The sequence below is a fragment of the Polaribacter sp. 2305UL8-11 genome (genome assembly GCF_058147165.1).
In genome coordinates, this window is the sequence record NZ_JBYVJW010000005.1 from 1 (window position 1) to 57671 (window position 57671).

General features: G+C 29.2%; 53 protein-coding genes and 1 riboswitch (1 of these 54 running past the window's edge). Of the genes, 27 read left to right on the top strand and 26 right to left on the bottom strand.

Annotated features, from left to right (window positions below; all coding sequences use genetic code 11):
* Positions 1-220 precede the first annotated feature (220 nt).
* The 4 genes from lptB to ACY2RW_RS05670 form a co-directional block, all read right to left on the bottom strand.
* Positions 221-961 (bottom strand): LPS export ABC transporter ATP-binding protein, encoded by a 741-nt coding sequence (gene lptB / locus ACY2RW_RS05655; protein WP_490121731.1) that lies wholly within the window; start codon positions 959-961, stop codon positions 221-223.
* 122 nt (positions 962-1083) lie between these two features.
* On the bottom strand, positions 1084-1431 hold the full coding sequence (locus tag ACY2RW_RS05660) for a carboxymuconolactone decarboxylase family protein (RefSeq protein WP_490121732.1): 348 nt from the start codon (positions 1429-1431) through the stop codon (positions 1084-1086).
* Positions 1406-2236, bottom strand: a complete 831-nt coding sequence (tatC, locus tag ACY2RW_RS05665) for a twin-arginine translocase subunit TatC (protein WP_490121733.1) — start codon at positions 2234-2236, stop codon at positions 1406-1408. The genes ACY2RW_RS05660 and tatC overlap by 26 nt, the downstream gene beginning before the upstream one ends.
* A complete protein-coding gene (locus tag ACY2RW_RS05670) occupies positions 2236-3204 on the bottom strand; it encodes a KpsF/GutQ family sugar-phosphate isomerase (protein ID WP_490121734.1) in 969 nt (322 codons plus the stop codon). The genes tatC and ACY2RW_RS05670 overlap by 1 nt, the downstream gene beginning before the upstream one ends.
* A gap of 140 nt (positions 3205-3344) precedes the next feature.
* On the opposite strand from ACY2RW_RS05670, the gene ACY2RW_RS05675 reads away from it, so the two are divergent.
* A complete protein-coding gene (locus ACY2RW_RS05675) occupies positions 3345-5528 on the top strand; it encodes a RecQ family ATP-dependent DNA helicase (RefSeq protein WP_490121735.1) in 2184 nt (727 codons plus the stop codon).
* On the opposite strand, the gene ACY2RW_RS05680 is transcribed toward ACY2RW_RS05675, so the two are convergent.
* The 6 genes from ACY2RW_RS05680 to ACY2RW_RS05705 form a co-directional block, all read right to left on the bottom strand.
* Complete coding sequence (locus ACY2RW_RS05680; RefSeq protein ID WP_490121736.1) at positions 5525-6166, bottom strand: response regulator; 642 nt, start codon at positions 6164-6166, stop codon at positions 5525-5527. The genes ACY2RW_RS05675 and ACY2RW_RS05680 overlap by 4 nt on opposite strands.
* Positions 6167-6228: 62 nt before the next feature.
* Positions 6229-8070: a sensor histidine kinase gene (locus ACY2RW_RS05685; protein ID WP_490121737.1), complete on the bottom strand. Its 1842-nt coding sequence runs from the start codon at positions 8068-8070 to the stop codon at positions 6229-6231.
* Positions 8071-8073: 3 nt separating this feature from the next.
* On the bottom strand, positions 8074-8673 hold the full coding sequence (locus ACY2RW_RS05690) for a hypothetical protein (RefSeq protein WP_490121738.1): 600 nt from the start codon (positions 8671-8673) through the stop codon (positions 8074-8076).
* A 4-nt stretch (positions 8674-8677) separates the two neighbouring features.
* Entirely contained in the window at positions 8678-9628 is a 951-nt protein-coding gene (locus ACY2RW_RS05695) for a C39 family peptidase (protein WP_490121739.1), read from the bottom strand.
* Positions 9629-9741: 113 nt separating this feature from the next.
* Positions 9742-10419 carry a ZIP family metal transporter gene (locus ACY2RW_RS05700; RefSeq protein WP_490121740.1) on the bottom strand — a complete coding sequence of 226 codons (678 nt, stop codon included), beginning with the start codon at positions 10417-10419 and terminating at the stop codon, positions 9742-9744.
* The gene (locus ACY2RW_RS05705; RefSeq protein WP_490121741.1) at positions 10416-11141 is read right to left on the bottom strand and encodes a class I SAM-dependent DNA methyltransferase; all 726 of its coding nucleotides are present in this window, start codon (positions 11139-11141) and stop codon (positions 10416-10418) included. The genes ACY2RW_RS05700 and ACY2RW_RS05705 overlap by 4 nt, the downstream gene beginning before the upstream one ends.
* Positions 11142-11350: 209 nt before the next feature.
* Between ACY2RW_RS05705 and ACY2RW_RS05710 the strand changes: the two genes are divergently transcribed.
* Positions 11351-12517 (top strand): THUMP domain-containing class I SAM-dependent RNA methyltransferase, encoded by a 1167-nt coding sequence (locus ACY2RW_RS05710; RefSeq protein WP_490121742.1) that lies wholly within the window; start codon positions 11351-11353, stop codon positions 12515-12517.
* 152 nt (positions 12518-12669) lie between these two features.
* Here the strand turns inward: ACY2RW_RS05710 and ACY2RW_RS05715 are convergent, their stop codons facing one another.
* From ACY2RW_RS05715 to ACY2RW_RS05730, 4 genes are read right to left on the bottom strand one after another with little or no spacing between them, the layout of a single operon-like run.
* Positions 12670-13599, bottom strand: a complete 930-nt coding sequence (locus ACY2RW_RS05715; protein ID WP_490121743.1) for a peptidylprolyl isomerase — start codon at positions 13597-13599, stop codon at positions 12670-12672.
* Between the two features lie 57 nt (positions 13600-13656).
* Complete coding sequence (locus tag ACY2RW_RS05720; RefSeq protein WP_490121744.1) at positions 13657-15225, bottom strand: hypothetical protein; 1569 nt, start codon at positions 15223-15225, stop codon at positions 13657-13659.
* A 4-nt stretch (positions 15226-15229) separates the two neighbouring features.
* Positions 15230-16822, bottom strand: coding sequence for a peptide chain release factor 3 (locus ACY2RW_RS05725; protein WP_490121745.1), 1593 nt, complete (start codon positions 16820-16822; stop codon positions 15230-15232).
* A gap of 44 nt (positions 16823-16866) precedes the next feature.
* Positions 16867-17553 (bottom strand): peptidylprolyl isomerase, encoded by a 687-nt coding sequence (locus ACY2RW_RS05730; RefSeq protein ID WP_490121746.1) that lies wholly within the window; start codon positions 17551-17553, stop codon positions 16867-16869.
* 121 nt (positions 17554-17674) lie between these two features.
* Here ACY2RW_RS05730 and idi point away from each other — a divergent pair, with 121 nt between their 5' ends.
* The 3 genes from idi to ACY2RW_RS05745 all read left to right on the top strand — a co-directional run bounded on the left by idi (position 17675) and on the right by ACY2RW_RS05745 (position 19722).
* On the top strand, positions 17675-18193 hold the full coding sequence (gene idi, locus ACY2RW_RS05735) for an isopentenyl-diphosphate Delta-isomerase (RefSeq protein ID WP_490121747.1): 519 nt from the start codon (positions 17675-17677) through the stop codon (positions 18191-18193).
* The gene (locus tag ACY2RW_RS05740) at positions 18186-18599 is read left to right on the top strand and encodes a 6-pyruvoyl trahydropterin synthase family protein (protein ID WP_490121748.1); all 414 of its coding nucleotides are present in this window, start codon (positions 18186-18188) and stop codon (positions 18597-18599) included. Before idi ends, ACY2RW_RS05740 begins: the two co-directional genes overlap by 8 nt.
* 145 nt (positions 18600-18744) lie before the next feature.
* Positions 18745-19722, top strand: coding sequence for a type I phosphomannose isomerase catalytic subunit (locus ACY2RW_RS05745; RefSeq protein WP_490121749.1), 978 nt, complete (start codon positions 18745-18747; stop codon positions 19720-19722).
* 46 nt (positions 19723-19768) lie between these two features.
* Here ACY2RW_RS05745 and ACY2RW_RS05750 read toward each other — a convergent pair whose 3' ends face one another.
* The gene (locus ACY2RW_RS05750; RefSeq protein ID WP_490121750.1) at positions 19769-19936 is read right to left on the bottom strand and encodes a lmo0937 family membrane protein; all 168 of its coding nucleotides are present in this window, start codon (positions 19934-19936) and stop codon (positions 19769-19771) included.
* Between the two features lie 103 nt (positions 19937-20039).
* Here ACY2RW_RS05750 and kdsB point away from each other — a divergent pair, with 103 nt between their 5' ends.
* The 4 genes from kdsB (at position 20040) to ACY2RW_RS05770 (ending at position 22107) form a co-directional block, all read left to right on the top strand.
* Positions 20040-20771, top strand: a complete 732-nt coding sequence (gene kdsB, locus ACY2RW_RS05755) for a 3-deoxy-manno-octulosonate cytidylyltransferase (RefSeq protein WP_490121751.1) — start codon at positions 20040-20042, stop codon at positions 20769-20771.
* Between the two features lie 2 nt (positions 20772-20773).
* Positions 20774-21475, top strand: a complete 702-nt coding sequence (locus ACY2RW_RS05760; RefSeq protein WP_490121752.1) for an HAD family hydrolase — start codon at positions 20774-20776, stop codon at positions 21473-21475.
* A 41-nt stretch (positions 21476-21516) separates the two neighbouring features.
* The gene (locus tag ACY2RW_RS05765; protein WP_490121753.1) at positions 21517-21777 is read left to right on the top strand and encodes a hypothetical protein; all 261 of its coding nucleotides are present in this window, start codon (positions 21517-21519) and stop codon (positions 21775-21777) included.
* A 132-nt stretch (positions 21778-21909) separates the two neighbouring features.
* Complete coding sequence (locus ACY2RW_RS05770) at positions 21910-22107, top strand: hypothetical protein (protein ID WP_490121949.1); 198 nt, start codon at positions 21910-21912, stop codon at positions 22105-22107.
* Between the two features lie 29 nt (positions 22108-22136).
* Here ACY2RW_RS05770 and ACY2RW_RS05775 read toward each other — a convergent pair whose 3' ends face one another.
* From ACY2RW_RS05775 to ACY2RW_RS05790, 4 genes are read right to left on the bottom strand one after another with little or no spacing between them, the layout of a single operon-like run.
* On the bottom strand, positions 22137-22595 hold the full coding sequence (locus tag ACY2RW_RS05775) for a hypothetical protein (protein WP_490121754.1): 459 nt from the start codon (positions 22593-22595) through the stop codon (positions 22137-22139).
* 1 nt (position 22596) lies between these two features.
* The gene (locus ACY2RW_RS05780) at positions 22597-23139 is read right to left on the bottom strand and encodes a hypothetical protein (protein ID WP_490121755.1); all 543 of its coding nucleotides are present in this window, start codon (positions 23137-23139) and stop codon (positions 22597-22599) included.
* A gap of 33 nt (positions 23140-23172) precedes the next feature.
* Entirely contained in the window at positions 23173-23721 is a 549-nt protein-coding gene (locus tag ACY2RW_RS05785; protein ID WP_490121756.1) for an RNA polymerase sigma factor, read from the bottom strand.
* Positions 23722-23764: 43 nt separating this feature from the next.
* Entirely contained in the window at positions 23765-25219 is a 1455-nt protein-coding gene (locus ACY2RW_RS05790; RefSeq protein WP_490121757.1) for a TonB-dependent receptor, read from the bottom strand.
* Between the two features lie 75 nt (positions 25220-25294).
* Here ACY2RW_RS05790 and ACY2RW_RS05795 point away from each other — a divergent pair, with 75 nt between their 5' ends.
* The 5 genes from ACY2RW_RS05795 to ACY2RW_RS05815 all read left to right on the top strand — a co-directional run bounded on the left by ACY2RW_RS05795 (position 25295) and on the right by ACY2RW_RS05815 (position 29384).
* The gene (locus tag ACY2RW_RS05795) at positions 25295-26077 is read left to right on the top strand and encodes an MBL fold metallo-hydrolase (protein WP_490121758.1); all 783 of its coding nucleotides are present in this window, start codon (positions 25295-25297) and stop codon (positions 26075-26077) included.
* 109 nt (positions 26078-26186) lie between these two features.
* Positions 26187-26540: a hypothetical protein gene (locus ACY2RW_RS05800; RefSeq protein WP_490121759.1), complete on the top strand. Its 354-nt coding sequence runs from the start codon at positions 26187-26189 to the stop codon at positions 26538-26540.
* Complete coding sequence (locus tag ACY2RW_RS05805; protein WP_490121760.1) at positions 26541-27350, top strand: cell envelope biogenesis protein OmpA; 810 nt, start codon at positions 26541-26543, stop codon at positions 27348-27350.
* A gap of 17 nt (positions 27351-27367) precedes the next feature.
* Positions 27368-27853 carry a Rab family GTPase gene (locus tag ACY2RW_RS05810; protein ID WP_490121761.1) on the top strand — a complete coding sequence of 162 codons (486 nt, stop codon included), beginning with the start codon at positions 27368-27370 and terminating at the stop codon, positions 27851-27853.
* Between the two features lie 7 nt (positions 27854-27860).
* Positions 27861-29384, top strand: a complete 1524-nt coding sequence (locus tag ACY2RW_RS05815) for an ATP-binding response regulator (protein WP_490121762.1) — start codon at positions 27861-27863, stop codon at positions 29382-29384.
* On the opposite strand, the gene ACY2RW_RS05820 is transcribed toward ACY2RW_RS05815, so the two are convergent.
* Together ACY2RW_RS05820 and lysA are read right to left on the bottom strand one after the other, a co-directional pair.
* Positions 29377-29892: a GNAT family N-acetyltransferase gene (locus ACY2RW_RS05820; protein ID WP_490121763.1), complete on the bottom strand. Its 516-nt coding sequence runs from the start codon at positions 29890-29892 to the stop codon at positions 29377-29379. The genes ACY2RW_RS05815 and ACY2RW_RS05820 overlap by 8 nt on opposite strands.
* A gap of 78 nt (positions 29893-29970) precedes the next feature.
* Complete coding sequence (lysA, locus tag ACY2RW_RS05825) at positions 29971-31215, bottom strand: diaminopimelate decarboxylase (protein WP_490121764.1); 1245 nt, start codon at positions 31213-31215, stop codon at positions 29971-29973.
* 308 nt (positions 31216-31523) lie between these two features.
* Between lysA and ACY2RW_RS05830 the strand changes: the two genes are divergently transcribed.
* From ACY2RW_RS05830 to ACY2RW_RS05855, 6 genes are all read left to right on the top strand, one after another.
* A complete protein-coding gene (locus ACY2RW_RS05830) occupies positions 31524-33383 on the top strand; it encodes a DNA topoisomerase IV subunit B (RefSeq protein WP_490121765.1) in 1860 nt (619 codons plus the stop codon).
* A 384-nt stretch (positions 33384-33767) separates the two neighbouring features.
* Entirely contained in the window at positions 33768-33968 is a 201-nt protein-coding gene (locus ACY2RW_RS05835) for a hypothetical protein (RefSeq protein ID WP_490121766.1), read from the top strand.
* Positions 33969-34005: 37 nt separating this feature from the next.
* Complete coding sequence (locus ACY2RW_RS05840; protein ID WP_490121767.1) at positions 34006-36741, top strand: DNA gyrase/topoisomerase IV subunit A; 2736 nt, start codon at positions 34006-34008, stop codon at positions 36739-36741.
* Between the two features lie 46 nt (positions 36742-36787).
* Positions 36788-38116 (top strand): LuxR C-terminal-related transcriptional regulator, encoded by a 1329-nt coding sequence (locus tag ACY2RW_RS05845; protein WP_490121768.1) that lies wholly within the window; start codon positions 36788-36790, stop codon positions 38114-38116.
* Positions 38117-38248: 132 nt separating this feature from the next.
* A complete protein-coding gene (locus tag ACY2RW_RS05850) occupies positions 38249-44251 on the top strand; it encodes a DUF8693 domain-containing protein (protein ID WP_490121769.1) in 6003 nt (2000 codons plus the stop codon).
* A 4-nt stretch (positions 44252-44255) separates the two neighbouring features.
* Positions 44256-44426 (top strand): hypothetical protein, encoded by a 171-nt coding sequence (locus ACY2RW_RS05855; RefSeq protein ID WP_490121770.1) that lies wholly within the window; start codon positions 44256-44258, stop codon positions 44424-44426.
* Between the two features lie 258 nt (positions 44427-44684).
* Here the strand turns inward: ACY2RW_RS05855 and ACY2RW_RS05860 are convergent, their stop codons facing one another.
* A complete protein-coding gene (locus ACY2RW_RS05860) occupies positions 44685-45821 on the bottom strand; it encodes an ABC transporter substrate-binding protein (RefSeq protein WP_490121771.1) in 1137 nt (378 codons plus the stop codon).
* Positions 45822-45879: 58 nt separating this feature from the next.
* Positions 45880-46079, top strand: a riboswitch (cobalamin riboswitch).
* 28 nt (positions 46080-46107) lie between these two features.
* On the opposite strand from ACY2RW_RS05860, the gene ACY2RW_RS05865 reads away from it, so the two are divergent.
* Together ACY2RW_RS05865 and ACY2RW_RS05870 are read left to right on the top strand one after the other, a co-directional pair.
* The gene (locus ACY2RW_RS05865) at positions 46108-47946 is read left to right on the top strand and encodes a TonB-dependent receptor plug domain-containing protein (RefSeq protein WP_490121772.1); all 1839 of its coding nucleotides are present in this window, start codon (positions 46108-46110) and stop codon (positions 47944-47946) included.
* Positions 47947-47950: 4 nt separating this feature from the next.
* Entirely contained in the window at positions 47951-49009 is a 1059-nt protein-coding gene (locus ACY2RW_RS05870) for a YncE family protein (protein ID WP_490121773.1), read from the top strand.
* A gap of 148 nt (positions 49010-49157) precedes the next feature.
* On the opposite strand, the gene ACY2RW_RS05875 is transcribed toward ACY2RW_RS05870, so the two are convergent.
* From ACY2RW_RS05875 to ACY2RW_RS05890, 4 genes are read right to left on the bottom strand one after another with little or no spacing between them, the layout of a single operon-like run.
* Positions 49158-49523 carry a DUF7935 family protein gene (locus ACY2RW_RS05875; protein ID WP_490121774.1) on the bottom strand — a complete coding sequence of 122 codons (366 nt, stop codon included), beginning with the start codon at positions 49521-49523 and terminating at the stop codon, positions 49158-49160.
* Between the two features lie 12 nt (positions 49524-49535).
* Positions 49536-49670 carry a hypothetical protein gene (locus tag ACY2RW_RS05880; RefSeq protein ID WP_490121775.1) on the bottom strand — a complete coding sequence of 45 codons (135 nt, stop codon included), beginning with the start codon at positions 49668-49670 and terminating at the stop codon, positions 49536-49538.
* Between the two features lie 3 nt (positions 49671-49673).
* Positions 49674-50393: a DUF3307 domain-containing protein gene (locus ACY2RW_RS05885; RefSeq protein ID WP_490121776.1), complete on the bottom strand. Its 720-nt coding sequence runs from the start codon at positions 50391-50393 to the stop codon at positions 49674-49676.
* Positions 50393-51007 (bottom strand): SatD family protein, encoded by a 615-nt coding sequence (locus ACY2RW_RS05890; protein WP_490121777.1) that lies wholly within the window; start codon positions 51005-51007, stop codon positions 50393-50395. Before ACY2RW_RS05890 ends, ACY2RW_RS05885 begins: the two co-directional genes overlap by 1 nt.
* 321 nt (positions 51008-51328) lie before the next feature.
* Here ACY2RW_RS05890 and ACY2RW_RS05895 point away from each other — a divergent pair, with 321 nt between their 5' ends.
* The 5 genes from ACY2RW_RS05895 to dnaJ form a co-directional block, all read left to right on the top strand.
* Positions 51329-53650 carry an ATP-dependent helicase gene (locus tag ACY2RW_RS05895; RefSeq protein ID WP_490121778.1) on the top strand — a complete coding sequence of 774 codons (2322 nt, stop codon included), beginning with the start codon at positions 51329-51331 and terminating at the stop codon, positions 53648-53650.
* Between the two features lie 151 nt (positions 53651-53801).
* Complete coding sequence (locus ACY2RW_RS05900; protein ID WP_490121779.1) at positions 53802-54452, top strand: DUF4290 domain-containing protein; 651 nt, start codon at positions 53802-53804, stop codon at positions 54450-54452.
* A gap of 3 nt (positions 54453-54455) precedes the next feature.
* A complete protein-coding gene (gene murA, locus ACY2RW_RS05905) occupies positions 54456-55769 on the top strand; it encodes a UDP-N-acetylglucosamine 1-carboxyvinyltransferase (protein WP_490121780.1) in 1314 nt (437 codons plus the stop codon).
* A gap of 287 nt (positions 55770-56056) precedes the next feature.
* Complete coding sequence (locus ACY2RW_RS05910; RefSeq protein WP_490121781.1) at positions 56057-56605, top strand: nucleotide exchange factor GrpE; 549 nt, start codon at positions 56057-56059, stop codon at positions 56603-56605.
* An 82-nt stretch (positions 56606-56687) separates the two neighbouring features.
* Positions 56688-57671 carry the 5' portion of a molecular chaperone DnaJ gene (gene dnaJ, locus ACY2RW_RS05915; protein WP_490121782.1) on the top strand. 150 nt of this gene lie beyond the right edge of the window, so only the first 984 of its 1134 coding nucleotides appear in the window; it begins with the start codon at positions 56688-56690; the stop codon falls past the right edge of the window.

Sequence of the window (57671 nt, forward strand, 5' to 3'; positions counted from 1 at the left end):
CAGCAGTGCTTATGTCCTGTTCAAATTAACTTTGGGAATATAACAAATCTTGATGTAAAAATTACCAACCATTTTTTGCCACATTACCAGAAAAAATAAAAGCGAAGAATCTTCCAGATAAATACTCTAAAGTTAGGTTGTCTGAAATTGTAATAAATGATTGGGGTAAAGAGTTCTTTTTACACGATCCATCAGGAATTTTATGGCATTTTGGTTGTTTTTATTGAAAAATTTTCTTCTTTTTCAATTCAAAATCTTTACCTAAATATACTTTTCTTACCATTTCATCTGCAGCTAATTCTTCTGGAGTTCCTTCTTTTAAAATACCTCCATTATACATTAAATAAGTTTTATCTGTAATAGCTAGAGTAGCTTGCACATCATGGTCTGTAATAAGAATACCTATATTTTTATTCTTTAGTTGTGCTACAATACTTTGTATATCTTCAACAGCAATTGGGTCCACACCAGCAAAGGGTTCATCTAATAAAATAAAATTAGGATCAGAAGCCAAACAGCGAGCAATTTCTGTTCTACGTCTTTCTCCACCAGATAGTAAATCGCCTCTATTTTTACGAACATGCCCAATATTAAACTCTTCTATTAAAGATTCTAATTTAATTTTTTGTTCTTTTTTAGATAAATTTGTGAATTGCAAGACAGACATAATATTGTCTTCTACAGATAATTTTCTAAACACAGATGCTTCTTGTGCTAAATAACCAATACCTTTTTCTGCACGTTTGTACATGGCATCTTTGGTTATTTCTTCATCATTTAAAAAAATTTTACCAGCATTTGGTTTAATCATTCCAACAATCATGTAGAAAGAAGTTGTTTTTCCTGCTCCATTTGGCCCTAAAAGTCCAATAATTTCTCCTTGCTGAACTTCCAAAGAAATACCTTGAACCACTTTTCTACTTCCGTATATTTTTTGAATATTATCTGCTCTTAAAATCATATTTTTCAAAAATGTATAATTGTATAATTGTTGAAATATTTAATGTGTAAATGTATTTATTATAATGCTATAAATTTCTTAAAACATTCACAAACAATTACAAACTTAAACAAATAAAACAGTTAAACTTCTGTTTGGAGAGCTTCCCAATACTCTACAGCTCTCCTTAAATGTGGAATTACAATTGTACCTCCAACTAAAGTTGCAATAGACATGGTTTCCATCATTTCTTCTGTAGTTACACCATTTTTCTTTGCAGACTCTAAATGATATTGAACGCAATCATCGCATCTAAGTACTGCAGAAGCAACCAAACCTAAAAGTTCTTTTGTTTTAACAGGTAAATGTCCTTCTTTAAAAGCATTGGTGTCTAAATTAAAGATTCTTTTAACTACTTTATTGTCAGAATCTAAAATTTTATCGTTCATTTTTTGACGATAGTCATTAAACTCTTGGACTTTTTTGTACATTTTTTTGTTGTTTTTTTATTACTCTTTTAGAAACTTTGATACCAATTTCATATAAAATAAGAATCGGAATTGCTACAATTACCTGACTTGCAATATCTGGAGGTGTAATTATTGCAGCTAATATCAAAACAACTACTAGAGCGTGTTTTCTGTATTTTTTTAAGAATTCTGGTGTAATTAAACCAATTTTAGTTAAAAAATAAATTAAAACTGGTAATTCAAATAAAATAGAAACGCCTAATAACATATTGGTAATTAGACCTATGTGAGATTGTAAAGTAAAACTATTTACAATACTTTCGGAAATTTGATAATTGTATAGAAAATGAACAGATATTGGTGCAATTACATAAAAACTAAATAGCAAACCAATAAAAAATAACATAGAGGCTGTAAAAATAAACCCTTTAGATTTTTTTACTTCTTTTTCTGTTAAACCTGGTGCAACAAACCTCCAAATTTCCCATAAAAGATAAGGAAAGGAAACAATGATTCCTAAAATTAATGAAGACCAAATAGAGTTCATTAATTGAGAAGTAACTTTAATACTTTGTAGTTTTTTATCAGCAAAAGTTACATTACAAAAATCGCTATCCATACCAAATAAGTTAAAAAAGTCGCAAAATAATTGGTAGGTAATAAAGTCTGATTTTATATGTGCTAACAAGAAGTTATCATACACTTCTTCTGCAAACACAAAAAAAACAATTGCTAAAATAAATATTGCAGATGCACCTCTTACTAAATGCCATCTTAATTCTTCTAAATGACCTAAAAAGGACATTTCTTTTTGTTTTTCTGCCATTAGAAAATACCTTCTTTAATTAAATCATGTAAATGAACAACACCAACATAATTGTCTTTATCATCAATTACTAAAATTTGTGATATATTATTTTGTTCCATTGTGTTTAAAGCATCTACAGCCATTGCATCTTTATAGATGGTTTTAGGGTTTGTACCCATAATATCTTTTGCTTTAAACTTTGCTATTTCTGTAGTTTTTGATAGCATTCTTCGAATATCACCATCTGTAATTATACCTAATAGTGTGTCTTCTTTTACAACTGCAGTAACACCTAGTCTTTTTTCAGAAATTTCTACAATTACTTTAGCAATACTATCATTTTCATTAACTTTTGGAAGCTGATTATTTTTAACCAAATCTGAGACTCTTAAATATAAACGTTTTCCTAATGCACCTCCTGGATGGTATTTTGCAAAATCTTTGCTGGTAAAACCTTTTAATTCTAAAAGGCAAACAGCTAAAGCATCACCTAAAACTAACTGTGCAGTTGTACTTGTAGTAGGAGCAAGATTGTTAGGACAAGCCTCTTGAGTTACATACGCATTTAATGTAAAATCTGCATTTTCTCCTAAATAAGAGTCTACGTTTCCAGTAATAGCAATAATTTTATTGCCATAATTTTTAATTAATGGAACCAAAACTTTAATTTCTGGAGTGTTACCACTTTTAGAAATACAAATAACAACATCATCATCTTGCACGTTTCCTAAATCTCCGTGAATTGCATCTGCTGCATGCATAAATATTGCTGGAGTTCCTGTAGAATTAAATGTGGCAACAATTTTAGAACCAATGTTGGCGCTTTTACCAATTCCTGTAACAATTACTCTTCCTTTAGACTGTAAAATAAATTTTACAGCTTGTTCAAAGTCAACATCAATTAAATTTGCTAAATTAGCAATAGCATTACTTTCAATTAAGATGGTTTCTTTGGCTGTTTTTATAATTGAGTTTGTTTTTTTCAATATTTAAGTATTTTATCAGAATAAAAAAAAGTTATATCTTTAGATTAAGAAAACAAGCAAATTTACTATAAAAAATAGTTAGAACAAATATAATAGAAGGTTTGTGAATTGTTTTTAAAGTTAAACAAATATTTACATAAATGGATTTATACAGTCCTCTTAAAAAATTCTTTGGGTTTACCAAATTTAAAGGATTACAAGAGCAAGTAATTAAAAGTATTGTTAATAAAAATAACACTTTTGTAATCATGCCAACAGGTGGAGGAAAGTCTCTCTGCTATCAATTACCAGCTTTAATGCAAGAAGGAACTGCAATAGTAGTTTCTCCTTTAATTGCTTTGATGAAAAATCAAGTAGATGCAATTAGAGGTATTTCTGAACATAATGGAGTAGCACATGTCTTAAACTCTTCTTTAAACAAGACAGAAGTTGCACAAGTAAAGGAAGATATTGCTAATGGAATTACTAAGTTGCTCTATGTTGCACCAGAATCTTTAATCAAAGAAGAATATGTTACTTTTTTAAGAACACAAAAAATTTCTTTTGTAGCTATAGATGAAGCACATTGTATTTCTGAGTGGGGACATGATTTTAGACCAGAATATAGAAATTTAAAACATATTATAAAAGCAATAGACAGTGTGCCAGTAATATGTTTAACAGCTACAGCTACAGAAAAGGTACAAGAAGATATTCTTAAAACTCTTGGAATTACTGATGCAAATAGATTTAAAGCATCTTTTAACAGAGCCAATTTATTTTATGAAGTAAGGCCTAAGACAAAAGAGGTAGAGAAAGATATTATTCGTTTTGTAAAACAAAGAATGGGTAAATCTGGTATTATCTATTGTTTAAGTAGAAAAAAAGTTGAAGAAATTGCACAAATTTTACAAGTAAACGGAATTAAAGCTGTACCATATCATGCAGGTTTAGATGCGAAAACACGTGTAAAACATCAAGATATGTTTTTGATGGAAGATTGTGATGTTGTTGTTGCCACAATTGCTTTTGGAATGGGAATAGACAAACCAGATGTACGCTATGTTATACATCATGACATTCCTAAAAGTTTAGAAAGCTATTATCAAGAAACAGGAAGAGCAGGAAGAGATGATGGAGAAGGATATTGTTTGGCTTTTTACGCATATAAAGACATAGAGAAGTTAGAAAAATTTATGGCAAGCAAACCAGTTGCAGAACAAGAAATTGGGCATGCATTATTGCAAGAAGTAGTGGGTTATGCAGAAACCTCTATGAATAGGCGTAAATATTTATTACATTATTTTGGTGAAGAATTTGATGAAGTTAATGGAGAAGGTGCAGATATGGATGATAATTCTAGAAACCCAAAGAAAAAGCACGAAGCCAAAGAAGATGTGAAAATTTTATTACAAGTTATAAAAGATACTTTACAAAAATACAAAGCAAAAGAGGTTGTTAATACAATTGTTGGTAAAGAAAATGCTTTGCTTACTTCACATAAAACACATTTGCAATCTTTTTTTGGTATTGGAAAAGAAAAAAGTCCTTCTTACTGGATGGCTTTAATCCGTCAAGTTTTAGTGGTAAATTTAATTAAGAAAGAAATAGAACAGTATGGAGTTATAAAGTTGACCCCAAAAGGAGAAGAATTTATTAAAAAACCAACTTCGTTTATGATGACAGAAGATCATGAATACAATGAAGAAAATGATAACTCTATTATTACCAATTCTAAATCGAGTGGAGGAGTTGCAGATGAAAAGCTAATTAAACTATTAAAAGATTTACGTAAAAAAGTTGCAACAAAGCAAGGTGTGCCACCTTTTGCAGTTTTTCAAGATCCATCTTTAGATGATATGGCTTTAAAGTATCCAATGACATTAGAAGAACTCTCTACAGTGCATGGTGTTGGAGAGGGAAAAGCTAGGAAATTTGGAAAAGAATTTATAAAATTGATTTCAGTTTATGTAGATGAAAATGATATTTTAAGACCAGATGATTTGATTGTTAAAAGTACTGGAACGAACTCTGGATTAAAACTATTCATCATACAGAACACAGATAAAAAACTACCTTTAGAAGATATTGCTAAATCTAAAGGATTGGAAATGAGTGAATTGATTAAAGAAATGGAAGTGATTATTTTTTCTGGAACAAAGATTAATATTGATTATGCCATTGATGATTTGTTAGATGAAGAACAACAAGAAGAAATTCACGACTATTTTATGGAAGCAGACTCTGATAATATACAAGAGGCTTTAGATGAATTTGATGGCGATTATGATGATGATGAATTACGTTTAATGCGTATTAAATTTATTAATGAAGTGGCTAATTAAAATTGATATTTCTTATCAATAGCATATTTAACCAATTCATTTCCATTAGACAAATCTAATTTTCGGATCATATTTTTTCTATGTGTATCTACAGTAGTTTTTGCTATAAATAATGTTTCAGCTATATCTTTAGAAGTTTTGCCTTCTGCAATTAGGTTTAAAATTTCTTTTTCTCTGTTTGATAAAACTATTTTGTCAGATTTGCCAATGGTAACATGATCATCTATATAATTATTCATAAAATTAAATGCTACATTGGGGTCAAAGAAAGTTTCTCCATTTGCAACTGTTACAATGGCTTTAGATAGCATTTTTATTCCTGAATTTTTTAAAATGTATCCTGTTGCACCAGCATCTAACATCTGTTTAATAGCATCTGGCTGATCAAACATTGTCATGGCTAAAACGTTAACATGAGGTAATTTTTTCTTAATTATTTTTGTAGCTTGAATCCCATCCATAATTGGCATTCTAATATCTGTAATTACAAGTTTTGGTTGTTTTAAAGATACTAACTTTACCAATTCTTCACCATTATTTACTGCACCAATGATGTTGATATTATCATCATACTCAAAAAAAGATTTTACACCATCAATTAACATTTGATGATCTTCTGCCATAATAATTGTAATCATAGTTTATTTTTTCTTTAAAAATAACATTTTAATAAAAAATATAAATACCTATAAATAAGGAATTAATTAAGAGGAATATCTATAATTACTGAGCTTCCTTTTCCTATAGTAGAATCTACAGTAAAAGTTCCAGACAAATGCTCAACTCTAGTTTTTATAGAACTAATTCCCATTCCGTTTTTTAAATCTATTTTTTTATAATCAAAACCTTTACCATCATCTTCTAAAATAATATTTAAACTTTTATCATAGGCAGCAATATTAATTGTTGCGTTTTTAGCATTTGCATGTTTTATGACGTTGGTAATTAATTCTTGAATAATTCTAAAAACGGTAATTTCTAAACTGTTTTCTAAACGTTTATCTAAGCCATAATCAATAACTTCAATTTTTAATTTATCTGCGGAAGATATTTTTTCGGCCATCATTTGAACTGAGACTAACAAACCTTGGTTTGCAATGACTCCAGCATTTTTTGCATGAGCAATTCTTCTAACTTTTAAGTAAGCTTCATCAATTAAATTCTCTGTTTTATCAAATAATTCTTCTTGATTTATTTTCTTTTTTTCTTTATTAATTTTTAAGTTTTCAAAGTGCAATTTTAAAGTGGCTAAAACAGAACCCAAATTATCGTGTAAATCTTCTGCAATTCGTTTTCGTTCTTTTTCTTGTCCATCTACCATTGCATTTATGGTAGTAATTTCTTGTTCTTTTAAAAGAGTTAAGTTTTTTTGAGTTTCTAATTCTTTTTCTTGTTCTGCTAATAAACGTTTTTTGCGAGAGTTTTTTAATGTTAAATAAGCAATGCTACTGCCAAAAAAAATAAACAAAATAGAACCAATTATTAAGTTTTTTTGTTGTTTGTTTTTTTGTTTTTCAAGTAATATTTCTTTTTCTTTTTTTGCAGTATCCTCTTTTGTTTTAGAGTCGGAAATTAGATGTTGTGTTTCATAGTGTTTAGCCATAAAACTATTGCTGTAATACTTATTAGAATAAATTAGAGCACTATCTTCAAAACCGTTTTTTTCAAATAATTTCCATTTTCTATCTAATAAATAAGTGCTTGCATTTTTATTTAAATAACCCTTTTTAAAAAGATAAATAGAGTTTAAAATTTTTTTTGATTTTTCAATTGAATCTATATCTAAAAAATATTTTGACTTGTTAATTTTTATTTTATCTAAAACTAATTTTTCTATTGGAAATTTTAGATTTAAAGAAACTGGCATATTTAAATAAAAGAAAGCGCTGTCTATATTTTTATTAATATGAAATTGATAACTAGCATTAGAAATATTTTGTAAAGATTTTAAATAATTAAAATTTAGTTTATTAATAAATGATTTTGTATTAAAATATTTTTGCTCAGAAATATTTTTATATTGATTGTTAATTAAAGTCAATTTAAATTCAAAATATTTATAATAACCTAAATCAATACTGTCAGTAATGTTTTTTTTGTATTCAATTAAAAAATCTTTGTAATATACATCTGTTAATAAATGACCTTGATTGCAATAAATTTCTAAAATATTTCTAATACTTTCACATATATATGACTTGTTTTTTAAAGATTTAGAAATCTGTAAACTTTTACTAAAATTATTAAAACCTTCTAACGCATTTTCATTATGGTGATATTCAAAGAGACCTTTATTTAAATAGTATAAATATTTAAAATCTAAATCTTTATCACTAAGGTTAATAGGTGAATTTTGAACTGAATCTACTCCAATATTTTTTTTAAAAATTAATAAATTTTTTAATTCCTTTTTTTTATCATCAGAAAACTTACTATTGTCAATAAATATATTAGCCTGTTCATATTTGTTTAGTTTTAAATAACTTATTAAAACTTCTACAGGGCTTTGAAAGGTTAAAAATAAAAGGAGTAAATATTTCAATAGTTATCTTGTAATTGATCTTGTCATATCGCAAATATAAGGATGTCTTCCTCCATGATCCTCACTATCATCTTCTTGGTTATTACAATTTTCTTCAGATGTTGATTTGTATTCAATTTTTAAATAAGAATCTCCATCTCTTTTATATTGATCTGGATGAAGATAAAGTGATTGGTCTGGCTCATTTCTATTGTACATAAAACTAGGTGGGTTTTTAATATCTACCAGAGATTCAAAAATTTTGTTAGGGATTGATAAATCATTTTCAGAATGATGCTTTATAATTTTGCTTTCCCAATCTCTGTTAAATGGAGATAATTTAATTCTAAAAGAAAAATCATAAGGCTCACCATCTTCTCCATAACCAGGTGTGGTTTCAAACTCTGGCTCACTATGGAATCCCATGCTTATTGCTCCTTTAAAATTTTGAATTTTATACATACAGTAATAAGTATGTAATTTAAAATCTTTTGTTGGTGGTTCGTGTTTTACAAATTTAACAAAAACACCATAAAAAGTATCAAAAGCTTGAGAAGCTACAATTGGTTGCCATTCTCCAACTACTTTTGGTTGTAAGTTAAATTTTAAAAGATGATGTGCCATATTATTATTTTTTATTAGTTAAAAATTTATTTTCATATTTAGTTGATGAAAGCCTACTAAAATTATTTAATTCATATTGTGGAATATTGATTGCTCTTTCAAACAACTTATTATTTATTTCAGATTCTATAACAAAAACACCAGTATTAGAGTAAAATGTGAATTTTGTTAATTCTAATCGGATATCTTTATTAAAACTCTTAATAATATTAATTATATCTCCTTGACTTGCAAGTGTAAAACTGATGTTTTCTTTACATTCTATTTCTTCATTAAAATCATAGGTTAAAAAATGATTATTTCCCACCAAAAAAGTCATTTTTTTTGTGCTTTCTAAAATAACGTTATTTAAAAGTGTTTTTGTAGTTAAACTTATATTACGAATTTCATTATACTTTTTAAATTCTGGAATTATATTACTTATAGAATTTGTTTTTTTTAATTTTTTTAGTTGATTTCCTATAGAATTATTTTTTTTACTTGTAGTCCATATATAACTTATTTCAAGACCATCATACTCAAAATCATTATTATCATAATGGTTAAAAATCCTTCTAGATTTTGGATCATATACAAGCAAATATTTTTTGTTATTACAGTTTCCATAGCCAACTACTAACACTAAATGTTTTATTCTATCATGTATATCAACTCCAAGAAGTATTGGGCTTTTGCTTGTTTTTAATGTATTCTTTACCAATTCAAAATTATCAATAAAACTTTTATTTTTCTGAGTACACTTTATGTTGTATTTATTATAAAGAGTATCTATTTCAGAAATTTTTAAGTATCTATTTTTTATACGACCATATTTAGTTATAACAAAATCTTTTTGGTCATCATCTATAATATTTTTGTAAAAATTAGAAATCATTGATCCACATGCAGCCCAACACCATTTTGACTCTTGTTGAGGTTGATAAACTAAATCTTCAAAATAATAAAACTCTTTCATAATATTGATAAAACAATTTTCAAAATTATAATCTTTATGTAAAAAAAATAAAAATTCAAATCATTAAACTACCTACAAATAGGTATATTCATTTCACTAAATATAAGTAAAAACTATAGAGTTACAATGGTAAGTAGTATTCCTAAAAGTATGGCTATAAATTTTTGTAAGTTAAATTTATGATTTTCAGTACTTTCAAAAAGTATAATTGTAGAAATGTGTAAGAAAACACCAATAATAAATGCAGTAATTTCTGTAGTATAAGTAGTAAAAAACGGAATTTTATCTCCCAATAAAACGCCTAAAGGACTCATCAAAGCAAAAAATATTAAAAAAGTAAAGACTATTTTTTTTGAATATCTTGTGTGAATCAAAAATGTTGTTAAAACAATGGCAATTGGTATTTTATGTACCACAATTGCCCATAACAAGTTGTCATCTGCATTATGAATGGGTAATCCTTCAGAAAAAGCATGCATACATAAACTCACAAATAATAAAGTTGGAAATTTTGTTCCATCTGAATGAATATGTATATGCCCATGTTCTGCTCCTTTAGAAAAAGACTCTAACACAGATTGAATGATAATTCCGATTAAAATAAAAATTCCTATTTTTTTGTAATCTGTAGTTTCTTGATATACTTCTGGTAATAAATGTAAAATAGTAACAGATAGGAGGTAAGCACCACTAAAAGCCAATAATAAACGAACTACACTTTTTTTAGGTTTTAAAATAAAAACCAATAAAGAACCTACAAAAACAGATGCTATTAGTAAGATGTAACTCATTTTGCAACTAAAATTAATCGATCTGAAATTTCTGACTTGTATTTGTTTAAATGATAATCACCAAAAATATTGGTAATTGTAAATCCTACCTTAGTAAAAAAAGAGGTCATTTTTTCTAAATCTAAATATTTTACTTTTTCTGTATAAGCATGATTTTCTCCATCAGCAAAAAAAGAAATATGTTTAAATATAAAGCCTTCTTTTATTTCTCTTTGAATATGAAAAGTAATATTATCTACAACTTTAGTTTCTTTGGCTACTAAATTGAGTTTTACTTTCTCTGCATTTAAAAAATCAAAAACAAAAAAACCATTAGCAGTTAAACCATTTTTAATGTTTTGTAAGATTTGGATATCCTCATTATCATCATCAAAATAACCGAAACTTGTAAACAAATTGAACACAGCATCATACTTATTATTAAATGGCTTGCGCATATCATGTACTTTAAATTTTAAAGTATCATTTTCAAATTCTTTTGCTAATTGAATGCTATTTTCCGCTAAATCTCCACCAGTAACTTTGTAACCTAAAGAATTTAAAAAAACAGAATGACGCCCTTTTCCACAAGGCAAATCTAAAATATGGGTTGTTTTTGGTAATGCTAAAAAATTAGTTATATTTTTCATAAATAACTCTGCATCTTCATCATTCCTTTCCTTATATAAAATGTGATAGTAAGGTGTGTTAAACCAATCTGTAAACCAATCTTTTTGTTTCATTTTTAAAATATGTTCCTTTTTTTATTCATCAAAAAAAGGAAGCCTTTGAAATTGTCATTCCTGTGAAAATAGGAATCTAAATATTATTATTTTAATAATTTTATATTTCAGTCTGTAAAAGTAATTAAATCTTACTTTAGAAAAAATGAAATTCAGTATTTCTCAAATATCCTTTTTTATAATGTATTTTTGCACTGAATTTTATGAGTATGAATAAAGATTTTAAAATGGTAGCTACAACCCTTTTTGGTTTGGAAGGAGTTTTAGCAGAAGAATTGAAGAAATTAGGTGCCCAAGATATAAAAGAGGCAGTAAGAAGTGTTTCTTTTAGAGGAGATAAAGGGTTTATGTATAAGGCAAATATTGCTTTAAGAACTGCTGTACGTATTTTAAAACCTATTAAAACCTGTAAAGTTTATGATGAAGAAGATTTGTATGAAGCGATTCAGAAAATAAAATGGGAAAATTTTTTAGAACCTGATGGGACTTTTGCTATTGGAGCTGTTGTAAACTCAAAAAATTTTACTTCTAATTCACACTATATTTCTTTAAAATCTAAAGATGCTATTGCAGATTATTTCAGGCATAAATATCATAAAAGACCCAATGTAGATTTAAAGTATCCAGATGTAAAGGTGCATATTCATATTCAGAAAGATTGGTTAACAGTTTCTTTAGATTCTTCTGGAGATTCTTTACATAAAAGAGGATATAGAACAGCCACAAATATTGCTCCAATAAACGAAGTTTTAGCTGCTGGTATGGTTTTATTGTCTGGTTACACAGGTGATGAAAACTTTATAGACCCCATGTGTGGTTCTGGTACCATTTTAATTGAAGCTGCTATGATTGCCAATAACATTCCTGCAAACATCAACAGAAAGTTATTTGCATTTGAAAATTGGAAAGATTATGATGAAGATTTGTATTTTATTATTCAGGATGCTTTATTAAAAAAGATTCGTTCTTCCCATTTTAAAATTATGGGCTTTGACAAAGCACCATCTGCAGTTCAAAAAGCAAAAGCAAATATTATTTCTGCAAATTTAGAAGAGTTTATTGGTGTACATCATGTAAACTTTTTTAACTCTACCAAAGAAGTTTTTGGAAATACTACTATTTTGTTTAATCCACCTTATGGAGAGCGTTTAAATATTGATGTTCAAGAATTTTATAAGAAAATTGGAGATACTCTAAAACATAATTATCCTGGTTCTACAGCTTGGTTAATTACTTCAGATATAGATGCTTTAAAATCTATTGGTTTAAGAACCTCTAAACGAATAGCATTAAAAAATGGAGACTTAGACTGTAAGTTTGTTAAATATGAATTATACGAAGGCTCAAGGAAAATTAAATCTAATAGAGAAGATTAGTTTCTTTCTCATTTTTTTTATATTACAAACAAAAGAGCTTGTCGAAATATAACGAATAATTGCTTTGTTATAAAACTTCGACAAGCTCAGTTTGACATACCTAAATACTTTTCAGGCAGCACCTTAATATTCTTTTGTAAAATGGTTTAATTTTATTTTACATCCATCAATTCTACATCAAAAATAAGTGTTGCATCTGGTGGAATTACTCCTCCTGCACCTGCAGAACCATAAGCTAAATCAGAAGGGATTACAAAACGAGCTTTGTCACCTACTTGTAATAATTGAATTCCTTCATCCCATCCAGCAATTACTTGTCCAACACCCACATTAAAATCGATGGGTTGTTTTCTTTTGTAAGACGAATCGAAAACTGTACCATCTAACAATTGCCCTTTATAATGTACAGAAACTCCTGCGCCTTTTGTAGCTTGTTTTCCATCACCTTTTTGTAAAATTTGATAACGTAATCCGCTTGCAGTTTCATCATAACCAGCAGCAACAGAGTCTAACAATTCTTTTTGTTTTGCTTTGGCTTCTGCTTCTCTTTTTTCTCTTGCTCCTTCAAAAGTTCTAAACGCTTCTATAGCATTAAAAGCTTCTGCATCTGCACCAACTCTAATAATTTCTACAGACATATCATCACCTTGAGCAACAGCATCAACAACATCTTGACCCTCAATTACAGATCCAAATACAGTATGTTTATTATCTAACCAAGGAGTAGGAACGTGGGTAATATAAAATTGACTTCCGTTTGTTGCTGGGCCAGAATTAGCCATTGCTAATTTTCCTGGAGCATCGTGTTTTAAGTCTGGATGAAATTCATCATCAAATTTGTAACCTGGGTTTCCTGTTCCTGTTCCAAGAGGACAACCACCTTGAATCATAAAATCTGGTATTACTCTATGAAATTTTAATCCATCATAATAAGGTTTTCCTTGCTCTTTTGCTGAGTTTTCTAAATTACCTTCTGCTAATGCAACAAAATTACCAACTGTTCCTGGTGTTTTTTCGTGTTCTAATTTTACTAAAATATCACCTTTTGGTGTGATGAACTTTGCATAAATTCCGTTATTCATATTTTTACTTTTAATCGTTTTTTTATTATTGAAATTCTGAAGTGAATTCAGAATAAATTATTTTTTTGCATTTAAAATTGAAAAGCCATAGCTTAATCCTACATTAATATTTGAAGAATTCACATTCCCAAAAGGAGACCACATTTGCCCACCAGATATATGTAAAGATAAATTATCGTTTGCATGATAGTTTATACCTACTGTTGGTCTAACTAAAACGCCTTCTCCAGAGTCTACTCTTCCTCCACCAGCAACTCCTGCTGCAGTTTCTAGAAATAAAGAAAAATTATCGTTTAAAAATTTATTTGATTTTATTCCTAGTCCAAAAATTCCGTGAGCATAACCTCCCGATTTTCCTTTATGGGCAAAAGAAGCTTCACCTGCAACATAAAAACGATGATTTATATCGTAGTTAACTTTTAAGGCTATTAATTGCAAATCACTTGGAGGAATTCCAAATTTAGCTACATCAAAATAGTATTGATTTTGAACAGTAAGTTGAAGACCTTGTGTTTTAATTTTTGAAACCTTGGCATCTGTAAAAGGGTCTTTAATACCACCACTTAAACCATAATATTTAAGGCTAAAACCAGCTGTATATGCCTCAAAACTTGCAATACCACCAAGAGCTTTATGATAACCAACATGACCACTTAAACCAAATTTATCAGTAATTTTTACATCTGCACCAATATTTGGGTACATAGTTAGTCCTCCTTCAGGAAAAATTCTTCCTCCAGCTGCACCAATTGCAAATTTTCCGAAAAGATTGATACTATTAGTAAGTTGTAAATTTTTTCCTGCACCAAAAAACAAATCCATAAAACCAGCAGTTAAACCACCATACATTGCATCTACATGAACATAAATAAAAGTATTACTGTTTAAATAACGTTGATATTCAAATCCTAAAACCGATAATGTATGATTTATAGGCTTATATCTTGGAGTTGTACTTGCATCTGTTCTAGAGTTTCCAAAAGGAAAAAAATAATCAAAAGTAACTTGTTGTACACTTCTAACAGCAGGTTTTTCCCAAAACTCATCTTTAGATTTATTATTAACTATAAATGTTTTTTGAGCATCTGCATAAGATCCTGTTCTTAATAAACTTGGTATTTCTATAAAAAAAGACACATTATCATTTCTTTGAATTCCAGTAAAAAAATTTACTTCTCCATATTGTACACCAAAGGCATATCCTTTTTTCTTGTATTGTAAACCTATATTTGGATATAAAATTCCACCACCATTTACTAAAGAGCGATATCCACCACCACCACCAAAATGGATATTTGCATCAAAATATAAGTTTTTGTAAATTTTTTTGTTAATACCCAAATTAACTCCTAAAGTAAATAAGCCACCTTGATCTCCTGTTATTGCAGTATGAAAACCTAAACCAGTATATAGCCAACTATTTAGAGGAATATTATAATTTAAACCAACAAAACCCATTGTAGGTTGTAAAGTATAATTTACTAATTCATCTGGTTGATGTACCAAAATATAATTTAAACGAATAGAATTTTTAATTTCTTTGCCCTTAAGTTCTGATAAATTATACGTCTGAGAAAAACCTTGTAAACTACATATAGCAATAGCTAAAAAAAGTATTTTTTTCATCTTCTTAATTTTTAAATTCACTAGTAAAATGCAACTTTACACTTGGGTATTTACTTTGGGTCATTTGTATGGTAAATGCAGAATCTGCCAAAAATACCAACTGACCTTGTTTGTCTTTTGCTAAATAACGTTGTTTTACTCTTTTAAAGTCTTTAAATTCATCATTTTTAGCATTTTCTGGTTCTACCCAACAGGCTTTATGCACTTGTAAATTTTCATAGGTGCATTTTGCACCATATTCATGTTCTAATCTGTATTGTATAACCTCAAACTGTAAGGCTCCTACTGTACCTATAACTCTTCTTCCATTCATTTCTAAAATAAACAATTGCGCAACTCCTTCATCCATTAATTGGTCTAAACCTTTGTACAATTGTTTAGATTTCATTGGGGCTGCATTGTTTACATACCTAAAATGTTCTGGAGAAAAACTAGGGATTCCTCTAAAATTTAATTGTTCTCCTTCTGTTAGTGTATCACCAATTTTAAAATTACCAGTATCATGAATACCTACAATGTCTCCTGGAAATGATTCGTCTACAATTTCTTTTTTCTCAGCAAAAAAAGCATTTGGACTCGAAAATTTTACTTTTTTACCATTTCTAACATGTAAATAAGGAGAATTTCTTTTAAAGGTACCAGAAACTATTTTAATAAACGCCAATCTATCTCTGTGCTTAGGATCCATATTTGCATGAATTTTAAACACAAAACCTGTCATTTTATTTTCTTTAGAATCTACCAAACGTTCTTCTGCTTTCTTAGGTTGAGGAGAAGGAGCAATTTCTATAAATGCATCTAACAATTCTTTAACACCAAAATTATTTAGAGCAGAACCAAAAAATACAGGTTGCAGTTCTCCCTTTAAATATTCTTCTTGATTAAATGTTGGGTATACTTCTTCTATCAATTCTAATTCTTCACGCAAAGTATCAGCGGCTTTTTCGCCAACAATTTTATCTAGTTCAGGGTTAGATAAGTCATCAAATTCAACACCTTCTGAAACTGTTTGTTTTTTATCCCCAGAAAAAAGATTTAATTTCTTTTCCCAAATGTTATAGATTCCTTTAAAATCATATCCCATACCAATTGGAAAACTCATTGGAGTTACTCGCAAGCCTAATTTTTGTTCTACTTCATCTAATAAATCGAAAGCATCTTTTCCTTCTCTATCTAATTTATTAATAAAAACGAGCATTGGTATGCTTCTCATCCTACAAACTTCTACTAGTTTTTCGGTTTGAGGTTCTACACCTTTTGCAACATCAATTACAACAATAACGCTGTCTACAGCTGTTAAAGTCCTAAAAGTATCTTCTGCAAAATCTTTGTGACCAGGTGTGTCTAAGATGTTTATTTTTTTGTCTTTGTAAATAAAGGCTAATACAGAGGTGGCTACAGAAATTCCACGTTGACGCTCGATTTCCATAAAATCGGAAGTAGCTCCTTTTTTAATTTTATTATTTTTTACAGCACCAGCTTCTTGAATGGCGCCACCAAATAATAATAGTTTTTCTGTTAAAGTGGTTTTACCTGCATCTGGATGCGAAATGATACCAAATGTTCTTCTACGTTTAATTTCCTCTAAAAAGCCCATCTACAAATTTTGAGGTGCAAAGATAGGTTTTAGTTAGAGAATTATCAATCTAAAATTTCTACAGTTATATTTATATCTTCCTGTGGCCATTCATCTACACCAACTTTAACTTTAGATATTTTATCCATTACCTTAAAACCAGAAATTACTTCACCAAAAACAGTGTGTTGGTTGTTTAAATGATGTGCACCATTTCTACTATGTACTATGTAAAATTCAAAAGGATTAGACAGTTTGTTAGGATTGTCTTCCCACTCTCTAGCTGCAGCTAATGCACCATACTTGTGCTTTCTATGTTTTCTAAATTCGGGCTGTATTAGGTAATTACCATACAATCTTCTTTGTTTTTTTGTATAAGTTTCATCAGAATTACCTCCTTGTATCACAAAGTTTTTTGCAACTCTATAAATTTCTGTAGTATTAAAATATTTGATTTTTGTTAAAAAAATAAAATTGGCTCTATGTATGGGAACATCATCATACAAGCGTAATTTTATATTGCCAAATTTAGTTTTAATAATTACTTTATTCTCTTTGTTTGTTTTACCATATTCTGTAAAAAAAGCTTCGACATTGTTCTTATTAAGACTGTCCCAACGTTTTTCTACAATTGGTTTTATTTTTTTCTTTTTTTTGATGCTTATTTTATCATCAGCATCTATTTTCTTTTCTTCTTTACATTGAATAAAGAAAAAAAATAAAATAAATGGTAAAAATTTATAAGTTTTCATGAAAGAAATTTGTTTTGAGATGCGCAAATATAAATCATCATAATAAAAGAATAGAAAAGACTTATGAGTTTTGTATTTATTTTATGATTTATTACTCATTCATTTCACTATTTTTGCAAATATGAAAGAACAAGTTGTTTTAGTTGATGAAAATGATAACCCTGTTGGGTTAATGGAAAAAATAGAAGCTCACGAAAAAGCAGTTTTGCATAGAGCATTTTCTGTCTTTATTTTTAATGAAAAAGGAGAATTAATGTTACAGCAAAGAGCTGCAAGTAAATATCATTCACCTTTACTTTGGACTAATACTTGTTGCTCACATCAAAGAGATGGAGAAAGTAATGTAGAAGCAGGAAGAAGAAGATTGCAGGAAGAAATGGGGTTTGTTACAGAAATAAAAGAGATTTTTTCCTTTATTTATAAAGCACCTTTTGATAATGGCTTAACAGAGCATGAGCTAGACCATGTAATGGTTGGTAGATTTGATGGGAAACCAGTTATAAATAAAAAAGAAGTAGAGAATTATAAATGGATGACTTTAGAGGATGTAAAGTTAGATATTGAAAAAAATCCACAAGAATATACAGCTTGGTTTAAAATTATTTTTGATAAATCTTACGAAAAACTTACAAATGCCTAGAGTAACTGTACATAGAAAAGCACATTTTAATGCTGCTCATAGATTGTATAGAAAAGATTGGACTGATGCAAAAAACTTCGAAGTTTTTAATAAATGTAGCAATCCTAATTTTCATGGACACAATTACGAGTTAATAGTTTCTTTAACAGGAGAAATTGATAAAGAAACAGGATATGTTTATGATTTAGGAATTTTAAAAAACCTAATAAAGACTGAAATTGAAGATTGTTTTGATCATAAAAATCTAAATATTGAAGTGGTAGATTTTAAGAATTTAAACCCAACAGCCGAAAATATTAGTGTGGTTACTTACAATAAATTAAGAAAGCATTTGCCTGATTATTTAGACTTAAAAATAACATTGTACGAGACTCCTAGAAACTTTGTAAGTTATTCAGGAGAGTAGTTTTAGATGATTTTTCACAGACAATTTTTTGTTTTTCTTCTATTGATTTATTTTAGATTGATTTATAATTACATACCATTTCAAAGTTAGTTAATTTAATTTATTCAAGTTTTCAGTGTAAATTTGCTTTTTAAATAATAAATTAATGAGAATAAACCAACTTCTAAAGTTTAAGCCTATTTTAAAAGAGAAAATTTGGGGAGGAGAAAAATTAATAAAAAAATTACATAAAAAATCTGATAAAACAAATATTGGAGAAAGTTGGGAGTTATCTGATGTTGAAGGAGATACATCTATTGTTTTAAATGGAAAACTAAAAGGAAAAAATTTAAAAGAATTAATTACTGAATTTAAATCAGAATTTTTAGGTGAAAAAGTATACAATCAGTTTGGCGAAAAATTTCCACTTCTAATAAAGTTTATAGATGCTAAAAAAGCATTAAGTATTCAACTACATCCTAATGATGATTTGGCCCAAAAAAGACACAATTCTTTTGGAAAAACCGAAATGTGGTATGTATTAGATGCAGATGAAAAAGCAAATTTAATTGTTGGTTTTAAAAAAGAGGTAACCCCAAAAGAATATATCCATCATTTAGAAAATAAAACTTTAACAAATATTTTAAATATTGATGAAGTAAAAAAAGGAGATGTATATTTTATACCTACTGGAAGAGTGCATGCTATTGGAGCAGGAGTGTTATTGGCAGAAATACAGCAAACTTCTGACATTACTTATAGAATTTACGATTGGGACAGACCAAATGCTGATGGTGCTTTTAGAGAATTGCATACAGAACAAGCACTAGATGCTATAGATTATTCAGCAAAGAAATCTTATAAAACTAAATACTCTAAAATTGAAAATCAATCTTCAGAAATTGTTTCATGCCCATATTTTACCACAAACATTTTACCAATTAGAGGTAGTGTAGAAGTCAATCATTCAGAAAAAGACAGTTTTGTAATCTACATGTGTACAGCAGGTAAAGTAGAATTTACTTATCAAAATAAAAGTGAAACGCTTACCTATGGAGAAACCATATTAGTTCCTGCTAATATTAAAAAATTACAAATCTCTTCAGATATTGCATCAGAATTATTAGAAATTTATATAAAGTAAAAAGTTTAGAAATTTTTAAAACTCTAAACTTTTTACTTAAATTATTTTATAAAGGTTTTCTACCTGAAATTAAATTATATAAAATTGTTATGATTGCAATCACTAACAAAATGTGAATTAAACTACCAGTTCCTATTCCAGCTATAACTCCAAAAAATCCTAAAGCCCAAACTATAATACAAATAACTGCTATTAACCATAATATACTTCTCATAATAATAAATTTTTAAGTTCGCTCAAAAGTATATTTTTTTTAAGGTGTAAATTAACACTATCCATTTAAATATTATCTTTGATGCATATTCTAAATAATAATTATGAAAATAATTGCAATGATTCCTGCACGTTATAGTGCATCTCGTTTTCCTGGTAAATTGATGAAAGATTTAGGAGGGAAACCAGTTATTTTAAGAACTTATGAAGCAGCTTTAAGCACTAATTTATTTGATGAAGTTTACATTGTAACTGATTCTGACATCATATTTAAAACTATAGAAAAAGCAGGAGGAAAAGCAATAATGAGTAAAAAAGAACACGAATGTGGTTCTGATAGAATAGCAGAAGCTGTAGAAAATATTAAAGCGGATATTGTAATTAATGTACAAGGAGATGAACCTTTTATTGATAAAATTTCACTTTATAAATTGATTGATGTTTTTAAAAAAGATACTAAAAAAGAAATAGATTTAGCTTCTTTAAAAGTACAAATCACAAATAAAGAAGATATAAAAAATCCAAATAATGTGAAGGTAATTACAGATGTTAATAATTTGGCAATTTACTTTTCTAGGAGTGTAATCCCTTATCATAGAGATAAAGAAGTTGCAGTTAAATATTACAAACATAAAGGTGTTTATGCATTTAGAAAACAAGCATTATTAGACTTTTATAATACACCAATGACGCCTTTAGAAGCTGCAGAAAAAATTGAAGCAATTCGTTACCAAGAAATTGGAAAAAAAATAAAAATGGTAGAAACAAATGTTGAAGCTGTTGGGATTGATACTCCAGAAGATTTAGAAAAAGCAATTCAGTTTTTAAAGTCTTAAATATGAAAAAAATAGGAGATAAGATTAAAGTAATCGCTTTTGATGCAGATGATACTTTATGGGTAAATGAAACTTATTTTAGAGAAGCAGAACATGAATTTGCAAAATTATTAGCAAAATATGAAACTGAAAATAAAATAGATCAAGAGCTTTTTAAAACAGAAATAAAAAACTTAGTTCATTATGGTTATGGAGTTAAAGGCTTTGTTTTGTCTATGGTAGAATGTGCTTTAGAACTATCCAATTATCAAATAAACCAAAAAGTAATTGAAAAAATTTTAAATATTGGTAAAGAAATGTTAGACAAACCAATTGAGTTATTGGGAGGAATAGAGGAGGTACTAAAAACTTTACAAAAAAAATACAAATTAATTGTTGCCACCAAAGGAGATTTGTTAGACCAAGAAAGAAAATTAGAAAAATCTGGCTTATTGCAATATTTTCATCATATAGAAGTAATGAGCGATAAAAAAGTAAAAGATTACAAAAAATTGGTTAAGCATTTAGATATTCATCCATCAGAATTATTAATGATAGGAAACTCGCTAAAATCTGACATTTTACCATTAGTAGAAATTGGTGCATCAGCAATCCATATTCCATTTCATACTACTTGGATTCATGAAGAGGTTACAGATAAAGAATCTAGTAAATCAAAATACTACACATTGTTAAATATAAAAGAAGTTCTATCGTTGTTATAAATTAAATACTTAAATTTGCAGCATTAAATTATAAATAAGTTATGGCAAGTATAAAAAACTTAAAAAAAGATATTAATTACGTTTTAGGTGATGTTATTGAATATGCATTAGATGTTTCTGCATTAAAAAATGAACCTAAAAAAGGAGATGAAATTATTGATGAGGCAATTGATACTTTTGATGCGTTAATAGAAAAAGTAAACGCTAAAAATGTAGAAAATAAAAAAGCACATTATAAAGCAATTAATCAAGAATTAGAAGATAAAGCAAAAGGTTTAGTAGAAAAGATAAATAGCTTATAATTTAACTTTTTTTAAACAAAATTTTATGACCAACATCATTTTTTGATGTTGGTTTTTTTATTATTTTTGGGTAGCTATACTAAACAAGGTTTAGCAAACGTTATATTAATTGTAGAATTTAAATACAAAAAAATGGCTAGAGCAATGTTTGAGTACACCAAAACTGTATTAAAAAAAGTAAGCTTTAATTCAGATTTGTTCTGTAAAGAATTAGAGAAAGCATTAAACAGATTGTTGCCTTACGAAGTAGATGAATTAACAATTTGGCTAAGACAATTTACACTAAACAAACCCGAATTACATTCTTGTTTACGTTTAATACACTCATAAAGTAAAAAAGGAAGCTAACGCTTCCTTTTTTACTTTTTCTGATGTTTTCTTCCACCATATTTTCGCATTAATTTTCTTGCAAACTCTCTTTCTGATAACTGTAATTTTAAAATTTTTTTAAAAGTTAAAACGTTAGAAATTTGCTTTAAAAATGCTTCCTTTTCTTTTAATATATTTTTTTCTATTGCTAATCTAGAGTTTACAAAAGATTTTGCTTCTTGTTCTGTTAAAGCTTCTAAACCACCACTTTTTTTAAGTTTTTTTCTAACTTCTGTTCTTGCTTGGTTTCTTAAAGCATCTAAATTTGTTTCGTGCTTATTGTAAATAGGCCAAAACTTTTGTGCTACATCAGCTGATAAATTTAACTCTTGTGTTAAAAAAGCAGCTTTTAGTGCTTTTATTTTTTCTCTACTTTCTCTTTTTATTTGTGACGATAAATTTAAAGTTACAAATAATGTTAAGATGAATATTGATATATGTCTTTTCATTTTAATTAATTTCGTTTAAAATGTTTGTATTCTCATTATATATAATATAGTTTTCTATTTCAGTATCATTAATACTGGCAAAAGTAAAATCAGAATCTGTTATGTTTTCTATAGGAATAATTGTAGCAATATCTTGGGTAGACATTTCAGCAGAATTTTCTATCAACCAACTTTCGATATCATTTTGTGCAAGACTGTCAAAGTTAAGAGTCTCTTTATTACCCATAAAGTAAGTAGTTCCTATAAATAAAGCAATAGAGGCAGCAATACTGATAGGAATTGCTCTATATATTTTTTGTTTTAAAGTAATAACTTTATTTGGTTTTTTTTCTAACTCTATTTTATTTAAAATAGAGTTTTCTAAAGTATCAAAATAAGAATCTGGTGTAGAAAAAGATTTCTTTTTTGGAAATTGTTCTTCAATCAAAAAGCTAGATACTTGTTCTTCTAGATTATCAAAATAGTTTTTAGGAGTAGAAAACCCAGTTTTTTTTCTTAAAACCGAATTTAAATAAATTTCGCTATTTTTATTTTTATTTTCCATATTACTTTTTAGACCTTCTTACATTAAAAAGGTTTAATCTGTTTTGATTTTAATATAGTGTTCTATTTTCTTAACTGCATGAAAATAAGATGCTTTCAATGCACCAACAGAGGTTTCTAATATCTCAGAAATTTCGTCATATTTCAACTCATCAAAATATTTCATATTAAAAACCAACTGTTGCTTTGTGGGTAAAGTAGCAATGGCTTTTTGTAAAACAAGCTGAATTTCATCACCCGTAAAAAAATCATCACTTGCTAAATTAGAGGCTAATTCTTGTTGGTAATCAGTAATATCAACATTTCTTTGCTTTGCTCTTTTATTAATAAATGTGATAGATTCGTTTGTTGCAATTCTATACATCCAAGAAAACAATTTACTTTCTTGATTAAATTTATCGATGTTTTTAAAAATTTTGATAAAAGTATTTTGCAAAACATCATCTGCATCATCATGAGAAATCACAATTTTACGAATGTGCCAATACAAGCGTTCTTTATAGAGCTTAATTAACTCTCTAAACGCTTTTTCTTTTGTTTGACTATTTTTTAATTGTTCTATTAAAAGAGTTTCTTCTACCAACTATATAGTGTATAGACTTAAGACTATAAAGATTTAAAAAGGTTTAATTTACTTTTTTTACTCTAGATCTAGAATAGCCAAATAATCTTTTTTGTTTTATGATTTCTGGAATTCCTTCTGGTAGCATTTCTTCCCAACCACTTTCTCCATTAATAATCATTTTTAAAACTTTACGAGAGAAAATGTCTAAAATACCTTTGTCAAAGTCATCAATATTTACAAGTTTTCCGTTGTTTTTGAAGAATTTATATAATTCTTTCATTCTAGGATGCACTTTTAGGTTTTCGCTTGTAATATATTCGTTAGAAGCTTGGTCATGATATGGGTACATATAAACCTTAAGGTCTCTGTAAAATAGTTTACCAAAAGCTTCCAGAATTCCACCACTTAAATTACGGTAATATTTTTCATCAAATATTTGAATTAAATTCTGAACTCCCATAGTAAGTCCCATTCTTTCTTTTGTAAATTCGCTAAAGTATTCTACTAATTTAAAGTACTGTTGAAAACTAGTAATCATTACATTTTGTCCTAAAGAACATAATAGTTCTGCTCTGTCTAAGAAATCTCGTTCATTAATTTTACCTTCTGCAGAAAGATTACTTAAGGTAATTTCAAAAATAACTTGAGTTTTACTTTCTTCAACTTTATTTTCTTCTAAAAATAGTTTTTTAGACTTTTCATACATATCCATATTAACCATGGTAACAGGTCTAAAACTACCACGTAAAGCTAAAATGTTTTTCTTGTATAGAACTTGAGCAGGTAATAAGTTATTTCCATCAGGACCAAACATCACTGCATTTGTCATACCATTTTTAAGTAATTGCAAACTCATTAAACGATTGTCTACATACATAAATCGTGGTCCAGAGAAATTAATCATATCAATTTCTAATTGGTCATTACTTAAATTATCGTAAAAAGACTTTACCAAATCTTTAGGATTATCATTTAAATAGAAAGCACCGTAAATTAAATTTACTCCTAATACACCTAACGTTTCTTGTTGTAAACGTGCATCTGTTTCTTTAAAACGCAAGTGCAAAACAATTTCATTATAACCTTCTAAAGGATCTAACTGAAAGCGAATACCAACCCAACCATGACCTTTAAATTTTTTAGCAAAATCTATAGTGGTTACTGTATTTGCATACGTAAAAAATAATTTATCTGGATGTTTTTCTCTGCTTAAACGATCTTCCATTAAGTCAATTTCATGACTTAACATTTTCTTTAAACGAGGTTGTGTTACATAACGTTTGTCTTCTTCTATACCATAAATGGCGTCAGAAAAATCTTTATCGTAAGCACTCATGGCTTTTGCAATAGTTCCAGAAGCAGCTCCAGACCTAAAAAAATTACGAGCAGTTTCTTGACCTGCACCAATTTCTGCAAACGTCCCGTAAATATCTGTATTTAAATTAATTCTTAGTGCTTTACTTTTAGTAGTTGGTACACTACTAATTTCTTGATCTCCTTTTAAAGAAATTGCCATATACTATTTTTAAGTTTTAAACAAATGTACTAAAATAGAGCGCTATCAGTCAATTTTTATGCTATTTTTGTTTGGATGAATTTTACCAAAAAACTGTTAAAAATAACTTTTTTAGGAACAGGAACTTCACAAGGTATTCCTATGATTGCGAGTAATGATCCTGTTTGTCTCTCAGAAAACCCTAAAGACAAGCGTTTGCGTTCTTCTGTTTTAATTTCTTGGGATGATGTTGCTTATACAATAGATTGTGGCTTGGATTTTAGACAGCAAATGCTAAGAGAAAACGTACAGTCTTTAGATGGTGTTTTTTTTACACACGAACATGCAGATCATATTGGTGGTATAGATGATTTACGCCCTTTTTGTTATCAAAAAGGAGAGCTGCCTATTTACTTAAATGAAAGAACACTACAAAGTTTAGAAAAACGGTTTGAATATATTTTTAATCCAAAATTTAAATATCCTGGAGCACCAACTGTTAAACCTACCATTATTTATAAAAGCAAATTTGAAGTAGCTGGTTTACAAGTAATACCATTAGAAGTTTTTCATGGTAAATTATCTATTACAGCTTATAGATTTCAAGATTTTGCGTATTTAACAGATGTAAAATTTGTAGAAACATCAGAAAAAGAAAAATTAAAAAATTTAGATGTTTTAGTAGTTGATGCTTTAAGAATTGCAGAACATCCAACACATTTTAACTTACAAGAAGCTTTAGATTTTGTAAAAGAAATAAAACCTAAAAAAGCCTATTTTACGCATATTAGTCATAAACTTGGTTTTCATGAAGAAATTTCTAAACAACTTCCAGAAAATGTTTTTTTAGCTTACGATGGCTTAAAAATTGAGGTTTAGATTTTTATAGTTTGTTTTTTAGTGTATATTTGTTTGTAAGCCTATAAATTTAAGGCTTTTTTAACTAGACCAAAATTAATACAATTACAACATAATCAACTTAGAATAAATGGCAGATAATAAAGAAAACAAAAAAGCTGTAGCAGACACTCAAAAAGAAATTGACAGAATTGCAGCAGTAAGAGAGCTCATCTTTGGTGAAAATATGAAAGAATACAACAGCGAGTTTGCTGATGTGTATAACAAAATTCAGTCATTAAAAGATGCTACAAATAAAAATTTACATGAGGCTGTAACTAACTTAGAAAATAAATTAGCTGATTTAGAGAGTTTGATGGATCATAAATTTCAAGATTTAAATGACGATTTAGACAAGAGATTAGCAGATTTAGATGATGAAAAAGCAGATAGAAGAAAACTAGGAAAAGCTTTAGAGAAAATTGCAATGATGTTGCAAGAATAGATGAAAAAAACGCCTGTAGATAACACAAAAGACAATCGTTTTGAGTTGCTCAGAGAACTTTTATTATCAGAAGACAGAGAAAAATTTCAAGCTTTAAGTGAAGAGATTATACAAAAGGAAAAATTTTCTAAAAAAGTAGATCCTCTTGTTGATGAAAAAATCTTAGATCTTCGCGAAAAATTTCCAGAATATTTTGGAGATACCATCACAGAAACTATAAAAGTTCAAATTAGAGACTCTCAAGATGAAGTTGTAGAAGCCTTGTACCCAATTATGGGTAAGTTGGTTAAGAAGGCTATTGTTAGTGAAATAACTAAATTAACAGAAAGTATTAATAAAACCGTACAAGAAAAATTTTCTGTTCAACAAATTTTAAAACGCTTTTTTAAAGGAAAAAAGAACGATGCAGATGTTGTTTTACAAGAAGTTTTTGAACCCATTATAGAAGAAGTTTTTGTGATTGAAAAAGATTCAGGATTACTTTCTGGTAGTTATTCTAGAGGTAATATAGCAGATAAAGACATGGTTTCTGGTATGTTAACAGCCATAAAATCTTTTGCTGAAGACGCATTTTCTAAAGAAGGGCAAGATTTAGAAGATATTAAATTCGAAACCTTTCAACTTTCCATTCAAAACTTTAAAAGCATTTATATTGCTATTGCCTGTTCAGGTGTTTTAAATACAACTTTTAAAGAAGATTTATCTGATAGAATCAATAATATGGCCGAAATTATTTTAAGAGATCGTTCTTATTTATCTGATGAAGAACGTTTAAATACTCTTATATTTCAGCAATTAATGGAAGAGTAAAAAATCAATCAAAATTTATGATTGCAAAAAAAGTACTGCTTGTTGGTAATTTTGGAGTTGGTAAAACATCACTCATTAGAAGATTTGTTCTCAACGAATTTTCCGAAGATTATATTAGCACAATTGGAGTTAGAGTAAGTAAAAAAGTGGTGGAATATGAAAATGAAACCATTAAATTAATGATTTGGGATGTAGCTGGTACAAGTGGAAACGAAAAAATACCCAAAGCTTATTTTTTAGGAGCAGATGCTGCTATGTTTGTTTTTGATGTGAGCAGAGAAGAAACCTATTTAGCTATTAATGAAAACCTACAAATGGTTAAAGATTTATCTGGTTTAGAAAAAATTACCATTGTTGGAAACAAAAAAGACTTACTTACAGAAATAGAACTTAAAAATGTAATTGAGCAAGTTTCTGTAGATATCGATTTGATTACCAGTGCAAAAGAAAATGACAATGTAGAAAATGCTTTTTTGCAATTAACGGCCCAAACTTTAAAATAATATTTTTTTGATACCTGCCCAAATTAAAGATGTTTTTATACAATTAACTACTGATTACTCAGGAGTTATCTTAAATATTGATGCAGGTAAGTTTTTAGAAAAAGAATTTCATCTACAAGAGGCTATTTACTCAATTTGCCCTTTTTTAGAAGGTACTTTAGAGGCTTTAAAATTAAAGGAATCTTACCTTTTAGAAGGTATGTTAATCGTTTCTGATAACAATGAATATAATGTAGATGTAGAGTTGTTTAAATTTGATAATTCTATTGATGTTTTAATACATAATAGAACAAATGTTTACAAAATTGTAGATCAACTCAACCAAAATAGAAACGATATTTTCTTTATAAAAAGAGAGATTGAAGAGAAAAATATAGAACTAGATAGATTAAAAAAAGTTGCAGACAAAGCAAACCAAGAAAAGTCACTATTTTTAGCGATGATGAGTCATGAAATTAGAAATCCGCTAAACTCGATTCTAGGATATGCAGAATTAATTTCTTCAGAAAACTTAAATGATATTGTAAGTCAGCATATTAAAAATTTATCATCAGCAGGAAAAAACTTAAAAGTCATTGTAGATGATATTTTAGATTTATCAAGAATTGAGGCAGGAAAGTTACAATTGGTTGCTGAGCAAATATCCGTTAAAGAAATCATTAAAAAATGCGAGAATGATTTTAAACATCAACAAAAAAATGAACACGTAAAATTGTTATTCGAAGTCTCTGATAAAGTACCAGAATTTTTATTGGGAGACAGTGTTAGAGTTTATCAAATTCTATCAAATTTAGTAAGTAATGCAATTAAATTTACAGAAAAAGGAACTGTAAAAACACTCGCAAAAGTTGTTTCTGAAAATCATCAGGAAGTAAGAATTTTATTCAGTATTGCAGATTCAGGAAGAGGGATGTCTGAAATACAAACTACCAAAATTTTTGAAGAATATGAGCAAAACCAATTAAATGACAGTCGTTTAAAAGGAGGTGCAGGTTTAGGTCTAGCAATTGTAAATAGACTTGTAAATGCAATGGATGGTAAAATTTCTGTTGAAAGTAAGTTAAATACTGGAACTACTTTTTTTGTTGAAATTCCGTTTAAAAAAGACCTAAATTCAAAAGAAAAACCTCAAAATTATCATTTAGAGAAAACTAAGATTAATTTAAAAGGGAAAAAAGTTTTAGTTGCTGATGATGATTTGTTGAATCAAACAATTGTTCATCATTTTTTAGCCAAAGAAAATGCAGAAATCACTCTTGCAAAAGATGGGTTACAAGCATTAGATCATATAAAAAAATCTTTTTTTGATATTATTTTATTAGATATTAATATGCCAAATATGACAGGTGAGGAGCTGATAATGGAAAAAGATGTTTTACAAAAACTAAATAAAGAGACTCCAATTTTAGCATTAACAGCAAATACAACAGAAGAAGATATTAACAGGTACTTAAGTTTAGGTTTTGCTGGGGTAATTTCGAAACCTTTTACTTCTGAAGAGTTTTTGAAAAAAATAAGTGCTGTTATGTAATTACCTTTTCAAAAGCCAAACGTTTTGCATTATAACTTGTGTGAATAATGCCACAATATTGGTAGCCTAATTTTTTGATTAAACTTTGCATTCCATGATTATCTTCGTGCGTATCAATCTTTAAACTTTGAATGTTTTGTTTTTTTAATTTTTGATGAATTTCATCAAAAATAAATTTAGCAATTCCTTGTTTTCTATGATTTGCACTGGTAGCTAATCTATGAATAACTCCATAAGTTTTTTCATTTTCATTAATTATCCATTCTCCACCTATAATTTTTTTATAAGTAGGTTCTTTTCTTGTTGTAAACATGGTTGTTCCAATAATTTCATTATTGTTTATTACAACATAACTTTCTCCGTTTTTAATATCGTTTTTTACCTGTTCAGTATTTGGATATCCATTTTGCCATTGATTAATACCTAGTGATTTTAACAATGCTTTTGCATCATCTATTATTGTCATAATACTTGGTATATCATCTAGAGTAGAAAGTCTAATTTTCAAAGTTTATATAAATTAAAAAGCCACGAATTCACAAATATAAAAATTCGAGGATTCGTGGCTTAAATTTTATTATTTATTTTATGCAGTAACTTCTTCTTTTTTAATTTTACTTTTTATAGAAAAATCTACAATTTCTTGATTATTTAAAATATCTTGAATGGTTTGTCTTTTTCTAATTAAGTAATCTTTTCCATTAACTACCATAACTTCTGCTGGCAAATAGCGAGAATTATAATTAGATGCCATAGAGAAACAATATGCTCCAGCATTGTGGAAACATAAAATATCTTCTTCAGAAATTTCAGAAATTCTTCTGTTAGAACCAAACGTATCTGTTTCACAAATATATCCTACCACAGAGTAATAACGATCTCTTCCTTCTGGATTTGAGATGTTTGTAATATGATGGTAAGAATCGTACATCATAGGTCTAACCAAATGATTAAAACCAGAATCTACATGTGCAAAAACAGTAGAAGTTGTTTGTTTTACAACATTAACTTTTGCTAAAAATACACCAGCTTCAGAAACTAAAAATTTACCAGGTTCAAACATTAAAGTAATATCTTTTCCATACTCAACACAAAATTCATTAAATCTTTCTGAGAGTTGCAAACCTAATTGCTCTATATCTGTAGAAATATCTCCTTCTTTATAAGGTACTTTAAATCCGCTTCCAAAATCAATAAAATCGATATTATCAAATTGTTTGGCAACATCAAACAAGATTTCTGTAGCACGTAAAAAAGTGTCAATATCTAAAATATCAGAACCTGTGTGCATGTGAATTCCGTTAATATTCATACCTGTATTTTCTACAACACGTTTAATATGAGGAACTTGGTGAATTGAAATCCCAAATTTAGAATCGATATGACCTACAGATATTTTTGAGTTTCCACCAGCCATAATGTGTGGATTGATACGAATACAAACTGGAATTTCTGGATGTTTTTGCCCAAATAATTCTAAAATAGAAAGATTATCAATATTAATTTGTACTCCTAATTTTGCCACTTCTTCAATTTCAGTTAAAGAAACTCCATTGGGTGTAAATATTATTTTTTTGGGATCAATTCCTGTAGTCAAACACAATTGTACTTCTTGAATAGAAACTGTATCTAAACCAGCACCTAAATTCTTGAAAAACTTTAAAATATTAATATTTGAAAGCGCTTTTACAGCATAGTTTAATTTTAAGTTTTTAACGTTGCTAAATGCATTTGTTAATCTGTTGTATTGAGATTCTATTTTATCAGTATCATAAACATATAAAGGACTTCCGTACTTGTTTGCCAATTCTAAAAGTTGTGTTCTTTCCACGATTATTTATTTTATATCTGGTTCAAAAGTAACTATTTTGTTGAATAATTTATGATTTGTTTAAAAATATAACATATTGTTTTTTTTTGTTGTAAATACTGAATTTTCCTGCAGGGTTTTGATAACCCTGTAGGTATTATTATGCTAAAAGATTTTTTAGTTATACCTACAAGGTATTTGAGACCTTGCAGGAAAGAGTAAAATTTCGTTGAAATCCTGTTGATAACTAATTCAAAGAGTCATTTTATTTTTATAGGGTTAATACTATATTAGCAAGTACTTCAAACCTAATCACAGTAAGGATTTTTATGAGTCAAGAAACAAAATATACAGAAGATAATATTAGATCATTAGACTGGAAAGAGCATATTAGAATGCGTCCAGGAATGTACATTGGTAAATTAGGTGATGGGTCTTCTGCAGATGATGGAATTTACATTTTAGTAAAAGAAGTGTTAGACAATTCTATTGATGAATATGTGATGGGTGCAGGAAAAACCATCGAAATTTCTATTCATGGCAATAAAGTTACGGTTCGTGATTATGGACGTGGAATCCCTTTAGGAAAAGTAGTTGACGTAGTTTCTAAAATGAATACTGGTGGGAAATATGATTCGAAAGCCTTTAAAAAATCGGTGGGTTTAAATGGAGTAGGTACAAAAGCAGTAAATGCTTTATCTTCTTATTTTAGAGTAGAATCTTCTCGAGAAGGAAAATCTGCTTCAGCAGAATTTAGTCAAGGAAACTTAACAGATCAAGAATTTTTAGAAGAAACTTCTCGAAGAAAAGGAACCAAAGTTCAGTTTATTCCAGATGAAAACATTTTTAAGAAATACAAGTTCAGAAATGAATATGTAGCAAAAATGTTGAAAAATTACGTGTATTTAAACCCTGGTTTAACCATTATTTTTAATGGAGAAAAGTATTTTTCAGAAAATGGTTTAAAAGATTTATTGGAAGACAACAACAATCAAGATGATATGTTGTATCCAATCATTCATTTAAAAGGAGATGATATAGAAGTAGCAATTACACATAGTAAAACACAATATTCAGAAGAATACCATTCTTTTGTAAACGGACAACACACCACACAAGGAGGAACACATCAAGCAGCATTTAGAGAAGCTATTGTAAAAACAGTTAGAGAGTTTTATGGTAAAAATTTTGAAGCTTCTGATGTACGTAAATCTATTATTTCTGCAATTGCCATCAAAGTAATGGAACCTGTTTTTGAAAGTCAGACAAAAACAAAATTAGGTTCTACAGAAATGGGTGGAGATTTACCAACTGTAAGAACTTATATCAACGATTTTGTAAAAACAAAACTGGATAATTATCTGCATAGAAATACGGAGGTTGCAGACAAACTTCAGAAAAAGATTGTACAAGCAGAAAAAGAACGTAAAGAACTTTCTGGAATTCGAAAATTAGCCAGAGATAGAGCAAAAAAAGCAAGTTTGCACAACAAAAAATTGCGCGATTGTAGAATTCATTTAGGGGATACAAAAAAAGAAGCACATTTAGAAACAACCTTATTTATTACAGAGGGAGATTCTGCTTCTGGTTCTATCACAAAATCAAGAAACGTAAATACACAAGCTGTTTTTAGTTTAAAAGGAAAACCTTTAAATTCTTACGGATTAAGCAAAAAAATTGTGTATGAAAATGAAGAGTTCAATCTTTTACAAGCTGCATTAAACATAGAAGATGGCTTAGAAGACCTAAGGTATAATAATATTGTAATTGCAACAGATGCAGATGTAGATGGTATGCACATTCGTTTATTATTAATTACATTCTTCTTACAATTTTTCCCAGAATTAATTAAAGAAGGACATCTATATATTTTAGAAACTCCGTTGTTTAGAGTAAGAAATAAAAAAGAAACGATTTATTGTTATTCTGAAGAGGAAAAACGAGAAGCGATAGAAAAATTAAGAGGAAAACCAGAAATAACTCGATTTAAAGGTTTGGGTGAGATTTCACCAAATGAATTTGTACATTTTATTGGTGATGATATTCGTTTAGACCCTGTAATGTTAGACAAGGAAATGTCTATAGAACAAATGTTGGAATTTTATATGGGTAAAAACACACCTGATAGACAGAAGTTTATCATCGAAAATTTAAAAGTTGAATTGGATTATGTAGAAGAGGAAGTTTAAATGAAAAAACTGAATAGAAATATTTCTTTAATGGTATTATTTATTCTGTTTTTGTTATTTTTTTCAATTGATTTTAGTGATTTAGAAAATAGAACTAATTTTAGTTCTTATATAGGAATTATTGGCTTGACAGCTTTTATTCTTATAAAGTTTAAAAAAAATAGTAAATAAAAATTTAAGGCGCTAAATTGATTCCTTAAATCTAAAATTAACTTGAGGTATAAAATTTCTGCCTCAAGATTGCAAAGACCTCACAGGTTTTTAAAACCTGTGAGGTTTGGGAACTAAAGATTGGAGGTCATAAATTGTGATTTCCAATTCAAAAAAGAAAGAACAAAAATTAGGTATAAAAAAGGTAAAGGAAAAAGCAAATAGTTAGTATATATGCCTGCGTTAGGGATTGAAGTGGAAATCCTTTTTTTATTTGAGGCGCTATTGCGAGGAACGAAGCAATCTCTTTATAAATTAGAAATTGCCACAGAAAGAGAAAAAACTTTCTTTGCAATGACAGTCATAAAAAAAGATTGCATCGTAAAGCCCGACCTTGGTCTTGAACGCCTTCAGGATAAAGGAACGCCCAAATAAACAATTACACAATTAAACGATTAAACGTTTTTTTTAGATGAGTGAAGAAATAAACGAAAACGAGGAATTAAATACAAATCAAGAAAATCAATCAGAGAATCTTGAGAATCAATCAGATGCTGTAGAAACCATAACCAAAGTTACAGGAATGTACAAAGAATGGTTTTTAGACTATGCTTCGTATGTAATTTTAGAAAGAGCAGTGCCATCTTTAGAGGATGGTTTAAAACCTGTTCAGCGTAGAATTATGCATTCTATGAAAGATTTAGATGATGGTCGTTACAATAAAGTAGCGAATATTGTTGGGCATACCATGCAATACCATCCACATGGAGATGCTTCTATTGCTGATGCAATGGTGCAAATTGGTCAGAAAGAACTGCTAATTGATATGCAAGGAAACTGGGGTAATATCTTAACAGGAGATAGAGCTGCAGCATCAAGATATATTGAGGCACGATTGTCTAAATTCGCTTTGGATGTTGTTTTTAACCCGAAAACTACAGAATGGAAATTGTCTTATGATGGTCGTAGAAAAGAACCTATAGATTTACCTGTAAAATTTCCATTATTGTTAGCTCAAGGAGCAGAAGGAATTGCAGTTGGGTTATCTACCAAAATATTACCTCACAATTTTGTGGAGTTGATAGATGCTTCTGTAAAATATTTAAAAGGAAGAAGTTTTAAAATTGTCCCAGATTTTTTAACAGGTGGTATCGCAGATTTCACCAATTATAATGATGGAAAACGTGGAGGAAAAGTACGAGTTCGTGCTAAAATTTCTCAATTAGATAAAAAGACGTTGGTAATTAATGAAATTCCGTTTTCTACCACAACTTCGTCTTTAATTGATAGTATTTTAAAAGCGAACGATAAAGGGAAGATTAAGATAAAAAAGATTGAAGATAATACAGCTGCAGAAGTAGAAATTGTAGTGCATTTGCCACCCAATGTTTCTCCAGATAAAAGTATTGATGCGTTGTATGCATTTACCAATTGCGAAACTTCGATATCACCTTTATGTTGCACGATAGAGAATAACAAACCTGTCTTTTTAGGAGTTTCGGAATTGTTAAAACATTCTACAGACTTAACAGTAGAATTGCTGAAAAGAGAATTAGAAATCCAGTTAAATGAGTTAGAAGAACAATGGCATTTTTCATCTTTAGAACGTATTTTTATAGAAAACAGAATTTATAGAGATATTGAGGAAGAAGAAACTTGGGAAGGTGTAATTGCTGCGATTGACAAAGGTTTGCAACCACATATTAAACACTTAAAAAGAGCTATTACAGAAGAAGATATTGTACGTTTAACAGAAATTCGAATCAAGAAAATATCAAAATTTGATATAGACAAAGCCAAACAATATATAGAAAGTTTAGAAGACAAAATAGCAGGTGTAAAACATCATTTAGACAACTTAATTGCGTATGCAATCGACTATTTTAAAAACCTAAAAGAAAAATATGGAAAAGGAAAAGAACGTAAAACAGAAATTAGAATTTTTGATGATATTGTAGCATCAAAAGTTGCTATGAACAACGCAAAACTTTACGTAAATAGGGCAGAAGGTTTTATTGGAACTTCTTTAAAAAGAGATGAATTTGTTTGCGATTGTTCTGATATTGATGACATCATCATTTTTAGAAAAGATGGTAAAATGATGGTGACAAAAGTCGATGCTAAAATTTTTGTAGGCAAAGACATCATTCATGTTGCTGTCTTTAAAAAGAAAGATAAAAGAACTGTTTATAATTTTATGTACAAAGACGGAGCAAAAGGCGCAAGTTATATGAAACGCTTTAATGTGACATCTGTTACCAGAGACAAAGAATACGATTTAACCAATGGTAGTAAGGGTTCTAAAGTGTTGTATTTTACTGCAAATCCTAATGGAGAAGCAGAAGTGGTAACCATTAATTTACGTGCAGTAGGAAGCATAAAAAAATTAAAATGGGATATCGATTTTGCAGATTTAGCAGTAAAAGGTAGAGGAGTTCGTGGAAATACCATTACAAAATACACCATTAAATCTGTCGATTTTAAATCAGAAGGAGTTTCTACCTTAAAACCGCGTAAAATTTGGTTTGATGATGCAGTACAACGTTTAAATGTAGATGAAAGAGGAGAATTATTAGGCGAATTTAAAGCGGAAGATAAATTATTAATTGTTACACAAAGTGGAAAAGCAAAAGCAGTTAAACCAGATGTAACTATGCATTTTGATGATGATATGATTGTATTGGAAAAATGGAAACCAAACAAACCAATTTCCGCAATTTATTTTGATGGAGAAAAAGAACGCTATTATGTAAAACGTTTCTTAATAGAAACTCCAGAAAAAGAAGAACTCTTTATTTCTGAACATCCAAAAAGTCAGCTAGAAATTGTAGCTACAGATTATAGACCTGTTGCAGAAATTCAATTTTCTAAAAGAAGTTTGGAAAATCAAGAAGTAAATTTTGAAGAGTTTATTGCAGTTAAAGGAATAAAAGCACTTGGCAACCAATTAACTACAGAAAAAATTAAGAACGTAAACTTGTTAGATTCTTTACCTTATGAAGAGCCAGAATCACCAACATCAGAAGAAATGGAAGTTGTGGATGAAGAAATAGTCAATGATAAATTACCTATTGATGTTCCAGTTGTAGAAAAACCACCTGTTTTAGATACTTCTGAAAAAGAAGATAAAAAACAAGCACTGTTAAAAAAAGCCATACAAAAGAAAAAGGGAAATACAGACGATGATACTCAACAGAAGTTGTTTTAAATAATAATTGTATATTTAGTTTATCTTTTTTCGGGGGAAAATTTAGATGAAACAAATATTTATATTTATTACATTTTTAGTTTGTAATGGCTTGTTATTTTCTCAAGCCAAAATTACTTATACGCAAGATTTAGCTAACACTTTTACTAAAGAAACAATAGTAAATGCAAATTTTAAAGAATTTAACAGCCCAATAAATAATGGGTTTAAAAACGGAGTGTATTGGTTTAAAATACAATCAACATCAAAAAATGGGTCTTATACCATACAAATACCCAATTATCATATTGTTGATGTTACTGCCTATCAACAACAACAACAAATAATTTTCCAAGAAAAACATGAACGATTTGTTACATATAAAATTAAAAATAATGATGTAGTTTATGTTAAGGTAAATGCAACAAAAGAGGCATTTATACCAATTAAAATATACACTTTAAATGAGTTTGAATTTAAAGAGAAAAAGAATTTTTTGTTTGTTGGTTTTTACTATGGTTTTGCATTTATAATTATTCTAATAAATAGTTTTTACTTCATTAACTTTAAAGAAACTACGTTTATATATTATGCCTTATTTTTATTTACCATAAGTTTTGGATTGTTTATAAGTGATGGAATCTTAAGATTCTTTCAATTCACAGAACAAATAATTGATGTTTTACAAATAGTAGACCATTGTTTGGTGGCATTGTTTTCTGTATTATTTGCTAATAGTTTTTTACAAGTCTCACAATACTATACAAAATCTAAATATATAAGTTATGCTTTTGTAATACTTGTAGCCAGTTTTGGAATAACATATTTACTAACAAATTACTTTTTATTTTATGTAATTATGGAGAGTCTGGTTTTCTTGACTTTTATATACCTCTGGTCTTTAGGGGTGTCACTTTTAAAGAAAAATGTATTTATAAGAATATTTGTTATTGCTTATGCTTTTATATTAATTTTAGGAATCTTCTTTTACATAACAAAACTCTATGGTTTGCTAAAAATATCAGCAATACAGCTTAAAATTGGAGGTTTTTTTGAAATGGTTTTACTATCATTTGCAGTAATTTATAGGATGAAAATTTTGCAAGACGAAAATATTTTAATGAGGAATGAAATTACCAACTATGCAACTCAAATTGCATCCTTATCAGAAGAATTAGAAAAAAACAAACAAGGTGAAAGCAATTATTTTACTAAGTTTGATTTATCAGAAAGAGAACAAGAAATTTTTACATTTTTAAGCCAAGGTAAAAGCAATAAAGAAATTGCTGAAGCATTACATATTTCTATAAACACAGTAAAATATCATATTAAAAAGATATATAGTAAATTAGACATAAAAAGTAGAGAAGAAGCCAAACAAATGGTTTTGAAATAATCTAATTTATTGTAAATAAATTACTTATCATTTTATAACTACCCGCTAACTACCCGTTATTTTTCTTCATTTAGATAAAGATTTTGTAATTTTATACTTATAAAACTCATTATTATAGTTTGGAGGAATTATATGAAAAAACAAATACTACTTTTTAGTTTTTTGTATTGTTTAGTTACTACTACGCTTTATAGTCAAACTGTTTTTTGGACAGAAGATTTTGGTACTGGCTCGTGCGTAAACAGAAACCAGTTAGCAACCTCATACGCTAGTGTTAACGGTAGTTGGACACAACTTATTACGGCTGCAGAAGGTGCTGTACCCAATCAATTTTATGTAAGCCCTACAGAAGCTTTTACAGGAACAGGAAATTGCGGAGATGGATGTATAGGTAATGTCTCATTAACAAACCAAACATTACACGTAGGATCTTTAGGTGTAGGTCTTTGTCCTGCTGGAGATTGTGGAGCAACGTATAATACTAGTACTAATGGAGAAACACATAAGCGTATAGAAAGCCCAACCATAGATTGTACAGATAGAGAAAACATTACCGTTACTTTTGATTATATGATGTTTGGAGAACTAAATACAGATGCAGCTAGCTTTGCATATTACAATGGAACAACGTGGCTAAATCTTGTAGTTCCACTACCACAAACTACCTGTTGTGGAGGTCCTTGCGGTTCTTTAGGAGCAGTAGCGCAATGGTCTCCTACTAGTTACACGGTTAGTTTACCAGCAACTGCCAATAGCAACCCCAATGTAAGGATTGCTTTTGTATGGGATAATAATGGTAATAATTCACCAAACACTCCAAGTTTTGCAGTAGATAACATACAAGTTGCAGGAACTAGTATTGTTGTCCCTGTAATCACCGAAGGCGCAACCACAGATGTAACTATGAGTGAAGATGGAAACCCAACATCTTTTTCATTAACCTTAAATGCTACCGACCCACAAAATGATGTGTTGACTTGGAGTATTTTAACCCAAGCAACCAATGGTACAGCATCTGCAAGTGGAACAGGAAACTCTAAAGCTATTAATTACCTACCAAATGCAAATTATGCAGGAACAGACAGCTTTGTTGTACAAGTTTCTGATGGTACAAATACCGATAGTATTACTGTAAATGTAATTATAGAACCTGTTTTAGATATACCAACCACCCAAACCCTAACAGGCGCAGCAACAATAATTTGTCCACAAGATAATACATTGAGTTTACAAAACTCTGAAACCAATTTTAATTATTTCCTACGGAATGATGCCACAAAAGCAACAATAGGAAATGCACAAACAGGAACAGGAAGTGCTTTAAACTTTCAAACAGGTACAGTTTCTGAAACTACCGATTTTTATGTGTTTGCAGCCAACCCAAGTTATGCCTTAACTTTTGATGGCGTAAACGATTATGTTTCAATTCCACATGATAATTCTTTAAATTTCTCAACAGGAATGACCATAGAAGGGTGGATACATCCTACAAACATTACCAATGGTTTTCAAGAAGTATTTAGGAAAGACAATGCTGGCACAGGAAGAATTTTACTTTCTTTTCAAGATAATGGTACCACTTTAGCTTTTGGCACACACACCACAACAGATGGTTATACAGAATTAGATGTGGCTATAAATCCAGCAGATTATAACAATCAATGGGTGCATATTTTAGCGTTTTTTGATGATGCAACCAACGCTATGCGCATTTATAGAAATGGCGTAGAAATTGGTAGTAAAGCAAGTAATGGTGGACTGATAACACCTCCAAGCCCATCTCCTGGATATGTTGGATCTTGGAATGGTACAGGAGAATTTTTTCAAGGTAAAATAGCTTCTTTACGTGTTTGGAACAAAGCCTTAACCACACAACAAGAAATTAACCAAGCCAAAGACAATTTGTTTGTAGGTGATGAAAACAATTTGGTAGCCTATTATCCGTTTTTCGAAAATACAGGTACACAGCTTACAGATAGCTCTTCTAATACCAATAACGGAAATATAAATGGTGCAACTTGGTCTTCTGGTACAACAGGTGGTGTAGGTAAAATTGCTTCTAACACACAAACTATAACCTTTAACACACCAACAATTGTGTATGTAGATGCAACTTCCACAGGTACTAATTGTGGAGATAGTTGGGCAAATGCAAAAACCAATTTGCAAGATGCAGTGAATGCTGTAGCAAATGGGGGGCAAATTTTAATTGCAGCAGGAACCTATAAACAAGGTGCAGAAATTACCATAAACAAACCCCTAACCATAAAAGGTGGTTACCCTACAGGTGGTGGTACACAAAATATTGCGACACATACAACCATTTTAGATGGAGAAAATAGTTATCGAGTTTTAAAATATGATGTAGATGCCCACCAATTGATTGAAGGGATAACTATACAAAACGGTTTGTCTAATAATGATTTAGGTGGTGCTGGTATCTTATCTAAAAATTCAGCAAATGTTAGAAATTTTACACTGAATGATGTTGTGTTAAAAGACAACAACACTACAACAGCGAGTGCAGGAGGTGCAGGAATTTTTACTGTGGGAAATATTTATTTTAATCGATGTGTAGTTAGTAATAATGTATCTAATGTAGGAGGTGGTGGAGCACATACCATTTTTAGTATCGTAGCAACCGATTCAAAGTTCATGAATAATCAGGGAATTATTGGTGGTGCAATGTATGCTTTTAATAGTGTATCGTTAACTGATGTATTGGTGTCTAATAATACTGCTAGTCAACAAGGAGGAGGATTATTTGTTGAAAAAGGATTAACACTTATTAATGCAACTATTGTTAAGAACACAGTAAATTCTGCTGGAGGAGGTGGAGGAGTTTTTCAAACTGTTAATCAAAACACCACACTTCGAAATACCATAATTTCATTAAATACTGGTCCAGTAAACCCACAAGTTAACATTTCACACGCAGGAGGTACTATAACACCAAGCTATTCATACAGTTATATACAAGGAAAAAATTATACAGGTGCAGGAAATATAAATGATACCTCTGGGACTTTTGACCCTCTTTTTGTAGATGCTGCTAATAACAATTTTAATTTACAGAACACATCACCTTTAGTAAATGCTGGAAATCCAATAGAAAGTAGAGCTACAACAGATGTAGATGTTAATGGAAATACAAGAATTGTTTTTTGTAGCATAGACATGGGTGCTTTTGAAAATACCTTTCAAAGAACAGCAACTACTATTTATGTAGATAAAACGGCTACAGGCGCTAATAATGGTACTTCCTGGGCAGATGCTTTTACCACACTAACAGCAGCTTTAAATTATAGCTCTTGTATAGTAGATGATATCATACTAATTGCTGCTGGCACTTACCAAGAAGCAGAATATGTTATTAATGCAGTTAAAATTATCAAAGGAGGGTATCCAGCAGGTGGTGGTGTGCAAGATATTGATAACAACCCTACTATTTTAGATGGTTCTAATACACATAGAGTATTGCATGCTACACATACTACAGGAACTTTATATTTAGAAGGAGTTACCATACAAAAAGGTAATGTTAACGGTATATTTGGTGGTGGTATTTTATCACAGAATGGTAATATTAGCCTAAACTATTGCCAACTAACAAACAATACTTCTTCTTTTGGAGGAGGAATTTATACGAATACAGGAGCTATTACGTTAACAAACTCTCAAGTAACAAACAATACTTCTTCTTCTTCTTCTTCTTCTTCTTCTGAAGGAGGAGGAATTTATACGAATACAGGAGCTATTACCTTAACAAACTCTCAAGTAACAAACAATACTTCTTCTTCTTCTTCTTCTTCTTCTTCTATTACTAAAGGAGGTGGGATTTTTACGAGTAGTGGTAGTATTACCTTAACAAACTCTCAAGTAACTAACAATAGCGCTTCTTCTACTTCTTCTTCTATTTCTGCTTCTTTAGGAGGAGGAATTTTTACGTTTAGTGGAGCTATTACCTTAACAAACTCTCAAGTAATAAACAATAGCGCTTCTTCTTCTTCTTCTTCTTCTTCTTCTGTTAGAGGAGGAGGAATTTATACAGGTAATAGTGGGACTATTACACTAACAAACTCTCAAGTAACCAACAATAGTATTACTTCTTCTGTTCTTTCTGAAGGAGGAGGAATTAGAGGAACTACTATTTTACAAAACTCTATTGTATGGGGTAATACTAAAAGCACAGATGGAGGTGCAAATTTTACACCCAGTGAACACGAAAGTGGTACACTTACTGCCAATTATAGTCTTATTAAAAACCAAAACCCAACAGGTACCAATAATATAGATGCCACTATTGGTGGTTTTAACCCACTATTTGTAGATGAAGCTAATGGTAATTTTAGGTTACAAAATGGAAGTCCATTAATTAATGCTGGTTTAGATAGTTATAATACCACTTTAGCAGATTTAGATAATAATGCACGTTTTGTGGGTACTATAGATATTGGTGCTTATGAATTTAACAATGCTTCCAATGCCAATACGTCTTGGACAGGAGCAGCCAATACCTTATGGCAAGAACCCACCAATTGGAATAATGGTGTACCAGATGCTAACAGCAATGTTACTATACCCACAGGTTTAGGAAATTACCCAACTGTAACCAATCTAAACAATGCAACTACTTTTAATCTAACTAATAATACAGGAGGAAACTTGACAATAAATGCTGGTAAAGGATTAACCATTGGTAATAATCTAATTAATAACGGAACAGTTACTGTACATTCTAATGCAACCAGCAATGGAGCATTAGTAGTAAAAGGAACAGCTACAGGAAACATCACCTATAATAGATATGTAACAGACAATTGGCATACAGTTGGTGCACCAGTTATTGGTCAAAATATGAATAATTTTGCAGTAACCCATACAGCAAGCAACCAAGTAATCCAAAATGGAGATAATACCAAATATGCAATAGCACCTTATAATAATAATGTTTCTACCAATAATTGGGAATATGTTTTAGTTGCCAATATTGCATCTGATGGAAATTTTGCCAACGGAAAAGGCTATAGTATGAAACGTGCAGCTGCAGGCACATATTCTTTTACAGGAACTATAGAAAACAACAACAAAACTGTTACACTTATAGATGGCTCTAAAAACAATTGGAATTTAATAGCCAACCCATATCCAAGCTTTTTAAAGTTTAACAATTTGGCAGATGCAAGTGCTAATGTATTGTTGCAAAATGCAACACAATTAAATACCAATAATTTAGCTATTTATATTTGGGATGCATCAACCACAAGTTACAAACCATATAATCACGCCAGTACCAACTTGCAATATATAGCACCAGGACAAGCTTTTTTTGTGAATGTAAAAGATGGAGGAGGAACGTTTACTTTCAATAAAAACCTACAAACTCACAATACAGGAAATGTATTTGCAAGAAATTCAAATTTATTTTTTGAAATGAGTCTTAAGGTGTCATTTCGAGCATCGTCGAGAAATCTTACAAAATCAACAGAAATTAAATATTTAGAAAACACTACCAAAGGTTTAGATGTTGGTTATGATGCAGAAACTTTTACAGCACAAGACAATAGTTTTTCTGTTTATACCCATTTATTAGAAGATACCAACAACAAAGCCTTTGCTTTGCAGTGTTTACCACCCAATAATTTTGAAGAACAAATAATTCCTATTGGAGTAAATGCAGACGCCAATACAACAATTTCTTTTACAGTAGATGCTCAAAACATTCCTACAGGAATCAATATGTATTTAGAAGACAAGCAAAAAAATACGTTTACCAAACTAAATGACAATGGAAATTATGAAATTACATTGTCTGAAACACAAAGTGGAGTAGGGCGTTTTTATTTGCATACCACAAGTCAAGTTTTAAATTCTGATGAGTTCTCGACTGCAATTGAACAGACAAAAATATGGTTATCAGAAAATAGAATTCTAAAAATTGCTAATCTTTCATCAGAAAAAGCAACTATAAAACTCTTTGATGTGTTAGGAAAAGAAGTGTTTACCAAGTTTCTTACTTCCGTTCGAAATGACAACGTAGAAATACAGTTACCAAATAAATTACAGCAAGCAGTGTATTTGGTAAGATTGCAAACAGACAGTGGAGGAAAAATTAAAAAAATAATAGTAAAGTAAGAAGATGAAGCAAGAAATAAAAAACATTACCAGAAAAGAAGCTCTTAAAAAGATTGGTAAGTATGGTAAATATGCAGCCTTAACCTCTTTGGCTACTTATTTAATTTTAAACCCAAAAGCAGCGCAAGCTATGAGTGGTGCTGGACCAGGAGATGGTTTAGGTGATGATTTTTAAAGAATAAAAGTAATTAAGAATTGAAGCTTTATTACTATTATTCCCCCAAAACTCCAGTGAAATTTAGAGTTTTTTTTAAACTTTAAAGATGAATAAAATGATTGTTTGTCCTTCTTGTAAGTCAGAATCAAGAAAAAGAATCCGAAGAAAGTTACTATATAAACTTTACTGGGGTTCTAAATCTTACAAATGTGAAAAATGTTATTGCAAGTTTATTTGGTTTCCTTTTATAAATAAAAATGTAAGAATTAAATAAAATTAATGCATCTTTTCAAAGAAAGTCAATTGATAATTAGGCAGCAAATCAGGATTTGTAATTTTAATAATATCTTTTAAAACTAAATCGGGTCTTGTAGGCGCTAATTCATAGTAAATAACACCACCAGTTTTCCCTTTTTTGATTGATGGCGTGTAAATATTGTCTGTTTTAAAAGCTTTAAATTGATTATATAATTCATTACTCTTTAAAAGTTGTTCTTTGGATGAAAAATAACCAGGAGCAATCCAAAAGTCGGCATTAGCACCTTTGTCAAAAACACTTTCAAAGCTTAAAGATAAACTTCCTTTTCCTTTAGAATCTTGCCATAAATAATCAACATTAGCATCTTTTAAAAAAGCAGCCACAAAGCTATCTCCAGCAGGTAAATTCCAAATATCTTTACTCATAATAGCACCAGATAAAATTGTTGGCTTTTGGGTTGATTTTAAAGCGATTTTTTTTGCTTTTAGATAGTTTGTTTCAATCACATTAAAAATACTATCTGCATTTTCTTCTTTATCAAACAACACACCAAAAAACTTAATCCATTCTGCACGCCCTAAAGGAGTCTCTTCTAACCAATCACCATTATAAATTACATTTATTCCTGCCTTTTTTATGGTAGTTAAAGATTTATCTGCAGATGAAACACTATAGCCAACTACCAATTCTGGCTGTAAATCCAATAATATTTCTGTATTTAAAGAATTTTCTTTACCAATTTCGGTAATTTTTCCTGCATCAATTAAATCTCTTGTTTTTTCTGACGAAACATATTTAGCATAAGGAAAACCTACAATTGAATTTTCTTCATTTAACAACTCAACCATAGGAATATGTGTTGTAGAGGTAACTACTATTTTATTAACAGGAACTTGAATAACATCATTTTTAGAACCATTTTTTACAGACGATTTTTCTTCAATCAAGTATTCAAAAATATCTTTAGAGCCTTTGTAAGCAGATTTAATAATTAACTTTTTTATTCCATTTTTCTCAATAATATCGAAGCCTTTTGCGTATTTGATAGTACTTTTGGTTTGTGTGTTTTTATCAACTTTTAAAACTTCTTTCTTACAAGAAAAAGAAATAAATATAAGTAGCAATACAAATAAGATTTGAAAATTGTTTTTCATCAAAAATTAAATTTTAAACAAGATTACAAAACTATTTTCTAATAACAATAATTAAACTACATTTGCTTCGAATTTTGGTTTTGATGAAAGTATCATTTTTCATCAAATTAAAAGGGAATCTGGTTAAAATCCAGAACTGTACCCGCAACTGTAAGCTACAAAGCTTGTAACTAATTCTTATACCACTGACATATTTATTGTTGGGAAGGTTTGTTACAAGACGCAAGTCAGGAGACCTGCCATTTTCATAATTTTAAAATAATCTTCGGGATAAAGATTTATAAAAATGAATGTAAAACAAATATTTTTTGTTGTTTTTCTAATTTGTGCTGTAAGTATTTTACAGGCACAAAAAGATTCTGTAGACATTAAATTAAACGGTTTTTCTTTATCAATCTCTAAAGTAAAAGACTTTTCTAAGGGATATTATAAAAATTTAATTTCTGATAGCTTAGTTATAAGAAATATAAACTCTTTAACAGATATTTTAAGGTTTAACAGTTTTATTTACTTTAAAGAAAATGGTTTAGGAATGGTTTCTTCACCATCTTTCAGAGGCACAAATGCTTCGCAAACCGCAGTTGTTTGGAATGGAATTAACATCAACTCTCAATTAACTGGACAAACAGATTTTAACGCTATTTCTGCAAATTCGTATGATAATATTATTGTAAGAAGTGGGGGAGGAAGTGTGTTGTTTGGTAGTGGAGCAATAGGAGGTACTGTAAATTTAAATAACGATATTTATTTTGATAATAATTTAATTAAACACAATTTAAATTTAAATTACGGAAGTTTTAATACCAAACATTTAAGCTACGATTTTGTAAAGTTAGATGCTAAAAACTATTTAAATATTGGTTTAGGTTTTAATAGTTCTGATAATAATTTTAAATACTTAAATACTAACCTAACCAATGAAAATGGTAGCTATTTTAATTATAATTTAGACATTAATTTTGGATATAAAATTAATAAGAAAAATCAATTAAAATTCTACACAAATTCATTCTTCTCTGATAGAAATTTTTCAAGAACATTAAATGCTCCTTCAAATGATGCGTATGAAAATATTAGTCTTAAAAATTTACTAGAATGGAGTTTATCTTTATCTAATAAAGAAATAATTACAACTCGTATTTCTTATATTTTTGATGAATTTAAGTATTTTGATAATAATAAAAATCGCGATAATTTTTCTACAGGAAATACAAAAAGAAAAATAGCACAACTAGATTATAACAATGCTATTTCAAGAAAATTAAAACTAAACACAATTATAGGTTTTGAGTCTATTTCTGCTAACGGCTCTAACTTTTCTTCAAATAACAGAACAATTTTTTCTGGAGTGTTTTTAATAAACCATCAATTAACAAATAAATTAAGTTATGGAGTTCAGTTTAGAAAAGAGGTTCAAAATGATTTTGATTCTCCTTTCTTATATTCTTTAGGAATTGAACAAAAATTTAATAAAAATTACACACTTTCATTTAATACTTCTAAAAATTTTAGAGTACCAACTTTTAATGATTTGTATTGGAATCCTGGAGGAAACATCAATTTAAAACCAGAAAATTCTTATCAATTTGAAATTGGAAATGCATTAAATTTTAAAAACATGTCATTTCAAATTAATGGTTTTTTTATAAAGTCATCAGATTTAATTCAGTGGTTACCTAATAATTTTGGAGTTTGGAAGCCTATAAATACTGATAAAACTAGAAATTTTGGTTTTGAGTTTTCTTCAAATTTTAAAACTTCATTTAATAATCATTTTATAGATCTCCATACTAATTATTCTTATACAGATGCTAAAGATGTAAAAACGAATAAGCAATTGATAGCTGTCTCTAAAAATAGAGTTACATTTTTGCTAAATTATAATTATAAAAAATTTAGCGCTTTTTATCAACTGTTGTCAAATGATAAAGTTTCTTTTTTAGTTGATAAAATACCTGCTTTTTCAGTATCAAATCTTGGATTTAATTATAAAATATCAACTTTAAAAAACAAGCCTACAGTAGGTTTTAAAATCAATAATATTTTTAATAATAATTATCAAAATACCTTAAACAGGCCAATGCCTGGAATTAATTTTCAAATAACAACAAACATAAATTTTTAAAAAAATGAATTTCAAAAAAGTAGTATTTTTCGTAGCAATATCAGGTTTTATATTTGCTTCTTGTAGTAATGATAACGAACCAGATTTACCAAAAGGAGATTATGACAAAGGAGTTTTAGTGGCAAATGAAGGAGCCTTTTCTGGAGGAACAGGAACAGTAAATTTTATTTCTGACGATTATTTAACAACAGAAGAAAAAATTTATAAAAAAGTAAATAATGAAAACATTGGAACCATTTTACAATCTATAGGGTTTAATGGCGATGACGCATATTTAATTGCAAATGTTGGAAATAAAATAGCGGTTGCAAACAGGTATACTATGAAAAAAGTTACTGAAATTACTGGAGATTTAAACAACCCAAGATACATTGCTTTTGTAAATGGAAAAGGATATGTTACCAATTGGGGAAATGGTTCTGACAAAACAGACGATTTTATTGCGGTTATAGATTTAACCACAAACACAATTTCTACTAAAATTTCTGTTGCAGAAGGTCCTGAGCAAATTATTGCAAACGGAAACACTTTGTATATATCTCACAAAGGTGGTTGGGGTTCTGGTAATTCTGTAACTGTAATTAACTCTGCTACAAATACAGTAGAAAAAACAATTACAGTTGGAGATATTCCAGATGAAATGGTAATTGATAATAGCGGAAATTTACTTGTTTCTTGTGAAGGTAAAGCAAAAACTTCTTGGAATCCGACTGAAGTTTTAGGGAGTATTGTAAAAATTAACACAGCAAATAATACTAAAGTTTCTACAATAGATTTTGCTTCAGGTTTTCATCCAAATAATTTAGTTCTTAGCAATAATAACATTTATATATCTACTTCTAGCAAGATTTTTAAAATGGATGCATCTGCAACTAGTATACCAACATCAGAAATTATTTCGACACCTGTAAAAAGTTTTGCTATTTCTAGCAATAAAATTTATGTTACAGATGCAAAAGACAATAAAAGCAATGGTAGTTTAAAGATTTTTGACCTTAATACAAACACTGAATTAAAACAATTTACTGTTGGTTTAATACCAAGTAAAATATATTTTAATTAAGAACTTATAAGTTAAGTTTTAAAATTTTGATTTTATAATTGGGAAAATAAAGTGAAAAAGAAAAGAAAGTACAATTATTAAATTCCCCTAGTTTATGAGGTTTCTCATAAATAGAAAAGTCTTCTTTTAATTAAGAAGGCTTTTTTAATTATAACAACTTCTTTACTTCATTTTTAATAAAAGCAATTGCAGTTTCTGTTGGTGGAGTAGATGTTGAGTAGTCTATGAACACATTTTCTCTTAAATCGTTAGCAGAACTAGAATTTTCTGCAACTTGTTTTAATTTGTTCATCACAGCATTTTTAGAAGCTACAATGGCTGTCCAAGAATCATTAGAAATGTAAATTTGCTGCACTAAATTATGTTCAAATTCCTGCTCTATATTAGCAATTAATAATTGTAAATAATCATTTGTATTTACAGATATTGGTGGTACACGCATTAGCATTTTTACAGGGTTTATCCTGTCACAAAACAACAGCAAACGTTCGTAAGCCTGTAATTTAATAGGCAAAGCTTCTTTTTTTTATTGCGCAATTAATTCTAATTTTTTTTCGTTTTTTTTACTATTGATAAATCCGTTAAACATATAATATGCAACAAAACCTGTTACAGCTGCAGGTAAAATATAACCAATACTTTCTAAAATTTTATCTTCCATAAATTACATAAGAGTTACAAAATACGAATATAAGATTCCGATAATAATTGCCAACCCAAAACTTAATAAAGTACCAATTAAAATATATTCTGTGAGTTTTCTGTCTTTTGATGAAGTTAAATCTCCAAATCTAAAAACAGACTTTGCAGCCAATAAAAAACCAATAGCTTCCCAATGATTTGTAATTACAAAAGTAAAGACAAATAAACGCTCTAAAATACCTATATAACGCCCTGCTTTTGCCAAAGAATCGTCATTTTCTTTTTTGCTTTCAGGATTCCATTGTGTAATAAAAACTTTTATAATAACTGCAGATACGTTGGTTATTAAAAGAAAACTAATACATAATAGCAGTGTTTTACTTGTAAAAAACGCATCAAAATTAAAACTGAATTTGGTGTAGAATGTTACCACAAAAACTATAACTAAAAGATGTAAAAATTGATCTATAAAAAAACAAGTTCGTTTTGTTTTTTTCTTTTGAAGATAAAGTTTTAGCAAATCAATACTATAATGAGAAACAATTATTAACAAAAAACTTAACCAATACTCTTGCAAATTAAATTGTAGAACCAGCAATAGCAAAATTGCATGAATCCCAATATGATAATATAGTTTTACCGATTTTATTTTCTTTTCCTCTTTATCTTTCACCCATTTTTCTGGCTGAAAAACAAAATCGCCTAAAATATGAGCCAATAAAAATTTTAAAAATAGAAGCATTATTTAGATATTCTTTGGTTGATGATTTTTCTAAAACGAGTTTCAAGATTCATAATGGGGTCAAAGCCAGCACGTTTTTGACGCTCACTAACTCTACCTTGTGTAATTCCTAAAATTTCTGCGATTTCATTTTGAGTAGCTCCTCTATTTTCTAATGATAAATTAAAAACTTCTGCAGAATTTTGTGTCCAAGAATCTATGGTTAATAAAGCCAAATCTAAGGCAATATTTATCTCTTCATCAATCTCTTGCCAAGGTGTTTTTATGGCTAAATTTTGTTTTTTTAAATAATTATCAAACGCAAAACCAGAGTTTATAAAAGCTTCTCCATTAGATTCTGTAATATTTACATCTTTATAGGCTGTTTTACCTATTCCAATTCCAATTCTAACATCAATATCTTCTGTTTTCTTTAAGTGAGATTTTATTTTTAAAACGGCAAACAGTGCTTCTTCTGGGTTTTTCACCTCTAATTGAAAACTATCACCTCTATAAATCTGCCAATTTTTGGGCGATTTGCCAAAAGTTTTTAAAGTTTCTTTTAAAGCCTGTAGCCAAAAAGTATCACTTTTTTTTCTTGAATTTATAATATCTCCAGTTAAAATACTTGTCATTAAGTATACAATTTATCTTCAAATGTAGGATTTATTTACTAAAATACCAAAATTATCTGCCTATAACCAGATATTTTTATTTATCTGCCTATAACCAGATATTTTTATTTATCTGCCTATAGACAGATAATTATTAGGTTGAATTAGAAATAATTCGATTATTCGTGTTTTTTTACCATACTAAATCATTTGTGCATTCGTAGTGAAAAAAGTATAAGTCTATTCTACCTAATAACTTGTGAATAAAAAAGCACATTCATCCTTTAAAAAAACGAATAGTTTGGCTAATTTCACGCTTTAAATTCTTCAAAATAAAATCTATTGAATAGTTACTTAAATTCTTTAAACGAAGCTCAAAAACAAGCAGTTTTACAAAAAGATGGCCCAATGATTATTATTGCAGGTGCTGGTTCTGGTAAAACTCGTGTTTTAACTTACAGAATTGCACATTTAATGCAATCTGGTGTAGATGCGTTTAATATTCTTTCGTTAACATTTACCAACAAAGCAGCTAGAGAAATGAAAGAAAGAATTGCTTCTGTAGTTGGGGTTAGCGAAGCAAAAAACCTATGGATGGGAACTTTTCATTCGGTTTTTGCACGTATTTTACGTTCGGAAGCAGATAAATTAGGTTTTCCAAGTAATTTTACCATTTACGATACACAAGATTCAGTTCGTTTAATAAGTGCAATTATAAAAGAAATGGGATTGGATAAAGAACGTTACAAACCCAAACAGATTTTAGGGCGAATTTCTTCTTTTAAAAACAGCTTAATTACAGTTAGAGCGTATTTTAATAATTCTGATTTGCAAGAAGCAGATTTACACGCAAGCAGACCAAAAGTTGGTGATATTTATAAAGAATATGTAGACAGGTGTTTTAAATCTGGAGCAATGGATTTTGATGATTTATTGTTGAGAACCAATGAATTATTAGCACGTTTTCCAGACGTTTTGGCAAAATACCAAGATAGGTTTAGATATATTATGGTAGATGAGTATCAAGATACAAATCACTCGCAATATATTATTGTAAGAGCTTTAGCAGATAAATTTGGTAATATTTGTGTGGTAGGAGATGATAGCCAAAGTATTTATAGTTTTAGAGGCGCAAATATTCAGAACATTTTAAATTTTCAGAAAGATTATCCAGATGTAAAAACCTTTAAATTAGAGCAAAATTATAGATCTACAAGCAATATTGTAAACGCTGCAAATTCTGTTATCGCAAAAAATAAAACCAAGTTAGATAAAGAAGTTTGGACTTCTAATGATGCTGGAGATTCCATAAATGTAATGCGTACCATTTCTGATGGAGAAGAAGGACGTTTTGTGGCACAATCTATTTGGGAAAACATGATGAATCATCAATTAACGCCAAATAATTTTTGTGTTTTATACAGAACAAATTCACAATCGAGAGCTATTGAAGATGCCTTGAGGAAAAAGAATATCGATTATAAAATTTATGGAGGAATCTCTTTTTATCAACGTAAAGAAATTAAAGATATTTTGTCTTATTTACGCATATTAATCAATCCTAATGATGAAGAAGCGTTAAAAAGAATTATCAATTATCCTGCAAGAGGTATAGGAGCAACTACTATAGATAAGCTAACCATAGCTGCAAATCATTATAAAAAATCAATTTTCGATATTATAAAATATATTGATAAAATAGACTTAAAAATTAATTCTGGTACTAAAAACAAGTTACAGAATTTTATGAATATGATTCTGCGTTTGCAAATAGAAGCAAAAACTAAAAATGCATTTGAAATTGCAGAAATCGTTGTAAAACAAACGCAATTAATCAAAGATTTAGAAAAAGACGGGACACCAGAAGCTGTTAGTAAGGTAGAAAATGTGCAAGAATTACTAAACGGAATAAAAGATTTTATTACCGATAAAATAGAACAAGGAGAAGATGCATCATTAACATCATTTTTAGAAGACGTTGCTTTAGCTACAGACTTCGATTCAGAAAAAAATAACGAAAAACCTACAGTTTCATTAATGACCATTCACCAATCTAAAGGTTTGGAATATCAATACGTGTATATTGTTGGCTTAGAAGAAAATCTTTTTCCTTCTGCCATGAGTATGAATACTAGAAGCGAGTTAGAAGAAGAACGTAGATTGTTTTATGTAGCATTAACTAGAGCAGAAAAAGTAGCGTATTTAACTTATGCACAAACACGTTACAGATGGGGAAAATTGGTAGACGCAGAACCAAGTAGGTTTTTAGAAGAAATAGACGATCAATTTTTATATTATCTTACACCAAAAGTACCAGAACCATCTATTAACAGATTTGTAGATAAAAGTATTTTTGATGATGCTCCAAAAGGAATCCGTTTTCAAAAACCAATTCAACGTAAAAAAATGGAGCGTGATTTGGCAAAAAAGAAAGAAATTGTCATTCCAAAAAACTTGAAAAAAGTTTCACAAATACCACCAAAAATAAATCTTTTCGATGGTGAAATTGCAATTGGTAATATTGTAGAACATAATAGATTTGGCAAAGGAAATGTAATTGGTTTAGAAGGAAAAGGTCCTAATAAAAAAGTAGAAATCCAGTTTGCAACCGCAGGAAAAAAGAAATTATTGTTACAATTTGCAAAACTTAAAGTAATAGGATAAATAATTACGAAATCATAATTACTAATTCGTAATTATTAATTATTTTGCAACGTTAAAACTTATAAAAACTTTAAGTGTCAGTTCGAGCGCAGTCAAGAACTAATAAATTTCTTTTTAAGTAGAAATTTTTATACTTCACAAAAATAAATAAATGACATTCGATTTAGAATACAATTCAGAAAGACCATTAATGATTATTCCAGAATATGGAAGACATATACAAAAATTAGTAAACCATTGTGTTGCCTTAGAATCTAAAGAAGAACGCGATAAAATGGCGAAAGCCATTGTAGACGTTATGGGAAATTTGCAACCACATTTACGTGATGTACCAGATTTTAAACACAAATTATGGGATCAATTGTACATCATGTCAGATTTTAAATTAGATGCAAATTCTCCTTATCCACAACCTTCAAAAGAAGAACTACAAGAAAAACCAGAAGCTTTGGCATACCCAAAATCAGCTTCTAGATATCGTTATTATGGCAATAATATACAAACTATGATAGATGTTGCTTTGGGTTGGGAAGAAGGAGAAAAAAGAGAAGCATTGGTATATACAATTGCTAATCACATGAAAAAATGTTATCTAAATTGGAACAAAGATACAGTTGATGATGCTGTTATTTTTAACCATCTATATGATTTATCTGATGGAAAACTAGATTTAAGAAATTCTGAAGAAGAGTTGTCAGACAGTAAAAACTTACTAAAAAAGAGAAATTCTCAAGGACAGAATCATTCAAAGAATAATCACAAGAAACCACATCACAATAATAAAAATAGAAAAAGATATTAAACAATGGCATCATTTAAAATAGAAGGTGGTCATAAATTACAAGGAACCATAACTCCACAAGGAGCAAAAAATGAAGTTTTACAAATATTATGTGCAGTTTTACTCACTCCAGAAAGAGTTGTAGTAAACAATGTACCAGATATTATAGATGTAAATAAACTAATTTTTATTCTTGGAGAATTAGGTGTAAAAGTAGAAAAGTTAACAAAAAATTCTTATACTTTTCAAGCAGATGAAATTAATCTTGAATACTTAGAATCTGCTGATTTTAAAAAAGATGGAAGCTCTTTAAGAGGTTCTATTATGATAGTAGGTCCATTGTTAGCTCGTTTTGGAAAAGGATATATTCCACGTCCAGGAGGAGACAAAATTGGTCGTAGACGATTAGATACACATTTTGAAGGTTTTATTAGATTAGGTGCAAAATTTAGATATAATAAAGAAGAATCTTTTTATGGAGTAGAAGCACCCAATGGTTTAACTGGTATAGAAATGTTGCTAGACGAAGCATCTGTAACAGGAACTGCTAATATTTTAATGGCATCAGTTTTAGCAAAAGGAACCACAAAAATTTACAATGCAGCTTGCGAACCTTACATTCAACAATTATCTAAAATGTTGAATGCTATGGGTGCAAAAATATCTGGAGTTGGCTCAAATTTATTAATCATAGAAGGAGTAGAATCTCTTGGTGGCTGTAAGCACACAGTTTTACCAGATATGATAGAAATTGGTTCTTGGATTGGAGTAGCAGTGATGACACGTTCAGAACTAACCATAAAAAACGTTTCTTGGGAAAATTTAGGACAAATACCAAATGTATTTAGAAAATTAGGAATTACTCTAGAAAAAAAAGGAGACGATATTTACATTCCAGAACAAGAATCTTACGAAATTCAGAACTACATAGACGGTTCTGTGTTAACAGTGGCAGATGCTCCTTGGCCTGGATTTACACCAGATTTATTAAGCATAGTTTTAGTAATTGCAACACAAGCAAAAGGAACCGTTTTAATACATCAGAAAATGTTTGAAAGTCGTTTGTTTTTTGTAGATAAATTGATAGATATGGGCGCAAAAGTAATTTTGTGCGATCCACACAGAGCAACCGTAATTGGTCATAATTTCCAAAGCCAATTAAAAGCAACTAAAATGACTTCTCCAGATATTAGAGCAGGAATTTCTCTACTAATAGCTGCACTTTCTGCAAAAGGAACAAGTATTATCAACAATATAGAACAGATAGACAGAGGCTATGAAAATATAGAAGCACGTTTAAAATCTATTGGTGCTAAAATTGAAAGAATTAACGATTAGAGAATGTCATCTTGAGTTCGGTTAAAAGGTTAGAAGCTATTTCCTGCTTTCCACTATATCTTTTTATTTGTGCAGAATTTATTTCAGTATCTGTTAAAGTAAAAAGAATTAATTTTTTAAAAAAAGATACTGAAACGAGTTCAGCATAAAAAGGATGTTGTTTGAATCAGGGCTAAACTAGTTTGCCAGAGATAGTAAATAATAAAAAAGTAGTGTCAATCTGACACTATTTTTTTGTTGGCAACATTTTTGCCAATAAATTGGTACAATTTAACGATTACAAAGAAATGAGTAAGAAAGATAAAATACAAGAAGAAGAAATTATCAACGAGCAAGAAACTACACAAGTAGAAGAAAACCAAGAAGTTGAAGCAGAAGTTGTAAAAGAAGAACCAACTCCAGAAGAGCTATTACAAGCAGAAAAAGATAAGTTTTTACGTTTGTTTGCAGAGTTTGAAAATTATAAAAAAAGAACAACAAAAGAAAGAATAGAGTTATTTAAAACTGCAGGACAAGAAGTAATGACATCTTTACTGCCAATTGTAGATGATTTTGAACGTGCTTTGTCACATATAGAAGAAGATAAAGAAGCAGAAGAATTAAGAAAAGGTGTATTATTAATCTATAATAAGTTTTACAATACTTTAGAACAAAAAGGGTTGTCAAAAATAGAAACCAAAGCTGGTGATGTTTTTGATGCAGAAATACACGAAGCAATTACACAAATTCCTGCTCCATCAGAAGATTTAAAAGGAAAAGTAATAGATTGTGTAGAAAAAGGATATAAGTTAGGAGATAAAATTATTCGTTATCCAAAAGTGGTTATCGGACAGTAATTAAGTAAAAAAGTCAACAGCTGGCAGTAGGCAGTAAATAGCTTACAGAAAACTGCATACTGAAGACTGTAAACTATCAACAATGGCAAAACAAGATTTTTACGAAATATTAGGCATCTCAAAATCAGCTTCTCAAGCAGAAATTAAGAAGGCGTACAGAAAAATGGCTATTAAATATCATCCAGATAAAAATCCAGGTGATAAAACTGCTGAAGAAAACTTTAAAAAAGCAGCAGAAGCTTATGAAGTTTTAAGTGACGAAAATAAAAAAGCACGCTATGACCAATATGGACATGCAGCTTTCGATGGTCCTCAAGGTGGAGGAGGCTTTGGAGGTGGAGGTATGAATATGGAGGACATATTTAGCCAATTTGGAGATATCTTTGGTGGAGGTGGTTTTGGTGGAGGCTTTGGTGGTTTTGGTGGTGGAGGCCAAAGACAAGCCAGAGTTAAAGGAAGTAATATGCGTATTCGTGTAAAACTAACTTTAGAAGAAATTGCCAAAGGAATTGAAAAGAAAGTAAAAGTTCGTAGAAAAGTACAAGCAGATGGTGTAAAATACAAAACATGTACAACTTGTAATGGTTCTGGGCAACAAATGCGTGTAACAAATACCATTTTAGGTAGAATGCAAACTGCAACTACCTGTGGAACTTGTTCAGGTGCTGGAGAAATTATGAGCAGCAAACCTAATGGAGCAGATGCCCAAGGTTTAATTGTTAAAGAAGAAACTGTATCAATTAACATTCCTGCTGGTGTAACAGAAGGCGTTCAGTTAAAAGTAGGAGGTAAGGGTAATGAAGCTCCAGGTAAAAACTCAATTGCTGGAGATTTATTAGTGTTGATTGAAGAAATTCCTCACGAGAATCTAAAAAGAGAAGGAACAAATATTCATTATGATTTGTATGTAAACTTTTCTGAAGCGGTTTTAGGAACAAGTAAAGAAGTAGAAACAGTTACAGGTAAAGTTAAAATTAAAATAGATGCAGGAACTCAATCTGGCAAAATCCTAAGATTAAAAGGAAAAGGTTTACCAAGTATAGAACGTTATGGAACAGGAGATTTT

What these genes read in the sequence shown, in the direction of transcription:
- ACY2RW_RS05710 (WP_490121742.1), top strand. Translation starts at nt 11,351, where the DNA reads ATGAATAAAGATTTTAAAATGGTAGCTACAACCCTTTTTGGTTTGGAA.
- ACY2RW_RS05850 (WP_490121769.1), top strand. Translation starts at nt 38,249, where the DNA reads ATGAAAAAACAAATACTACTTTTTAGTTTTTTGTATTGTTTAGTTACT.
- idi (WP_490121747.1), top strand. Translation starts at nt 17,675, where the DNA reads ATGAAAGAACAAGTTGTTTTAGTTGATGAAAATGATAACCCTGTTGGG.
- ACY2RW_RS05720 (WP_490121744.1), bottom strand. Translation starts at nt 15,225, where the DNA reads ATGAAAAAAATACTTTTTTTAGCTATTGCTATATGTAGTTTACAAGGT.
- ACY2RW_RS05880 (WP_490121775.1), bottom strand. Translation starts at nt 49,670, where the DNA reads ATGGAAGATAAAATTTTAGAAAGTATTGGTTATATTTTACCTGCAGCT.
- ACY2RW_RS05855 (WP_490121770.1), top strand. Translation starts at nt 44,256, where the DNA reads ATGAAGCAAGAAATAAAAAACATTACCAGAAAAGAAGCTCTTAAAAAG.
- ACY2RW_RS05795 (WP_490121758.1), top strand. Translation starts at nt 25,295, where the DNA reads ATGAATTTTACCAAAAAACTGTTAAAAATAACTTTTTTAGGAACAGGA.
- ACY2RW_RS05800 (WP_490121759.1), top strand. Translation starts at nt 26,187, where the DNA reads ATGGCAGATAATAAAGAAAACAAAAAAGCTGTAGCAGACACTCAAAAA.
- ACY2RW_RS05860 (WP_490121771.1), bottom strand. Translation starts at nt 45,821, where the DNA reads ATGAAAAACAATTTTCAAATCTTATTTGTATTGCTACTTATATTTATT.
- ACY2RW_RS05760 (WP_490121752.1), top strand. Translation starts at nt 20,774, where the DNA reads ATGAAAAAAATAGGAGATAAGATTAAAGTAATCGCTTTTGATGCAGAT.
- ACY2RW_RS05790 (WP_490121757.1), bottom strand. Translation starts at nt 25,219, where the DNA reads ATGGCAATTTCTTTAAAAGGAGATCAAGAAATTAGTAGTGTACCAACT.
- ACY2RW_RS05700 (WP_490121740.1), bottom strand. Translation starts at nt 10,419, where the DNA reads ATGAGTTACATCTTACTAATAGCATCTGTTTTTGTAGGTTCTTTATTG.
- lptB (WP_490121731.1), bottom strand. Translation starts at nt 961, where the DNA reads ATGATTTTAAGAGCAGATAATATTCAAAAAATATACGGAAGTAGAAAA.
- ACY2RW_RS05770 (WP_490121949.1), top strand. Translation starts at nt 21,910, where the DNA reads ATGGCTAGAGCAATGTTTGAGTACACCAAAACTGTATTAAAAAAAGTA.
- ACY2RW_RS05835 (WP_490121766.1), top strand. Translation starts at nt 33,768, where the DNA reads ATGCCTGCGTTAGGGATTGAAGTGGAAATCCTTTTTTTATTTGAGGCG.
- ACY2RW_RS05715 (WP_490121743.1), bottom strand. Translation starts at nt 13,599, where the DNA reads ATGAATAACGGAATTTATGCAAAGTTCATCACACCAAAAGGTGATATT.
- ACY2RW_RS05705 (WP_490121741.1), bottom strand. Translation starts at nt 11,141, where the DNA reads ATGAAACAAAAAGATTGGTTTACAGATTGGTTTAACACACCTTACTAT.
- ACY2RW_RS05845 (WP_490121768.1), top strand. Translation starts at nt 36,788, where the DNA reads ATGAAACAAATATTTATATTTATTACATTTTTAGTTTGTAATGGCTTG.
- ACY2RW_RS05870 (WP_490121773.1), top strand. Translation starts at nt 47,951, where the DNA reads ATGAATTTCAAAAAAGTAGTATTTTTCGTAGCAATATCAGGTTTTATA.
- ACY2RW_RS05660 (WP_490121732.1), bottom strand. Translation starts at nt 1,431, where the DNA reads ATGTACAAAAAAGTCCAAGAGTTTAATGACTATCGTCAAAAAATGAAC.
- ACY2RW_RS05690 (WP_490121738.1), bottom strand. Translation starts at nt 8,673, where the DNA reads ATGGCACATCATCTTTTAAAATTTAACTTACAACCAAAAGTAGTTGGA.
- ACY2RW_RS05680 (WP_490121736.1), bottom strand. Translation starts at nt 6,166, where the DNA reads ATGATTACAATTATTATGGCAGAAGATCATCAAATGTTAATTGATGGT.
- ACY2RW_RS05775 (WP_490121754.1), bottom strand. Translation starts at nt 22,595, where the DNA reads ATGAAAAGACATATATCAATATTCATCTTAACATTATTTGTAACTTTA.
- ACY2RW_RS05885 (WP_490121776.1), bottom strand. Translation starts at nt 50,393, where the DNA reads ATGCTTCTATTTTTAAAATTTTTATTGGCTCATATTTTAGGCGATTTT.
- ACY2RW_RS05780 (WP_490121755.1), bottom strand. Translation starts at nt 23,139, where the DNA reads ATGGAAAATAAAAATAAAAATAGCGAAATTTATTTAAATTCGGTTTTA.
- tatC (WP_490121733.1), bottom strand. Translation starts at nt 2,236, where the DNA reads ATGGCAGAAAAACAAAAAGAAATGTCCTTTTTAGGTCATTTAGAAGAA.
- ACY2RW_RS05745 (WP_490121749.1), top strand. Translation starts at nt 18,745, where the DNA reads ATGAGAATAAACCAACTTCTAAAGTTTAAGCCTATTTTAAAAGAGAAA.
- ACY2RW_RS05830 (WP_490121765.1), top strand. Translation starts at nt 31,524, where the DNA reads ATGAGTCAAGAAACAAAATATACAGAAGATAATATTAGATCATTAGAC.
- ACY2RW_RS05890 (WP_490121777.1), bottom strand. Translation starts at nt 51,007, where the DNA reads ATGACAAGTATTTTAACTGGAGATATTATAAATTCAAGAAAAAAAAGT.
- murA (WP_490121780.1), top strand. Translation starts at nt 54,456, where the DNA reads ATGGCATCATTTAAAATAGAAGGTGGTCATAAATTACAAGGAACCATA.
- ACY2RW_RS05910 (WP_490121781.1), top strand. Translation starts at nt 56,057, where the DNA reads ATGAGTAAGAAAGATAAAATACAAGAAGAAGAAATTATCAACGAGCAA.
- ACY2RW_RS05725 (WP_490121745.1), bottom strand. Translation starts at nt 16,822, where the DNA reads ATGGGCTTTTTAGAGGAAATTAAACGTAGAAGAACATTTGGTATCATT.
- ACY2RW_RS05865 (WP_490121772.1), top strand. Translation starts at nt 46,108, where the DNA reads ATGAATGTAAAACAAATATTTTTTGTTGTTTTTCTAATTTGTGCTGTA.
- ACY2RW_RS05840 (WP_490121767.1), top strand. Translation starts at nt 34,006, where the DNA reads ATGAGTGAAGAAATAAACGAAAACGAGGAATTAAATACAAATCAAGAA.
- kdsB (WP_490121751.1), top strand. Translation starts at nt 20,040, where the DNA reads ATGAAAATAATTGCAATGATTCCTGCACGTTATAGTGCATCTCGTTTT.
- ACY2RW_RS05750 (WP_490121750.1), bottom strand. Translation starts at nt 19,936, where the DNA reads ATGAGAAGTATATTATGGTTAATAGCAGTTATTTGTATTATAGTTTGG.
- ACY2RW_RS05810 (WP_490121761.1), top strand. Translation starts at nt 27,368, where the DNA reads ATGATTGCAAAAAAAGTACTGCTTGTTGGTAATTTTGGAGTTGGTAAA.
- ACY2RW_RS05675 (WP_490121735.1), top strand. Translation starts at nt 3,345, where the DNA reads ATGGATTTATACAGTCCTCTTAAAAAATTCTTTGGGTTTACCAAATTT.
- ACY2RW_RS05765 (WP_490121753.1), top strand. Translation starts at nt 21,517, where the DNA reads ATGGCAAGTATAAAAAACTTAAAAAAAGATATTAATTACGTTTTAGGT.
- ACY2RW_RS05695 (WP_490121739.1), bottom strand. Translation starts at nt 9,628, where the DNA reads ATGAAAGAGTTTTATTATTTTGAAGATTTAGTTTATCAACCTCAACAA.
- ACY2RW_RS05730 (WP_490121746.1), bottom strand. Translation starts at nt 17,553, where the DNA reads ATGAAAACTTATAAATTTTTACCATTTATTTTATTTTTTTTCTTTATT.
- ACY2RW_RS05900 (WP_490121779.1), top strand. Translation starts at nt 53,802, where the DNA reads ATGACATTCGATTTAGAATACAATTCAGAAAGACCATTAATGATTATT.
- ACY2RW_RS05740 (WP_490121748.1), top strand. Translation starts at nt 18,186, where the DNA reads ATGCCTAGAGTAACTGTACATAGAAAAGCACATTTTAATGCTGCTCAT.
- ACY2RW_RS05805 (WP_490121760.1), top strand. Translation starts at nt 26,541, where the DNA reads ATGAAAAAAACGCCTGTAGATAACACAAAAGACAATCGTTTTGAGTTG.